General features: G+C 68.0%; 50 protein-coding genes (2 of these 50 running past the window's edge). 20 read left to right on the forward strand and 30 right to left on the reverse strand.

Going from position 1 to position 56974, the window contains the following annotated elements; translation table 11 throughout:
• Nucleotides 1-1060: the 5' portion of a peptide chain release factor 2 gene (gene prfB / locus MC45_RS06915; RefSeq protein WP_038661167.1), read on the reverse strand. 68 nt of this gene lie to the left of the window's left edge; 1060 of the gene's 1128 nt are visible here — the first part of the coding sequence; it begins with the start codon at nucleotides 1058-1060; the stop codon falls past the left edge of the window.
• A gap of 55 nt (nucleotides 1061-1115) precedes the next feature.
• Nucleotides 1116-3635, reverse strand: coding sequence for a penicillin-binding protein 1A (locus MC45_RS06920; protein ID WP_038661170.1), 2520 nt, complete (start codon nucleotides 3633-3635; stop codon nucleotides 1116-1118).
• A 504-nt stretch (nucleotides 3636-4139) separates the two neighbouring features.
• Here MC45_RS06920 and MC45_RS06925 point away from each other — a divergent pair.
• The 4 genes from MC45_RS06925 to MC45_RS06940 all read left to right on the forward strand — a co-directional run bounded on the left by MC45_RS06925 (nucleotide 4140) and on the right by MC45_RS06940 (nucleotide 8141).
• Nucleotides 4140-5492 (forward strand): M48 family metalloprotease, encoded by a 1353-nt coding sequence (locus MC45_RS06925; RefSeq protein ID WP_038661173.1) that lies wholly within the window; start codon nucleotides 4140-4142, stop codon nucleotides 5490-5492.
• Nucleotides 5489-6202, forward strand: a complete 714-nt coding sequence (locus MC45_RS06930; protein WP_038661176.1) for a DsbA family protein — start codon at nucleotides 5489-5491, stop codon at nucleotides 6200-6202. Before MC45_RS06925 ends, MC45_RS06930 begins: the two co-directional genes overlap by 4 nt.
• Nucleotides 6203-6453: 251 nt before the next feature.
• Nucleotides 6454-7383, forward strand: a complete 930-nt coding sequence (locus tag MC45_RS06935; RefSeq protein ID WP_038661179.1) for an ABC transporter ATP-binding protein — start codon at nucleotides 6454-6456, stop codon at nucleotides 7381-7383.
• On the forward strand, nucleotides 7380-8141 hold the full coding sequence (locus MC45_RS06940; RefSeq protein WP_038661182.1) for an ABC transporter permease: 762 nt from the start codon (nucleotides 7380-7382) through the stop codon (nucleotides 8139-8141). Before MC45_RS06935 ends, MC45_RS06940 begins: the two co-directional genes overlap by 4 nt.
• Here the strand turns inward: MC45_RS06940 and MC45_RS06945 are convergent.
• From MC45_RS06945 to MC45_RS06970, 6 genes are all read right to left on the reverse strand, one after another.
• On the reverse strand, nucleotides 8113-8847 hold the full coding sequence (locus tag MC45_RS06945) for a CPBP family intramembrane glutamic endopeptidase (protein ID WP_052075791.1): 735 nt from the start codon (nucleotides 8845-8847) through the stop codon (nucleotides 8113-8115). The genes MC45_RS06940 and MC45_RS06945 overlap by 29 nt on opposite strands.
• Before the next feature lie 203 nt (nucleotides 8848-9050).
• Nucleotides 9051-10013 carry a class II fructose-bisphosphatase gene (gene glpX / locus MC45_RS06950; RefSeq protein ID WP_038661185.1) on the reverse strand — a complete coding sequence of 321 codons (963 nt, stop codon included), beginning with the start codon at nucleotides 10011-10013 and terminating at the stop codon, nucleotides 9051-9053.
• 264 nt (nucleotides 10014-10277) lie between these two features.
• The gene (locus MC45_RS06955; protein WP_038661188.1) at nucleotides 10278-11696 is read right to left on the reverse strand and encodes a carbohydrate porin; all 1419 of its coding nucleotides are present in this window, start codon (nucleotides 11694-11696) and stop codon (nucleotides 10278-10280) included.
• 129 nt (nucleotides 11697-11825) lie between these two features.
• Nucleotides 11826-12257: a hypothetical protein gene (locus MC45_RS06960; protein ID WP_038661191.1), complete on the reverse strand. Its 432-nt coding sequence runs from the start codon at nucleotides 12255-12257 to the stop codon at nucleotides 11826-11828.
• Nucleotides 12254-13006, reverse strand: a complete 753-nt coding sequence (locus tag MC45_RS06965) for a prepilin peptidase (RefSeq protein ID WP_038661193.1) — start codon at nucleotides 13004-13006, stop codon at nucleotides 12254-12256. The genes MC45_RS06960 and MC45_RS06965 overlap by 4 nt, the downstream gene beginning before the upstream one ends.
• 1 nt (nucleotide 13007) lies before the next feature.
• The gene (locus MC45_RS06970; protein WP_038661194.1) at nucleotides 13008-13226 is read right to left on the reverse strand and encodes a hypothetical protein; all 219 of its coding nucleotides are present in this window, start codon (nucleotides 13224-13226) and stop codon (nucleotides 13008-13010) included.
• Between the two features lie 469 nt (nucleotides 13227-13695).
• On the opposite strand from MC45_RS06970, the gene MC45_RS06975 reads away from it, so the two are divergent.
• Nucleotides 13696-14883: an acetyl-CoA C-acyltransferase gene (locus MC45_RS06975; RefSeq protein ID WP_038661195.1), complete on the forward strand. Its 1188-nt coding sequence runs from the start codon at nucleotides 13696-13698 to the stop codon at nucleotides 14881-14883.
• Nucleotides 14884-15153: 270 nt separating this feature from the next.
• Here MC45_RS06975 and MC45_RS06980 read toward each other — a convergent pair whose 3' ends face one another.
• The gene (locus MC45_RS06980) at nucleotides 15154-15642 is read right to left on the reverse strand and encodes an SH3 domain-containing protein (RefSeq protein ID WP_038666721.1); all 489 of its coding nucleotides are present in this window, start codon (nucleotides 15640-15642) and stop codon (nucleotides 15154-15156) included.
• Nucleotides 15643-15742: 100 nt separating this feature from the next.
• Between MC45_RS06980 and MC45_RS06985 the strand changes: the two genes are divergently transcribed.
• Both MC45_RS06985 and MC45_RS06990 read left to right on the forward strand, forming a co-directional pair.
• Nucleotides 15743-16735: a 2-hydroxyacid dehydrogenase gene (locus tag MC45_RS06985; RefSeq protein WP_038661198.1), complete on the forward strand. Its 993-nt coding sequence runs from the start codon at nucleotides 15743-15745 to the stop codon at nucleotides 16733-16735.
• A 94-nt stretch (nucleotides 16736-16829) separates the two neighbouring features.
• Complete coding sequence (locus MC45_RS06990; protein ID WP_038661201.1) at nucleotides 16830-17027, forward strand: hypothetical protein; 198 nt, start codon at nucleotides 16830-16832, stop codon at nucleotides 17025-17027.
• 25 nt (nucleotides 17028-17052) lie between these two features.
• Here the strand turns inward: MC45_RS06990 and MC45_RS06995 are convergent, their stop codons facing one another.
• Entirely contained in the window at nucleotides 17053-17517 is a 465-nt protein-coding gene (locus tag MC45_RS06995) for a hypothetical protein (protein ID WP_245640864.1), read from the reverse strand.
• Between the two features lie 16 nt (nucleotides 17518-17533).
• The gene (locus MC45_RS07000; RefSeq protein ID WP_038661204.1) at nucleotides 17534-18937 is read right to left on the reverse strand and encodes an NAD(P)H-dependent flavin oxidoreductase; all 1404 of its coding nucleotides are present in this window, start codon (nucleotides 18935-18937) and stop codon (nucleotides 17534-17536) included.
• A 172-nt stretch (nucleotides 18938-19109) separates the two neighbouring features.
• On the opposite strand from MC45_RS07000, the gene MC45_RS07005 reads away from it, so the two are divergent.
• Nucleotides 19110-19568 carry a hypothetical protein gene (locus MC45_RS07005; protein ID WP_137898754.1) on the forward strand — a complete coding sequence of 153 codons (459 nt, stop codon included), beginning with the start codon at nucleotides 19110-19112 and terminating at the stop codon, nucleotides 19566-19568.
• 383 nt (nucleotides 19569-19951) lie between these two features.
• On the opposite strand, the gene MC45_RS07010 is transcribed toward MC45_RS07005, so the two are convergent.
• From MC45_RS07010 to MC45_RS07020, 3 genes are read right to left on the reverse strand one after another with little or no spacing between them, the layout of a single operon-like run.
• On the reverse strand, nucleotides 19952-21085 hold the full coding sequence (locus tag MC45_RS07010) for a glycosyltransferase (protein WP_038661207.1): 1134 nt from the start codon (nucleotides 21083-21085) through the stop codon (nucleotides 19952-19954).
• Nucleotides 21086-21128: 43 nt separating this feature from the next.
• Nucleotides 21129-22322 carry a DUF418 domain-containing protein gene (locus tag MC45_RS07015; RefSeq protein ID WP_038661210.1) on the reverse strand — a complete coding sequence of 398 codons (1194 nt, stop codon included), beginning with the start codon at nucleotides 22320-22322 and terminating at the stop codon, nucleotides 21129-21131.
• Nucleotides 22319-23176 carry an alpha/beta fold hydrolase gene (locus MC45_RS07020; protein WP_038661213.1) on the reverse strand — a complete coding sequence of 286 codons (858 nt, stop codon included), beginning with the start codon at nucleotides 23174-23176 and terminating at the stop codon, nucleotides 22319-22321. The genes MC45_RS07015 and MC45_RS07020 overlap by 4 nt, the downstream gene beginning before the upstream one ends.
• 37 nt (nucleotides 23177-23213) lie before the next feature.
• On the opposite strand from MC45_RS07020, the gene MC45_RS07025 reads away from it, so the two are divergent.
• Both MC45_RS07025 and astD read left to right on the forward strand, forming a co-directional pair.
• A complete protein-coding gene (locus MC45_RS07025) occupies nucleotides 23214-24572 on the forward strand; it encodes a protein adenylyltransferase SelO family protein (RefSeq protein WP_038661216.1) in 1359 nt (452 codons plus the stop codon).
• An 84-nt stretch (nucleotides 24573-24656) separates the two neighbouring features.
• Complete coding sequence (gene astD, locus MC45_RS07030) at nucleotides 24657-26069, forward strand: succinylglutamate-semialdehyde dehydrogenase (RefSeq protein WP_038661219.1); 1413 nt, start codon at nucleotides 24657-24659, stop codon at nucleotides 26067-26069.
• Nucleotides 26070-26394: 325 nt separating this feature from the next.
• Here the strand turns inward: astD and MC45_RS07035 are convergent, their stop codons facing one another.
• Nucleotides 26395-27174: an EAL domain-containing protein gene (locus tag MC45_RS07035; protein ID WP_483852551.1), complete on the reverse strand. Its 780-nt coding sequence runs from the start codon at nucleotides 27172-27174 to the stop codon at nucleotides 26395-26397.
• 105 nt (nucleotides 27175-27279) lie between these two features.
• Entirely contained in the window at nucleotides 27280-27858 is a 579-nt protein-coding gene (locus MC45_RS18580) for a hypothetical protein (RefSeq protein ID WP_156143790.1), read from the reverse strand.
• Nucleotides 27859-28033: 175 nt separating this feature from the next.
• Between MC45_RS18580 and cobA the strand changes: the two genes are divergently transcribed.
• The 6 genes from cobA to MC45_RS07070 all read left to right on the forward strand — a co-directional run bounded on the left by cobA (nucleotide 28034) and on the right by MC45_RS07070 (nucleotide 34504).
• Nucleotides 28034-28864, forward strand: a complete 831-nt coding sequence (cobA, locus tag MC45_RS07045; RefSeq protein WP_052075550.1) for a uroporphyrinogen-III C-methyltransferase — start codon at nucleotides 28034-28036, stop codon at nucleotides 28862-28864.
• Nucleotides 28861-29157: a DUF2849 domain-containing protein gene (locus MC45_RS07050; protein ID WP_038661225.1), complete on the forward strand. Its 297-nt coding sequence runs from the start codon at nucleotides 28861-28863 to the stop codon at nucleotides 29155-29157. Before cobA ends, MC45_RS07050 begins: the two co-directional genes overlap by 4 nt.
• Before the next feature lie 810 nt (nucleotides 29158-29967).
• Nucleotides 29968-31599 (forward strand): nitrite/sulfite reductase, encoded by a 1632-nt coding sequence (locus MC45_RS07055; RefSeq protein WP_038661228.1) that lies wholly within the window; start codon nucleotides 29968-29970, stop codon nucleotides 31597-31599.
• Nucleotides 31592-32023 carry a DUF934 domain-containing protein gene (locus tag MC45_RS07060; RefSeq protein WP_038661230.1) on the forward strand — a complete coding sequence of 144 codons (432 nt, stop codon included), beginning with the start codon at nucleotides 31592-31594 and terminating at the stop codon, nucleotides 32021-32023. The genes MC45_RS07055 and MC45_RS07060 overlap by 8 nt, the downstream gene beginning before the upstream one ends.
• A complete protein-coding gene (locus tag MC45_RS07065) occupies nucleotides 32016-32774 on the forward strand; it encodes a phosphoadenylyl-sulfate reductase (RefSeq protein ID WP_038661233.1) in 759 nt (252 codons plus the stop codon). The genes MC45_RS07060 and MC45_RS07065 overlap by 8 nt, the downstream gene beginning before the upstream one ends.
• A gap of 101 nt (nucleotides 32775-32875) precedes the next feature.
• A complete protein-coding gene (locus tag MC45_RS07070; protein WP_038661236.1) occupies nucleotides 32876-34504 on the forward strand; it encodes a histidine kinase famiy protein in 1629 nt (542 codons plus the stop codon).
• A 13-nt stretch (nucleotides 34505-34517) separates the two neighbouring features.
• On the opposite strand, the gene MC45_RS07075 is transcribed toward MC45_RS07070, so the two are convergent.
• The 5 genes from MC45_RS07075 to MC45_RS19785 all read right to left on the reverse strand — a co-directional run bounded on the left by MC45_RS07075 (nucleotide 34518) and on the right by MC45_RS19785 (nucleotide 39424).
• Nucleotides 34518-35861, reverse strand: coding sequence for a transporter (locus MC45_RS07075; protein ID WP_038661238.1), 1344 nt, complete (start codon nucleotides 35859-35861; stop codon nucleotides 34518-34520).
• A gap of 30 nt (nucleotides 35862-35891) precedes the next feature.
• A complete protein-coding gene (locus MC45_RS07080; protein WP_038661241.1) occupies nucleotides 35892-36599 on the reverse strand; it encodes a hypothetical protein in 708 nt (235 codons plus the stop codon).
• Nucleotide 36600: 1 nt separating this feature from the next.
• The gene (locus tag MC45_RS07085; protein WP_038666736.1) at nucleotides 36601-37296 is read right to left on the reverse strand and encodes a C39 family peptidase; all 696 of its coding nucleotides are present in this window, start codon (nucleotides 37294-37296) and stop codon (nucleotides 36601-36603) included.
• Complete coding sequence (locus MC45_RS07090) at nucleotides 37296-37649, reverse strand: hypothetical protein (protein WP_038661244.1); 354 nt, start codon at nucleotides 37647-37649, stop codon at nucleotides 37296-37298. Before MC45_RS07090 ends, MC45_RS07085 begins: the two co-directional genes overlap by 1 nt.
• Nucleotides 37650-37714: 65 nt before the next feature.
• Nucleotides 37715-39424, reverse strand: coding sequence for a beta strand repeat-containing protein (locus tag MC45_RS19785; RefSeq protein ID WP_245640865.1), 1710 nt, complete (start codon nucleotides 39422-39424; stop codon nucleotides 37715-37717).
• Nucleotides 39425-39718: 294 nt separating this feature from the next.
• Between MC45_RS19785 and MC45_RS07100 the strand changes: the two genes are divergently transcribed.
• A complete protein-coding gene (locus MC45_RS07100) occupies nucleotides 39719-40918 on the forward strand; it encodes a helix-turn-helix transcriptional regulator (RefSeq protein WP_038661248.1) in 1200 nt (399 codons plus the stop codon).
• An 11-nt stretch (nucleotides 40919-40929) separates the two neighbouring features.
• Here the strand turns inward: MC45_RS07100 and MC45_RS07105 are convergent, their stop codons facing one another.
• The gene (locus MC45_RS07105) at nucleotides 40930-41451 is read right to left on the reverse strand and encodes a hypothetical protein (protein WP_156143791.1); all 522 of its coding nucleotides are present in this window, start codon (nucleotides 41449-41451) and stop codon (nucleotides 40930-40932) included.
• Between the two features lie 196 nt (nucleotides 41452-41647).
• Here MC45_RS07105 and MC45_RS07110 point away from each other — a divergent pair, with 196 nt between their 5' ends.
• The gene (locus tag MC45_RS07110) at nucleotides 41648-42661 is read left to right on the forward strand and encodes a cupin-like domain-containing protein (protein WP_038661254.1); all 1014 of its coding nucleotides are present in this window, start codon (nucleotides 41648-41650) and stop codon (nucleotides 42659-42661) included.
• Nucleotides 42662-42673: 12 nt separating this feature from the next.
• Here the strand turns inward: MC45_RS07110 and MC45_RS07115 are convergent, their stop codons facing one another.
• The 5 genes from MC45_RS07115 to MC45_RS07135 are packed head-to-tail and all read right to left on the reverse strand — an operon-like array spanning nucleotide 42674 to nucleotide 49743.
• The gene (locus MC45_RS07115; protein WP_038661257.1) at nucleotides 42674-43684 is read right to left on the reverse strand and encodes a cupin-like domain-containing protein; all 1011 of its coding nucleotides are present in this window, start codon (nucleotides 43682-43684) and stop codon (nucleotides 42674-42676) included.
• Nucleotides 43681-45207, reverse strand: a complete 1527-nt coding sequence (locus MC45_RS07120) for a tryptophan halogenase family protein (RefSeq protein WP_038661259.1) — start codon at nucleotides 45205-45207, stop codon at nucleotides 43681-43683. Before MC45_RS07120 ends, MC45_RS07115 begins: the two co-directional genes overlap by 4 nt.
• Nucleotides 45204-46808, reverse strand: coding sequence for a tryptophan halogenase family protein (locus MC45_RS07125; protein WP_038661262.1), 1605 nt, complete (start codon nucleotides 46806-46808; stop codon nucleotides 45204-45206). The genes MC45_RS07120 and MC45_RS07125 overlap by 4 nt, the downstream gene beginning before the upstream one ends.
• Nucleotides 46805-48310 carry a tryptophan 7-halogenase gene (locus MC45_RS07130; protein WP_081974364.1) on the reverse strand — a complete coding sequence of 502 codons (1506 nt, stop codon included), beginning with the start codon at nucleotides 48308-48310 and terminating at the stop codon, nucleotides 46805-46807. Before MC45_RS07130 ends, MC45_RS07125 begins: the two co-directional genes overlap by 4 nt.
• On the reverse strand, nucleotides 48286-49743 hold the full coding sequence (locus tag MC45_RS07135; protein ID WP_245640866.1) for a tryptophan halogenase family protein: 1458 nt from the start codon (nucleotides 49741-49743) through the stop codon (nucleotides 48286-48288). Before MC45_RS07135 ends, MC45_RS07130 begins: the two co-directional genes overlap by 25 nt.
• 363 nt (nucleotides 49744-50106) lie before the next feature.
• Between MC45_RS07135 and MC45_RS07140 the strand changes: the two genes are divergently transcribed.
• Nucleotides 50107-53559, forward strand: a complete 3453-nt coding sequence (locus MC45_RS07140; RefSeq protein ID WP_038661268.1) for a TonB-dependent receptor — start codon at nucleotides 50107-50109, stop codon at nucleotides 53557-53559.
• Nucleotides 53560-53655: 96 nt separating this feature from the next.
• On the opposite strand, the gene MC45_RS07145 is transcribed toward MC45_RS07140, so the two are convergent.
• Genes MC45_RS07145 through gntA form a run of 3 tightly spaced genes read right to left on the reverse strand, consistent with a single transcriptional unit; the run spans nucleotide 53656 to nucleotide 55210 of the window.
• On the reverse strand, nucleotides 53656-53862 hold the full coding sequence (locus tag MC45_RS07145; protein ID WP_038661271.1) for a ComEA family DNA-binding protein: 207 nt from the start codon (nucleotides 53860-53862) through the stop codon (nucleotides 53656-53658).
• The gene (locus MC45_RS07150; RefSeq protein ID WP_052075551.1) at nucleotides 53859-54518 is read right to left on the reverse strand and encodes a DUF1989 domain-containing protein; all 660 of its coding nucleotides are present in this window, start codon (nucleotides 54516-54518) and stop codon (nucleotides 53859-53861) included. Before MC45_RS07150 ends, MC45_RS07145 begins: the two co-directional genes overlap by 4 nt.
• Before the next feature lie 11 nt (nucleotides 54519-54529).
• Nucleotides 54530-55210 carry a guanitoxin biosynthesis heme-dependent pre-guanitoxin N-hydroxylase GntA gene (gntA, locus tag MC45_RS07155; RefSeq protein WP_081974365.1) on the reverse strand — a complete coding sequence of 227 codons (681 nt, stop codon included), beginning with the start codon at nucleotides 55208-55210 and terminating at the stop codon, nucleotides 54530-54532.
• 328 nt (nucleotides 55211-55538) lie between these two features.
• Here gntA and MC45_RS07160 point away from each other — a divergent pair, with 328 nt between their 5' ends.
• Nucleotides 55539-56974 carry the 5' portion of a sensor histidine kinase gene (locus MC45_RS07160; protein ID WP_052075552.1) on the forward strand. It continues 97 nt past the right edge of the window, so the window shows 1436 of its 1533 coding nt (coding positions 1-1436); it begins with the start codon at nucleotides 55539-55541; its stop codon lies beyond the right edge, outside the window.

Consider the following 56974-nt stretch of genomic DNA (forward strand, 5'->3'; position numbering starts at 1 on the left):
GATCGAGCGCGCCGTCGAGCACGTCGCTCGGTGCGGTCGAGGTCGTGCCGGTGCGCAGGTCCTTCACCAGCTGATACGGCTGGAGCACGTAGCTGCGGATCTGATGCCCCCAGCCGATATCGGTCTTGGTCGCATTCTCGGCGTTTGCCGCCTGTTCGCGAATCGCGAGTTCGCGCTCGTACAGGCGGGCGCGCAACTGGTTGTACGCCTCCGCCTTGTTCTTGTGCTGCGAACGCTGGTTCTGGCACTGCACGACGATGCCGGTCGGGATATGCGTGATGCGCACCGCCGAATCGGTCGTGTTGATGTGCTGGCCGCCCGCTCCGCTCGCGCGATAGGTGTCGATGCGCAGGTCGCTCTCGTTATATTCGACCTGGATGTCGTCATCGATGACCGGATAGACCCAGACGCTCGAGAAACTGGTGTGGCGCCGCGCCGCGCTATCATAGGGGCTGATCCGGACCAGCCGGTGCACGCCGCTCTCGGTCTTGGCATAGCCGTAGGCGTTCTCGCCCTTGACCAGCAACGTCGCCGACTTGATCCCCGCCTGTTCGCCGGCGTGATAGTCGATCAGCTCGACCTTCATGCCGCGGCGCTCGGCCCAGCGCGTGTACATGCGCTGCAGCATGCCCGCCCAGTCCTGGCTCTCGGTGCCGCCGGCGCCCGAGTTGATCTCGATATAGGTGTCGTTCGCGTCGGCCTCCCCGGCGAGCAGCGCCTGGATCTTGTCGCGATCGGCGCGTTCCGCCAGCGCGGCGAGCGCCTCGACGCCCTCCGCCTCCATCGCGGTGTCGCCCTCGGCCTCGGCCATCTCGATCAGCTCGACCGTGTCGTCGAGCTCGGACTGGATCGCGCGCGTCGCGGTGATCGCCTCGTCGAGGCGCCGCCGCTCGCGCATCACCTCCTGCGCGGCCTTGGGGTCGTTCCACAGCGCCTGGTCCTCGACGCGGGCGTTGAGTTCGTCGAGACGGCGGAGCGCACGGTCCCAATCGAGGAACCGGCGCAGCAATGCCAGTGCCTCTTTGATGCTGTCGACGTGGGACTGCGCTTCGGCGCGCATGGGAACTCTCCGGGTAAGCTGAATGGCGATGGAAGCGCCTATGTAGGAGCAGGCGCTAGTAGATTCCGCCTTGTCTTTGCAAGAAATCGCTGTCGCGGGGCGTATTGGCCGCGCGGGTGGGGGCGGCGGTCGCCGCCGCGGCGGCCGGTGAAGGCCCGCGATGGATCGCGCGGCGCGGCTCGCTCTGCGGCTTGAACGCCTCCCAGATCACCGCCGCCTTGGGATCGGCGTCGGTCGGGAAGGTACCGTAGACCGGCCGCCCGCTCGCCCGGTCGATGCGCACCATGCGGATGCCGGCGGGGGCGCGGAACGGGATCTTCTCGAGTCCCTCATACGCCTTGACCGCGAACTCCTTGAAGATCGGCGCGGCGAAGGTGCCGCCCTGCGCATAGCCGCCGAGGTTGGTCGGCGTGTCGTAGCCGACGTAGAGCCCGCCGATGAATTGCGGCGTACCGCCGACGAACCAGACGTCGGTCGGGCCGGTCGTCGTGCCGGTCTTGCCGAACATCGGCCGGTCGAGATCGCGTAGCACGACCGCGGTGCCGCGCTGGATCACGCCCTCGGTGATATGGACCATCTGATAGGCGGTCATCGCATCGATCACCTGCCGCGCGCGGTCGCCGGGGCGTGGCATCGCCTTGCCGTCCCAGTCGCGCGCGTTGCAGCCGTCGCAGGCGCGCCAATTCTCGGGCAGGATGACCTTGCCGTGGCGATCCTGGACGAAGTCGATCAGCGTCGGCGCGTGCGCACGGCCGTTGTTGGCCAGCGTCGCATAAGCGTTGACCATGCGGCTGACCGTGGTGACGCCGGCGCCGAGCGCATTGGCGAGATAGGGCTGATAGTCGCCCACCCCCATCCGCTTCATCACGTCGACCACCTTCGGCATGCCGGTGGTCGCGGCGGCGCGCACGGTCATCAGGTTGCGCGACTGTTCGATGCCCCAGCGCATCGTATGCGGCCCGGCGGCGCGCATATTGCCGAAGTTGCGGAAGCATTTCTGCCCGAGCCGCGCGCCCTGGTAGACGCAGAACGGCCCGTCGATGATGATCGACGCCGGCGTCATGCCATTCTCCAGCGCGGCGGAATAGACGATCGGCTTGATCGTCGAGCCGGGCTGGCGCAGCGCCTGCGTCGCGCGGTTGAACGCCTGCAACCGGCTGTCGAAGCCGCCCTGCATCGCCAGCACGCGCCCGGTCGCCGGCTCCTCGACGACGAAGCCGCCGGAGACCTTGGGCACAGAGCGCAGGCTGTATTCGCCACCCGCCGGCGCCACCGCGATGATGTCGCCCGGCTCGATCGCGCCGAAGCTCGTACCGCCCTTGCCGCGCACCGGCATTTGGGCGTTGCCCCGCGGCAGACGACCGGTCTGGCCGTCGGAGAACCCGATCTGCCACGCGTCGCCGTCGCGCGCGATCACGATGCCGGCACGCCAGTCGCTATAGTCGAGCCCGATATTGGTGTTGAGCAACGTCTGGAGCCAGTTGTCGCCGTCGACGTCCTTGTGCGCGATCGGCCCGGCCCAGCCGCGGCCGCGATCGTAGCGCAACAGACCATCGCGCAGCGCCTCCGCCGCAAGATCCTGCAACCGCGTGTCGAGCGAGGTGCGCACCCACAGGCCACCCTGATAGACGCCATAGGGCCCGTCGCGCGCGGTCTCGCCGAACCTGCCGATCAGCTGGCGACGTACCTCCTCGACGAAATAGCCGCCGACCCGCTCGAATTTCGGCGTGCGGCGCAGGATCGTGCCGAGCGGCTCGCCCGCCGCCTGGTCGTGCTGGGCCTGGGTGATGAAGCCGTTGCGCAGCATCTCGCCGAGCACGTAATTGCGCCGCGTCATCGCGCGGTCGGCGTGGCGGACGGGATCGTAGTTCGACGGCCCCTTGGGCAGGATCGCCAGATAGGCGAGCTGCGCGAGGTCGAGCTCGTCGAGCTCCTTGTCGAAATAGGCGTGGCTCGCCGCCTCGACGCCGAAGGCGTTCCGCCCCAGCGCGATCTGGTTGAGATAGAGTTCGAGGATCTGCGGCTTGGTCAGCGTATCCTCGATCTTATAGGCGAGGATCGCCTCCTTGAGCTTGCGCGTCGGCGAATAGGCGTTGCCGATCAACAGGTTCTTGGCGACCTGCTGGGTAATGGTCGAGCCGCCCTTGGCGCGCCGGCCGGTGCCGAACTTGCGCGCATAATCGATCACCGCACCGCCGAGGCCGGGATAGTCGACGCCGTGATGCTCGAAGAAGGTCTTGTCCTCCGCGGCGAGAAAGGCGCGGACGAGCATCGGCGGATATTCGGCGAAGCTCAATTCGACGCGGCGTTCGCGGGCGTAGGACTGGATCGGCGTCCCGTCGATGCCGCGCACGTTGGTGGGCAGCGGCGGTTCGTAGGTGCGCAACTGGTCGACCGAGGGCAGGTCGCGCAGGATCGTCACCCACAGCACGCCATAGCCGATCGCCGCGAGCAGCGCGAGGATCGCCAGCCCCTTGACCCACCAGCGCCGCCAGACGCGACGCACGAGGCCGCGCAGCCCGCCTTGATCGCGGAATGCGGTGAATCGGGAGGTGCGGGGAGCTTCGGACGCCATGGTTCAGGCGCCGGCGTGTAGCAGGTTCGCGCCCGGTTGCCACCCTCACCCCACCTGTCCCGTCATTCCGGCGCACGCCGGGATGGCGGGGAGAGTCGGTCGACAATTCCTCGCCCTCCACCACTCGGCATGCGCCGAGCGGTCCCCATCCCCCTTGCAGGCAGGGCTATCGCATTTGCCTAGGTTGATGAGGTTCAATCGGTTTCATCATTGGATCCGTCACCCCGGACTTGTTCCGGGGTCCACCCAGCCGCAAGAGAATGGTGTCGACTTAAGCCTTTCTCCTCGCCGCAGAGTAGACCCCGGAACAAGTCCGGGGTGACGGGGTGGGCTTGGAGGTCGGCGGGTTTGGATCAAGGTTCATGTGCGATAGCCGTGCCATTGCGGGGAAGGAATTTACCGCCACTCATCCCCCGTTCAGCCCGAGGCGCGCACCGCTTTCGCCGTGACCTCCCCACGCCGCCCGCCTATACTCACGCCGTGATCTTCCGGACCGTCCCCAGCATGAAACGTCTCGCCTGCTTCGCTGCCGTCGCGGCGCTCGTCTCCGCTGCGCCCGTACAGGCGCAATCGATCCTGCGCGATGCCGAGACCGAGTCGATGTTCAGCGACATGGCGGTGCCGCTGGTCAAGGCCGCCGGCCTGTCGCCCCGCGACGTCAAGGTCGTGCTGATCAACGACGAATCGATCAACGCCTTCGTCGCCGGCGGGCAGACGGTCTACGTCCACTCCGGCCTGTTGCAGGCGGCGGTCAATGCCAACCAGGTGCAGGGCGTGATCGCGCACGAACTCGGCCATATCGCCGACGGTCACGTCGTCCTCGCCGACAACGGCATCAAGCCGGCGATGCACATCACCTTGCTGTCGATGGTGCTCGGCCTCGCCGCGGTGGCCGCCGGCGCGGGCGAGGCCGGCGCGGGATTGATGGCGCTCGGCCAGTCCGCCGGCATGGCGAAATATCTCTCGTTCAGCCGGACGCAGGAAAACTCCGCCGACGCCGCCGGCGCGCGCTTCCTCAACGCCGCGGGGGTCACCGGCAAGGGCATGCTGAGCTTCTTCAAGACGCTACAGCAGCAGGAATATCGCTACGGCGTCGAGAATATCGATCCGTTCATGCAGACCCACCCGCTGTCCGGCGAGCGGATCGCCAATCTCACCGCGGTGCTGCAGAATTCGCCGGCATGGAGCAAGCCGTCCGACCCCGCGCTGGAGGAGCGCTTCCGGCGCGTGAAGGCGAAATTGGAGGGCTATGTGATGACGCCCGACCGGACGCTGAAGGATTTCCCCGAGAGCGACGGCAGCATCTACGCGCATTACGCCCGTGCCTATGCCTGGCATAAGGCCGGCTATCCCGACAAGGCGGACGCCGAATCGGTCGCGCTGATTAAGGCCAAACCCGACGATCCCTATTTCCAGGAAATCCGTGGCCAGATCCTGCTCGAGGCCGGCCGCCCCGTCGACGCGATTCCGCCGCTACGCGCCGCCACCGAAGGCTCGCGCAACAATCCGTTGATCGCCACCACCTTCGGCCACGCGCTGATCGCGACCGAGAACAAGGCCAATTATCCCGAAGCGATCAAGGTGCTGCGCGTCGCGGTCGGTCGCGACGACGAGAATCCGTTCGCCTGGTATCAGCTCGGCACCGTCTATGAGTTGACCGGCGACACGCCGCGCGCCGCGCTCGCCACCGCCGAGCGTGCCAGCATGGAGGGCGACCACCGCACCGCCGCGCAGAGCGCGCGCTATGCGCTCGCCAACCTTCCCGCCAACACGTCCGATTGGATCCGCGCGCAAGACATTGCGATGGCCGCGCAGAACGACATGGACGACAATCCGAAGAAATATAAGAAACGATGAGCCGTTATACCTTGCCGCTGGTCGTGGTGCTCGGCGGCCTGATCGGCGCCGGCGCCGTGTGGAGTTCCGAGCGTTTCACCTCACCGGGGGGCGCCGATCGGGCGCGGATCGAGCGCGTCGTCCACGATTACGTTCTTTCCCATCCGGAGATCATCCCGCAGGCGATGCAGGCGTTGCAGGAGCGCCAGTCGGGCGAGACGGTCGCCGCCAATCGCGACGCGATCCTGACGCCGTTCGGCAGCGCTTGGGCCGGCAATCCCAAGGGTGACGTCACTTTGGTCGAATATTTCGATTACAATTGCGGCTATTGCCGTGCGTCGCTGCCGATGATCGCCGATCTGCTCAAGCGCGATCCGAACCTGCGCATCGTCTACCGCGACCTGCCGATCCTGTCGGAGGCGAGCCGCACCGCGGCGCGCGCCAGCCTCGCGGCGGCACAGCAGGGCAAATTCCTCGGCTTCCACGACGCGCTTTACGCGGGCGGGCCGGTGAGCGACGCCTCGATCAAGGGCGCGGCGGCGAAGGCGGGCGTGACGCTGGCGGCGCTCGACACCGGCGCGATCGATGGCGAGATCGCCAAGAACATGGCGACCGCGGCCAAGCTCGGCATGAACGGCACCCCGAGCTGGGTGGTCGGCAACCGCGTGCTGTCCGGCGCGCTGCCGGTCGAGGAACTGGAAAAGGCGATCGCCGCCGCGCGGGGGAAATAGGCCCCCGCTTCCCACACACTGTCATCCCCGCGAAGGCGGGGATCCATACGCGCAGGCCTCACGGCAAGAACCGCATCGTCAGCGTCTATGGATTCCCGCCTTCGTGGGAGTGACAATGGTCGAGGAGGGTATCGCCACCCTTCGTCATCACGTTCGCCGGGATGACGAAAATGAACAGCAACCCCAAGGATATCACCCCCTTACCAACCGACACCCCCCGCCCTATCTCCGGCCCACTCCGGGGGACCCCAATGCCAGAACCGATTCTCGCCGTCGCCGGCGTCTCCAAGACGTACAAGGGCGGTTTCACCGCGCTCCATCACGTCGATCTTACGATCAACAAGGGCGAGATCTTCGCGCTGCTCGGCCCCAATGGCGCCGGCAAGACGACGCTGATCAGCATCATCTGCGGCATCGTCACCCCCTCGACGGGCACGATCCAGGTCGCCGGTCACGACGCCATCACCGACTATAAGGCCGCCCGCCGCCGCATCGGCCTCGTGCCGCAGGAACTGTCGGTCGACATGTTCGAGACGGTGCTCGCCACCGTCACCTTCTCGCGGCGGCTGTTCGGCCGCTCGGGCCACAGCGCCTATATCGAACAGGTGCTGCGCGAACTCTCCCTGTGGGACAAGCGCGATTCCAAGATCATGGAACTCTCGGGCGGGATGAAGCGCCGCGTGCTCATCGCCAAGGCGCTGGCGCACGAGCCGGAGGTCCTGTTCCTCGACGAACCCACCGCGGGCGTCGACGTCGCGCTCCGCCGCGACATGTGGAAGCTGGTCCACGGCCTGCGCGAACGCGGCGTGACGATCATTCTCACCACCCATTATATCGAGGAGGCCGAGGAGATGGCCGACCGCGTCGGCGTGATCGACAAGGGCCGGCTGCTGCTCGTCGAGGAGAAGGCGGCGCTGATGCACAAGCTCGGCAAGCGCGAGCTCGACCTGACGCTGGTCGAGCCGCTCGCCGCCGTCCCAGCGGGCCTCGAACGCTGGCAGCTCAGCCTGCAGAGCGACGGCAAGGTGCTCCGCTACGTCTTCGACGCGACCGAGGAACATACCGGCATCCCCTCGCTGCTGCGCGAACTCGCTGAGCGGCATATCGGCTTCAAGGATCTGGAGACCTCCAAATCCAGCCTTGAGGACATTTTTGTCGATCTGGTGGGACAACGCGCATGAACCTCCACGGCGTCTGGGCGATCTATCGCTTCGAAATGGCGCGCTCGCTGCGCACCCTGTGGCAGAGCCTCGTCGGGCCGGTGCTGACCACCAGCCTGTATTTCATCGTCTTCGGCGGCGCGATCGGCAGCCGCATGCAGAGCGTCGACGGCGTCGGCTACGGCAGTTTCATCGTGCCGGGTCTCATCATGCTGTCGCTGCTGACGCAGAGCGTTGGCAATGCCTCGATCGGCATCTATTTCCCCAAATTCACCGGCACGATCTTCGAACTGCTGTCCGCGCCGGTGTCGGCGATGGAGATGGTGCTCGGCTATGTCGGTGCGGCGGCGACCAAGTCGGTGGTGCTCGGCGTCATCATCCTCGCCACATCGGCCTTCTTCGTGCCGATCCGCGTCCTCCATCCCGGCGCGATGATCGCCTTCCTGCTGCTCACCGCGATCGCCTTCAGCCTGTTCGGCTTCATCCTCGGCATCTGGGCGAAGAGCTTCGAACAGCTCAATTTCGTGCCGATGCTGCTGATCACGCCGCTGACCTTCCTCGGCGGCAGCTTCTATTCGATCGACATGCTGCCGCAGCCGTGGCGGACGGTCAGCCTGTTCAACCCGGTCGTCTATCTGGTCAGCGGCTTCCGCTGGAGCTTCTTCGGCAAGGGCGACGTCGATATCGCGGTCAGCCTCGGCGTGACGCTCGGCTTCCTCGTCGTCTGCCTCGGCATCATCGCCTGGATCTTCAAGAGCGGCTGGCGGCTGAAGAACTGAGCCGCCGCCGCACCCGCGCCGACAGCGCCGGGCGCAGCACGAGCGCGTTGAGATCGACGAGCACGTGGACGCCCATCGGCACCCAGAGCGCGCCGGTCCCCATGTAGAGCGCGGTCAGCAGCCCGCCGCCGACGAAGGTCGCCGCCATGCCGACCCGACCCTGATAGCGGTGCATCGCGGCGAAGGCGGTGGTGGCGACGATCACCCCGGCGAGCCCCGATCCGGTCGCCATCGCGACGATCAGCGGCAGCCAGAGGCGGTAGAACAATTCCTCCGCCGTCCCGGCGGCCAGCGCCAGCACCGCGGCAGGCCAGAGGTCGGCGTCGCTGGTCGGCATCACCGATCGGGCGTCGCCCGCGGTCCACGGCGCCCGCCCGCGCCGCGCCCGCCACCAGGTGAGGATCAGCCCGAGCAGGCTCCCCGCGCCGAGCCCGATCGCGACGGTCTGCGCATCGATCGTGCCGGGCGGGACGCCCGCGACGATCGCCAGAGCCTGAAATTCGTCGGGAAGCGCCCAGATGCCGGCGAGCCGCTGCACCGCCAGCAAACCGACCAGCGCGGTGACGCCATAGCCCAGCCAAAGCGTTGCCGCCCAACGCAGATGACGCGCCCCGAACGCGATACGCCGCCACGCGAACATCCGCCCCCGCCGCAACAGGAAGAGATGATAGCCGACGGTGAGGACAAGGAGGATGGCGACGAGCATATCGGCCACTCAGCGCGGATGCGGCGCGAAGTCCACTGTCGATAGTGTGCCAGAGATCATCTTCGGATCGTCATCCCGGCGAAGGCCGGGACCCATGGTTGCGGTGATTGGGTGTGGCGCGAAACCTCACCGACCCGTGTCCATGGGTCCCGGCCTTCGCCGGGATGACGATTTGGGAATGAACGGGCCCTCGGCCCCCCGGATCAATCCGTGCGGTGTTCGCCCTTCACCCAGCGCACCGTGCCGGTCGAGGCGCGCATCACGACGCTCTCGGTGGTCATCTTGCCCTTGCGGCGCTTGACCCCCTCGAGCAGCGACCCGTCCGTGACGCCGGTCGCGGCGAAGATGCAGTCGCCCTTGGCCAGCTCTTCGAGGTCGTATTGCTTGTCGAGGTCGTCGATGCCCCATTTGTGCGCCCGCGCGCGCTCGTCGTCGTTGCGGAACAGCAGCCGGCCCTTGAACTGGCCGCCGACGCAGCGCAGCGCCGCGCAGGCCAGCACGCCCTCCGGCGCGCCGCCCGAGCCCATATAGACGTCGATCGTCGTATCGGGATCGGCCGTCGCGATCACCCCCGCGACGTCGCCGTCGCCGATCAGCATCACGCCGCAACCGATGCTGCGCAGCTCGGCGATCAGCGCCTCGTGGCGCGGCCGGTCGAGCACGCAGGCGATGATCTCGTGCGGCGCGACGCCCTTGGCGGCGGCGATCGCATGGACGTTCTCGGTCGGCGTCCTGTCGAGGTCGATGACGCCGGCAGGCAGGTTCGGGCCGACCGCGATCTTGTCCATATAGACGTCGGGCGCATTGAGCAGGCCGCCCTTTTCGGCGATCGCCAGCACCGCGAGGCTGTTCGGTCCCGCCTTGGCGCAGATCGTCGTGCCCTCCAGCGGATCGAGCGCGATGTCGATCGCCGGACCGTTGCCGGTGCCGACCTTCTCGCCGATGAACAGCATCGGCGCCTCGTCGCGCTCGCCTTCGCCGATCACCACGGTGCCGTCGATGTCGAGTTCGTTGAGCGCCGCGCGCATCGCCTCGACCGCCGCGGCGTCGGCGGCCTTCTCGTCGCCGCGCCCGGTCAGCGTCGAGGCGGAGATCGCCGCCGCTTCGGTGACGCGCACCATCTCGAGGACGAGGACGCGATCGAGGACCTGGCTGGCGGCTTGCATGCTATACCTCTGTTTAACGTGTATAACAGCGGTGTACCCCGGCGAAGCGGCAACGACAAGCGCCATCGCGTCCCGCGCCGGGGCGCTTTCTGAGGCTCGCGAGGCAGCGGCGCAGTGTTCCTGCGAAAGCAGGAACCCAGGGCCAAGCAGGCCAGCGCTTGTGACTCCTAGGCTCCTGCTTTCGCAGGAGCACAGTGACGTTTGAAAGGTCCCGGATAAATTGGGGGGTGACGATGCGGGTTGGGAGGATCGTACCCCCACCCCTCACAGCGTGATCGCCGCCTTCATCCCCAATACGCCGACGTCATGCGCCTCGCGCACCCCACCGGGATGGTGGATATATTGCAGGTTGGGCCTGAGCTCGAGCCAGTCGGCGGGGTGGATACTGTAATAGACCTCCGCGGCATATTCGGCATGGCGCACCGGCGTCCCCGGTATCAGCCGGTCGGCGGTCGCGGCGCGGCCGTTGACGTTGGTCCGCGCGGCAGCGACACCGAGCACGTCGCCCGGCACCGCCGGCACCAGCCCCTTGTAGAACACCCCGAGCGACACCTGGTTGTCGGTCACCGAAGTCGCCCGGTCCGCCTGCGTGACATTGGCGAACATCGACAGGCCGGTCAGCGCCTTGCCGTCCTTCGACGTACCGGTGAGCTGCTGCTGCATCGTCCCGTAGACGCCGTAGCGACTCGTATGCTGGAGCGGCGACAGGCCGGTGACGACGCTGGGATTGCGGTTGACGTCGAGCAGCACGTCGTCGCCCCGCGCGGTGCCGAGCCATGCGCCGACCTTGTACGAACCGACCTGCCCGTCGTCACCGCCGCGCGTCCAGCCGACCTCGACCGGGATCAGCGCGCCGGTCGCACCGTGGAAGCGCCAGACGAAGAAGTCGTTGTCGAGATTGCGTGGATTGATCTCGTAGACGCCGCCCTGCACGTACAGGTCGCGCGGGAGGTCGACCCGGACCCGCGCACCCCATTGGCCGACGGGCCAATTCTGCCAATAATCGCCGACGAGATTGCCCGGCTGCGCGCCGCAGAAGCTCAAATTCATGAAATGGCACGAGAAGACCGCGAAATCCTCGCCCGGATTGGTGCGGCCGAGCTTGATCTCGACGCGCGGGCCGATCCGCTGCTCATACCATAATTGCGTCACGCGCACCGTTTGGCCGCGGCCATAGACCTCCTGCACCTGCTGCAGCGAATCGATGCCGGCATCCGCGGTCAGGTTGCGCCCGCGCCGCCACGTCACCGTCGCCTGGAACGCGCCGCCCGTCAGCCCGGCGAGCTTGTCGAGGTCGAGCAGGACGCCGGCGTCGAACTGGCCGGTCTCGCGGAACAGCTTCCGGTCGCCGCCCGAGACATTGTAGCCGCTTTCCGAGGCATAACGCGCGGTGACGCCGATCCCGCGCTGGCCGAGCCGGGTGCGGATCTCCTGCCAGTCGCCGATCAGGCCCGGCGGCGGCGCACTCTGCGTGTCACCGATCAGCGCCGAGGGCGAGGTATCGCGGGTGCGGGCGATCGCGGTGCGAGGCCGGTGCTGGGTATCGCCCTGACTGCTGTCGGGGGTCGCCTCGGCGGTGTCGGGCGGCGGCGCGGAGGCGCCGACATCGACCTGTTGGGCGTGCGCGGTGCCGGTGAGCAACATGGCAATGGAAAGGCTGGCGAATACGAAGCGTAGCGTCATCGAAGGTCCGTCGGAGCAACGCGGAGACCCGCCCCCGCAGGGTCGACAACGGACCGAAACGCCATTGGTTCGCCAGCCGAAACGATTTTGGCGACCGTGGCCGATCGGCAACGCTCGCCGCGTCGTGCCTCAGCTGCGACAGCCGATCAGGCCCGCGACCGGCACCGCGATCGCATCCTGCCCCGGCCGCTCGATCTGCATCGACCCGCTCGGCACCCGCGCCCCCGCGGTCAGCCCGTCCTGCTGGACGATCTCCATCGCCAGCCGCACGCTGAGATCGCCGCCGCGATAGTCGATCGCCTCGGCGAAACCGAGCCGCCCCGGCCCCTCGCCGCCGCCGCTTCGTGCCAGATCGATCGTCTTGCCGCCGATCGACAGGCGCAGCGTCGCCGGATCGGCGACCGCCATCGCCACCAATTGCCGGTCCGCGGGGTTCCACAGATAGGCGGCACAGCCCTTGGCCGGCAGCCGCTGCTGGCCGATCGGTCCGAGTACGGACGGCGCAGCGGGGGCAGCGGGCGCGGCGGCTTGGGCGACGACGGCGAGGAACAGCGCGATCATGGCGCGATCGTTACCATGGCCAGCCACGCCGGGTAAGCCGCCACGCCGAGCAATGCGCCGAACGGCAGCGCGGTGTCGCGTGCCATGCGCCGCCCGCTGAGATGCGCGAACACTGCGACCCCCAGCCCGACCAGGCTCGCGATCACCAGCACCGCCGGCAGCATCCGCCAGCCGAGCCACAATCCGATCGCCCCCATCAGCTTGGGATCGCCACCACCCATCCCCTCGCGGCCCCGCCACGCTTTATAGCCCAGCGCGATCCCGGCGAGCGCCGCATAGCCGGCGATGCCGCCGATCAGCCGATCCGCCAGCGCGGGCGCCAGCCCCGCCGCCCCGCTCGCCAGCCCGGCCAGCGCGAGCAATGCGGTCAGCCGGTCGGGCAGCCAGAAGGCGACGATATCGAGCGCCGCGAGTGCCAGCAGCAGCCAGCCGAACACCGCCCCCGCCACGCCGGCCCAACCGGGTGCGACCGCCCCGGCCAGCATGCCGATCGCCAGCGCCGCCAGCTCGATCCACAGATGGCCGGGATCGATCCGCGCGTCGCAGCCCCGGCACCGACCGCGCTGCGCCACGAAGCTGACGATCGGCACCAGCTCGACCGGCGCGAGCGTCCGCCCGCATGCGTCGCACGCCGACCGTCCGTCCGCGATCGATCGCCCCGCCGGCCAGCGGATCACCAGCGCCGCGATGAAGCTGCCAAAGATCGCCCCCAGCCCGCCGAGCAGCGCCGCCCAGCCGACGGCGCTCACGTCATGCCCCTTCGGTTTGCGGATCGGGATTGCGGATCAGATAGCGATAGACACCGAGCAGATCGATCAGCAGCAGCACGATGTTCTGCGATCCCAGCGCCCAGTCGCGCATCACCGCCGCACCGACCAGCCACGCGACCGCCGACAGGCAGAACAGCACCATCGCCCAGCCGGTATCGCGCCGCCCCCAGTCCAACGCCACCACGGTCGCCGCAATCATCCCGCTGATCGACGCAAACCACCGTATAGGCTCGATAAATTCTTCCATGGCGGCTGAGCGAGCGGGCGTGGAATTGTATCCCGGCGATCAATTCCTCCGCCGCCAAGGGCAGGGCTATCGCATATGGCTGCGGTGTTGAGGATCGAGCCGCTTGCCCATGGTCTTCGTCACCCCGGACTCGTTCCGGGGTCCACCGGGCCGCAAGAGAATGGTGTTGGATCATGCCTTTCTCCTCGCCGCAGAGTGGACCCCGGAACAAGTCCGGGGTGACGAGGTGGATTTGGCAGACGGCGGACCCATACCGACCTTCATATGCGATAGCCCTGCCGCCAGGGGGAGGATTGAGAACGGCCTTTCCTCCCGCGACCATTATGCCGACCGGCAGCAACGCTGGACCCGCCGTATCCCGTCATTGCCCCGCCCCCTGCCACACCCTAGATCGCCCTCAACTAGAAACACCGGAGAGCGTATGTCCACCGATCCCGTCGTCATCGTCAGTTACGCCCGCACGCCGATGGGCTCGTTCCAGGGTGCGCTCGCCGGCGCTTCGGCGACCGAGCTCGGCGCCGCCGCGGTCAAGGCCGCGGTCGACCGTGCCGGTGCCTCGGCGGAGGCGATCGAGCGTATCTACATGGGCTGCGTCCTGCCCGCCGGGCTCGGCCAGGCCCCCGCCCGGCAGGCGGCGATCGGCGCCGGGCTCGGCACGCATGTCGAGGCGACGACGGTGAACAAGATGTGCGGATCGGGCATGCAGGCGGCGATCATGGCCGCCGATGCGCTCGCCGCGGGGTCGGTCGACCTGCTGGTGGCGGGCGGCATGGAGAGCATGACCAACGCCCCCTATCTCTCGCGCAAGCATCGCGGCGGCGCGCGCATCGGCCACGACACCTTCTACGACCATATGTATCTCGACGGGCTCGAGGATGCCTATGAGCCCGGCAAGCTGATGGGCAATTTCGCCGAGGATACCGCCGCCGACTATCAGTTCACCCGCAAGGCGATGGACGATTACGCGATCGAGTCGCTGCACCGCGCGCAGCGCGCGCAGGGGTCGGGCGCGTTCGATCGCGAGATCGTGCCGGTCGAGGTGAAGGGCCGCAAGGGTTCGACCACCGTCGCGCTCGACGAACAGCCGGCCAAGGGCGACGTCGCCAAGATCCCGACGCTTAAGCCCGCTTTCTCGCGGGAGGGCACGATCACCGCCGCCAACGCCTCGTCGATCTCCGACGGTGCGGCGGCGCTGGTGATGACCCGCGCCAGCGTCGCCGAGCGGCTCGGCCTCACCCCGATCGCCCGCGTCGTCGCGCATGCCGCGCACGCGCACGATCCGGCCAAATTCACCACCGCGCCGGTGTTCGCGATGCGCAAGGCGATGGACCGCGCCGGCTGGAGCCGCGACGACATCGACCTGTTCGAGGTCAACGAGGCGTTCGCGGTGGTGTCGATGATCGCGATCCACGATCTCGGCATCGACCCCGCCCGCCTCAACGTCCACGGCGGCGCCTGCGCACTCGGCCATCCGATCGGCGCGAGCGGCGCGCGCATCCTCGCGACCCTGCTGTCGGCGCTCGAGACGAACGGCCAGCGCCGCGGCATGGCGTCGCTGTGCATCGGCGGCGGCGAGGCGACCGCGATGGCGGTCGAACTGATGAACTGACGCGCCTCCCCTCCCCTGCACGGGGAGGGCTGTCGCATATCGACGTTCATTCGAGCCCGCCGTGTCCCAGGCCTACCCCGTCACCCCGGACTTGTTCCGGGGTCCACCCTGCGGCGAGGGGAAAGGCTTGATTCGTTACCGTTCTCCTGTGGCCCCGTGGACCCCGGAACGAGTCGGGGGTGACGAATCAGATGAGGAAACCGATCGAACCTCATTACCGCAGCCATATGCGATAGCCCTGCCCTGCACGGGAGGGGAGCGCCTAGCGCATCACGGCAGCCGCTCGGTCGGCTCGACGCCCCACAGGCTTCCGACCTCGACGAAGCCCGCCTGCCCGCGCACGTCGAACCGGCACCAGCCGCCGCCGCAGGCGCTCAGCCGCCCGACGACGCCCGGTGCGGCACGCCACAGCAGCTTCGCGCCGCTCGACGCGCGTTCGTGCATCTCGACCGGCTGCGCGCCGCGGACGATCGCCGTCCGCCGTTCGCTCAGCAGCGCGGCGAGCATCCAGCCCTGCGTGCCGTCGGGATCCTCGACCTTGCGCCATTGCTTGAACGTCGCGACGACGCGCACCGGCAGATCGGCGCGCTGGTACAGCCAGCTCGCCGGATAGGTCTTGTCGGGGCCGGTGCGCATCCGCGCGCGACCGGCGTTGATCGACGCATAATAAGGCAACGTCTTCTTCGCCTCGGCGGCCAGCGCGCCGCCGTCGACCGCCAGCATCGCCAGTCCCGCGACCGCTAAAGCCCAATGGCGCATCATAACATTCCTCAATCTGGATGCCCCTCTCTAGCGCGGACGCGGGCAGGAGCAACGATCCGTTGACGCGACCCACGCGCTCCGCCAAGCCGATGCCGCGATGCCAGAGCCCCGCAAGACCCCCAGGGTGATCGTCACCCGCGAGCTCGCCGACACGGTGATGGACCGGCTCGAGGCGCTGTTCGACACGACCAACAATCGCGGCGACGCGGCGATGACGCGCGACCAGCTCGCCGCGGCGATGGCGGATTGCGACGTGCTCGTCCCCACCGTCACCGACGAGATCGACGCCGCGCTGATCGAAGGCGCGGGCGAGCGGCTGCGCCTGATCGCCAATTACGGTGCCGGCGTGAACCATATCGCGCTTAAGGCGGCGCGCGCGCGCGGCATCATCGTCACCAACACGCCGGGCGTGCTGACCGAGGATACCGCCGACATGGCGATGGCGCTGATCGTCTCGGTGCCGCGCCGGCTCGCCGAGGGCGAGAAACTGGTGCGCTCGGGCGAATGGCACGGCTGGAGCCCCGGCGGCATGCTCGGCCACCGGATCGGCGGCAAGGCGCTCGGCATCGTCGGCATGGGCCGCATCGGCCAGGCGGTGGCGCGGCGCGCGCGCGCCTTCGGCCTGTCGATCCATTACCACAACCGCCGCCGCCTGCCCGCCGTCGTCGAGGCGGAACTGGGCGCAACCTTCCATGCCGATCTCGACGACCTGCTCGGGTGCGCCGATATCGTCAGCATCCACACGCCGCTCAACGCCGACAGCCGCGACCTGATCGACCGCCGCCGCATCGGCCTGATGCGCACCCACGTCTATGTCATCAACACCTCGCGCGGCGGCATCCTCGACGAAGGCGCGCTGGTCGACGCGCTCGAAGCGGGCCGGCTCGCCGGCGCCGGCCTCGACGTGTGGGAGCATGAGCCGCGCATCGATCCGCGGCTGCTCGCGCTGCCCAATGTGGTGATGACGCCGCATATGGGTTCGGCGACGCTCGAAGGCCGGCAGGCGTCGGGCGAGCGCGTCATCCAGAACATCCGCATGTGGGCGGACGGCCATCGCCCGCCCGATCAGGTGCTCGAAGGCTGGGCCTGATCGCCCCGCCGCCCGGTGACAAAATGTTGCCGGCCGGAACATCTTGCTGCGCAGCACCATTTATGCCGCTTCAGATCAGCAAGGGAAATCAACGATGAAGATCAAGCCGCTCGCCGTCTCCGCGCTCCTGCTCGGCTCCGCGATCAGCCTGTCGGCCTGTTCGACGCTCAAGGGTGCCGGCATCGGCGCCGCGGGTGGCGCGGGCGTCGCCGCGGCGACCGGCGGCAGCGTCGAAAAGGGTGCGGCGGTCGGCGGCGCCGGCGGCGCGGTGGTCGGCACCGTCGCCGACTAAACGAGGTTCGGGAGCGTCGAGCGCCTCAACCCGGCGCTCCCGTACACCGGGCAAGCAGTCGCGCCCGCACCCTGTCCTTGTCCCGCCCGAAGCGGCCGAGGATCGCGATCATCTCGTGCCGCGCCGGCACGAACAGCGTTTCGCCACCGACGGCGACCGCCACCCGCGTCGCCGGCACCAGCGCCGTCCAGCCCGCGCCTTCGGCGAGCATCAGCCCGCCCATGATCTCGACGTCGCGATCGCTCCGCTGCCAGCGCGCGAACACCTTTGATCGGAAGCGCGGATGCGCATCGCTCGCCACCAGCGCAACGCCCAATCGCGCCGCCAGCGCCCGACCGTCGCGCTCGCTGGTCAGCAGATCGATATCGGCCACCGCGGTCTCGCCGCCGAGCAGCACCACCGCCGCGCTGCCGATGATCCACCACGGCGCGACCGCGGCGCGCATCGCCTGCGCCACCGCGACCAATGCCGTTTCGACCGCCGCGTCCATCGCGCCGACGGTCCGCTCAGTCCCCGGTCAGGATGCGATCGACCAATTGCTTCACCGTCGGCACGAAGCCGTTCGAGTAAAACGGATCGCGCTTGAAATTATACGCCGCATGCCCCGCGAACATCAGATTCTGGTCGATGTCGCCGCCATGCGCGATATCCTGCAGCGTCTTCTGGATGCAGAAGCTGCGCGGGTCGGCGAGCCGCCCGGTCGAATTGGTGTCGGTATCCGCCCAGCTCGAGAACGAGCATTGCGACAGGCAACCCATGCAATCCGCCTGATCCTTGCGGATGATGCCCTTCTCGACCGGCGTCACGAAAACCAACGTATTGTCCGGCGTCTTCAGCGCATCGGTATAGCCTTCGCCGAACCACTGGCGCGCGCGCAGCAGGTCGTTGCGCGTCACCCAGAAATTCTTGCCCTTCACGCCGACGTCGAGCTGGAAGACGTGATCGCCCGCCTCCTGCGTCGAAAAGGCGATCTGCCGCTCGGACCGCGCTTCCAGATTGCGCAGGAACGGATTGCGCACCGCCGACGAATAGAAGCCGGTCGGCGAAAACCGGTGCAGCAGCACCTCGCCTTCCTCGATCTCGGTCAGCTTGGCCTTCCAGTCCTGCGGGATCGGGCTTTCCTGCGTCAGCAGCGGCCGCGTGCCATATTGGAAGGCGATCGTGCCGAGTTCCGGATTGTCGATCCAGTCGTTCCAGTCGCGCAGATACCAGACGCCGCCCGCCATCACGATCGGCGTGCTGTCGGGGATGCCGCCCTCGCGCATCACCGCGCGCAATTCGGCGACGCGCGGGAACGGGTCCTGCGGCTTCAGCGGGTCCTCGGCATTCGACAGCCCGTTGTGGCCGCCGGCGAGCCAGGGGTCTTCGTAGACCACCGCCGCCAGCCATTCCGCCGCCTTCGAATAGGCACGCTTCCACAAGGCGCGGAACGCCCGGCCCGACGACACGATCGGCAGATAGGACACGCCGTAGGAGGCGGTGATCTCGGACAGCTTGTAGGGCATGCCGGCGCCGCAGGTGACGCCCGCGACCATGCCGCGCGTCCGCTCCAGCACGCCGTGCAGGATGCGCTGGGCGCCGCCCATCTCCCACAGCACGTTGATGTTGACCGCACCCTTGCCGCCGGCGATCTCATAGGCGCGATGCACCTGTTGCACCGCGCCCTCGATGGCATATTCGACCAGCTCTTCATGCCGTTCGCGGCGGGTCAGCGCGCGATAGACCTGCGGGATGATCTTGCCCTCGGGATCGTAGCTGTCGGCATTGACCGCGGAAACCGTACCGATGCCACCGGCGGCGGCCCATGCTCCGGCAGAGGCATGGTTGGTCGCGGCAACGCCCTTGCCGCCCTCGACGAGCGGCCAGACCTCGCGGCCATTGTAGACAATCGGCTTCAGGCCCTTGAACACGGAAAAATGCACCTCATCCGGGGGTAAATACGACCGGCTATACAAGAAGGATGCCCGGAAGCGAAGAAATTGCGCGCCCGCCGCCGCCCCCCCGTCGCGGCTTAGGCCGCGGTTAACCCCGTTGCGCCACACAGGCGCGATCGACGCGTCACGCGAGGGGAAGGCAATACCGATGGGGGTCCTCAATCACCTGATCGCGCCGCGGCGGGCGCCGGGCGCCTTGCTGCCGGTTCAGCCCCAGTCGCCGCTCGGCACGCTGCTGCTGCCGCAATTCGCGCAGCTCGGCTGCGTCGCTGGCGCATTGCCCGATCACGGCCCAACCGGCTCGGCCTGGTCGCGCGCCTATGTCCTCGGTGCGGCCTGCGCCTCGCTCCAGCAGCATGGCGCCGCTCCGGTCAGCGACCACGCCTGTTTCGCCGCCGCACTCGACGCATTCGCGCTGACCTATGGCGAAACCGACGCCCGCGCGATCCTCGCCGCGACCATCGCCGCCGCCGAGGCGCAGGAACCCGAGGTCGAGGACGGCCTGCTGCAAGGCGCCGCCGACCTCGCGCTGGCGACCTCCGGCGGCGCCGCCGCCGCGCTCCACTTCGCCACACGGCTCGGCGAGGAACTCGCCGAGGAGGCGTGAACCCGAAGGCAGGGCCCGCGCTCCCACGCCGGCTGAAGTACCGCGACAGCCGCTCAGCAGGTAAAGAGCGGATTTTTGCAGAAGGCTCGCCTTGAGCCGAAGTGCGGCTTGGTCCCCGCAGCCCGAGAGCCCGGAGCTATCGCATATGGCTACGCCGATGAGGCTCGATCGGTTTCCCCAAGAGATTCGTCACCCCGGACTTGTTCCGGGGTCCACCCAGCCGCAAGAGAAGGGTATCCAATCCAGCCTCTCTCCCCGCCGCAGGGTGGCCCCCGGAACAAGTCCGGGGTGACGGGGTGGGTTCGGGACCCGGCCGGGACAAATGAAGGTTCATAACCGACAGCCCGGCCCCGGCGACGAAGCCGCGAAACGAACGCCGGCCCCTACCCCAGCACCCCCGGCCGTCCCATCGCCGCGCCGTACAGCGCCTTGTACCGCGCGATCATCGTGGCCTCGTCGAATGCGGCGCGTGCCTTCGCCCGGTTCGCCGCGCCCACCCGCGACCGCAGCGCCGCATCGGACACCAGCGTCTGCAACGCGTCGCGCAGCAGCACCTCGTCGCCGCCGGTGACGAACGGCGCATTCTCCGCCGCTACCATCCGCGGCACGTCGCCGACCGGGGTGCTCACCACCGGCAGGCCGGCGGCCATGCCCTCGACGACGCTGATCGGAAATTGCTCGCTCGCCGAGGACAGCGCGATGATGTCGAAATGGCCGACGAAGCGATGCGGCTCGCCGAGGAACCCCGGCATCACCACGCGATCGGCGATCCCCATCGCGCGCGCGGTCGATTCGATCGCCGCACGCTCCGGCCCCTCGCCGACGATCACCAGCCGGAACCGGCCGGCGATGCCGCCGCAGGCGCGCACCAGCAGCGGCAGGTTCTTGACCTCGCGCAGGCCGGCGAGCGCACCGATCACCACCTCCTTGCCGTTCGGCACGAAACCGGGGATCGCGCGCAGGTCGGGCTTCTGCGCGTAACGGGCGGTGTCGATGCCGTTGGCGATACGATGCACCCGCGCCGCCGGCTGCTTCCACGTCCTGAACGCGATGTCCTCCAGCACCTCGGACGGCACCACCAGCGCGTGCGCCGCGCCGAGCGCGATCCGCCGATAGACGTTGCGCTCGATCTTCAGCCCCTTGGCCTCGTCGGCGTTGAAGCCGTCCTCGTGATGGATCAGCGGTGGCGCACCCTTGGGGAAGACGCGCCGCGCCATCACCCCGTCGATCGCCCCCCAATTGTAGGTCAGCACCAGATCGAAGCGCCGCATGAACCGGGCCAGCGCCTCGTAGCGCGCCACCGAGGGCCGCCCGGTCAGCGCCGGCGGGTCCTGCGCGATCTCATAGCGCACGCCCCTGGCGATCGAGGCGCGCGCGCCGAGCTGGTCGGGCACGCCGCTGACGATCGTATGCCGCGCGGCATCGCCGAAGGCGTTCATCAGCCGCACCGCCCGCGCCTCCTTGCCGCCCAGGCTGAAGCTCGAATGGAGGTGCAGGATGTGAACGGGTTGCGGCATGCCGTGTCGTGTAGCGGCGCGGCGGGGTTCGCGGAAGAACGGTTTACCGCAGCGGCAGCCAGCGTCCCTCGACCACCGATCGCCACGCCCATTCGACCGGCGCGATACGGAACCGCCGCACCCACAGCACCGCCGCCCATAGCAGCAGCGCGTCGACCGCCAGCGCGAGCGCCATCATCGCCGCCCAGCCCATCCGCCCGTACAGGCCAAGCCCGTAAGGCGAGAAGATCAGCCACGACACGATCAGCGTCTGCGCAACGTACAGCGTCAGCGCGGTCCGCCCCGCCGCCGCGAACGGCGCCAGCCACCGCCCGCCGCGCGCGCTGCCGACGAGCAGCGCGACCGCCGCGACATGCCCCAGCGTCATCGCGAGCCGCGCGATATCGTCCCACATCCACGCGACGCCGATCCGGCCGTCGAAGCGCGTCGCCTCCCACGCGCCATACACGCGCAGCGGCAATCCGATGCCATAGCCCCAGGCGAGCATCCGCCAATAGCGCCGCCGCGACCAGCCACCCTGCAACGCGCCCAGCCGGAACAGTCCCGCACCGATCAGCATCGTCGCCACCGCCTCCCAGACGTAGACGATCTCCTCGCCGCCGAGCCGCTCCAGTCCGACGCGGCGCTGCCCCGCGGTCCAGTCGGCAGGGCTGCCGTGGCCGAAGCGATCCTCGCGCGCCACCGCGGCGGCATTCTCCCGCGCCATCTGCACCCGCGCCGACGCCGGCATTTCGGTCGTCAGCCCGCTCGCCAGCGTGAACGCCGCATAGGACAGGCCAAGGACGAACAGCGCCCGCGTCGACAGCGTCCGAAAAGCACAGGCGATCAGCGCCGCCACCGCATAGGTGTGCAGGATGTCGCCCGGCCACAGCAGCAGGAACATGTGCGCGATGCCCAGCGCCCATAGCACCGCATTGCGCCAGCCGTAGCGCAGCGCCACCGCCAGCGGATTGTCGCTCGCCGCCGCGATCCGTTCGGTGAGGATCAGCATCCCCGCGCCGAACAGCATCTCGAGCAGCGCGCGCGCCGTCCCCTCGACGAGCAATGTGTCGAGCCACCACGCCACCCGATCGGCGCCGCTCCAGCCGATATGGCGGATGTCGGACCAATTGGCGGTCATCGACGCGCCCATCTCGCTGACGTTCATCAGCAGGATGGCGAGGATCGCCACCCCGCGCAGGATATCGAGCAAGACGAGCCGCGGCGCCCCATCCGGCTCGTCGTCAGCGGGCGTCACGCTACCGCTTTCTCCAGCAGCGCGTCGATCGGCGCCTGCAACGCCGGCTCGCTCAGCGTCGGCGCATGGCCGACGCCGGGGAGCGTCACCAGTTCGCCCTGATCGAGCGCCGCCAGCATCCGCTCCGCCACCGGCTGCGACAGCACGTCGGAGCGACCGCCGCGGACGATCAGCACCGGCACCGCGCGCAACGCCGACAGTGCCGCCCACATGTCCGGCCCGCTCTCGTTGCCCGGCGTGCGGAACGGTTCGGCGATCTTGAGGTCGTAATCGAGCACGATCCGCCCGCTGCTGGTCAGCCGGTAGACGCGCTTGGCCATCGCCAGCCAATCCTCGATCTTCCAGTCGGGATAGACGTCGGCATTGCCGTCCTGCAACGCGCGCGCGGCGTGCATCCAGGTCGGGCAACTGCTGCCCTTGCCGACATAGCCGCGGATGCGGGTGATCCCGCTCGCCTCGATCTCCGGCCCGACGTCGTTGAGCAGCGCCGCGGCGATCCCCGCCCCCGCCTGCGCGAGCAGCATCGTCACGATCCCGCCGAGCGAGGTGCCGACCGCGACAACGCGCGTAATGCCGCGTTCGGCGAGCAGCGCCTGCACGTCCGCGACATAGGTCGCGGGGACATAGGTCATCGGATCCTTGGCATATTCGCTCTTGCCGCGGCCGCGGAAGTCGACCGCGATCACCTGCCGCCGCCCCGCCAGCCGCGCCGCCAGCGCGTCGTAATCGCGCGCGTTGCGGGTGAGGCCGGGCAGGCAGAGCACCGGCGGCAGGCGCTCGTCGCCCGGATAGGAACGATAATGCAGCTTCAGCCCGTCGGCCGACAGCCAATAGCAGTTTTCATAAGCGGCCATGGTTGCGTCCTGCGGTTGGCGACCTCCATATCCACACATGCCCCCATCCCCGCAAGCATACCGCCCCGCCACCGCGTTGCTCGATCTCGGGCCGACGCTGGCCGATCCGGTCGCCGCCGCCGACTTCCCCGAAACCCGCCTGCGCTTCCGCAACGACCGCGCCGCCGGCGAGATCGGGCTCGACACGCTGGGCGACGACGAATGGACCGAAGCGTTCGGCCGGTTCGTGCCCTTGCCCGGCACGCTGCCGCAGCCGCTCGCGCTGCGCTATCACGGCCATCAATTCCGCCAGTACAATCCCGAGATCGGCGACGGCCGCGGCTTCACCTTCGCGCAGTTGCGCGACGCGGACGGCCGGCTGATGGACCTCGGCACCAAGGGCTCCGGCACCACGCCGTACAGCCGCTTCGGCGACGGCCGGCTGACGCTGAAAGGCGGCGTGCGCGAGATCCTCGCCACCGAAATGCTCGAGGCGCTCAACGTCCCCACCAGCCGCACGCTGTCGCTGATCGAGACCGGCGAGGAACTGGTGCGCGGCGACGAACCGTCGCCGACGCGTTCGGCGGTTCTGGTACGTTTGAGCCATGGCCATATCCGCATCGGCAGTTTCCAGCGGCTCGCCTATCATCGGGACGAGGCGGGCATGCGCGCGCTGGTCCGCTACGTCCTCGCCAATCTCTACGGCGAGGAATCGGACGATCCGCTGCGCCTGCTCGACCTCGTCGTCGGCCGCACCGCGACGCTCGCGGCAAGCTACATGGCGGCGGGGTTCGTCCACGGCGTTCTCAACAGCGACAATATCAACGTCACCGGCGAGAGCTTCGATTACGGCCCGTGGCGCTTCGCGCCGACCTGGGACCCGGCGTTCACCGCCGCCTATTTCGACCATGCCGGCCTCTACGCCTTCGGCCGCCAGCCCGAGGCGATCCATTGGGACGTGATGCAGCTCGCCGCCTCGCTGCGCCTGATCGCCGAGAGCGATCCGCTGATCGCCACGCTCGAGACGTTCGGCCCGCGTTACCAGCCGGAGATCGCCGCCGCATTGCTCTGGCGGCTCGGCGTGCTGCGGCGCGGCGACGAGGCGGACCGGGCGCTGGTGCAGACGATGGAACGCGCGCTGCGCAGCGCCGCCGTGCCGCTCGACCGCTTCTTCTTCGACGTCTTCGGCGGCACGCTACCCGACGGCTACGGCGACGACTGGCAACCGTTCCGCGACGCGCTCGCCGCTTATGCCCCACGCAAGGACCGCAGCCACGCTTATTGGCAGGGCGACCCCTGCAGCATGCTGATCGACGAGGTCGAGGCGATCTGGGCGCCGATCGCCGAGGCCGACGACTGGAGCGCGCTGAATGCGAAGGTGGCGGCGATCCGGCAGATGGGCGAGGCGATGGCGTAGCAGCCTCCCCACACCACCCCCGCCCCCACCTTGCCGCCCCGCCGCCATTCGCCTAACCCCTTGAACAGCACAGACAGGGTACGCATGGCCGACGCGATCATCTCCTACGAACCCGCCACCGGTGCCGAGCTGTGGAGCGGCGCGATCGGCGACGCCGATGCCGAGGTCGGCGCCGCCCGCGCCGGCTGGGCGCGCTGGGCCGCGCAGCCGCTCACCGTCCGCATCGAGACGATGCGCCGCTTCGGCAACGTCGTCCGCCAGCGCCACGAAGCGTTCGCCGACCTGCTCGCGCGCGAGACCGGCAAGCCGCTGTGGGAGGCGCGCACCGAGATCGACAGCGTCATCGCCAAGGTCGACATATCGGTCAGCGCCTATGCCGAACGCACCGCGCAGCGCCGGCTCGAATCGCCGATGGGCAGCCGCATGGCGCTGCGCCACAAGCCGCATGGCGTGCTCGCGGTGCTCGGGCCGTACAATTTCCCCGTGCACCTGCCCAACGGCCATATCGTCCCGGCGCTGCTCGCCGGCAATGCGGTGGTCTTCAAGCCGTCGGAAAAGACCCCGGCGAGCGGCGCCTTCCTCGTCGATTGCTACCGCGCCGCCGGCGTGCCCGAGGCCTGCGTCCGCCTGCTGATCGGCGGCCCGGCGGAGGGCAAGGCGCTCGCCGACCACGACGATATCGATGGCCTGCTGTTCACCGGCTCGGCGCGCACCGGCCTCGCGCTCAACCGCGCCTTCGCCGCCAAGCCCGAGAAGATCCTCGCGCTGGAGATGGGCGGCAACAATCCGATCATCGTCTGGGACACGCCGGACCTGCATTCGGCCGCGGTGCTCGTCATCCAGTCCGCCTTCACCACCGCCGGCCAGCGTTGCACCGCCGCGCGCCGCCTGATCGTCGAGGATCGTCTCTACGAGCCGCTGATCGACGCGATCTGCGCGATGGTCGGCCGGCTGATCGTCGGCAGCCCACATGACGATCCGCAGCCGTTCATGGGGCCGGTGATCGACAATGACGTCGCCGACCAGTTGAGCGAGAGCTTCCTCGCCCTGCTGATGCGCGGCGGCCGCCCGATCCGCCATCTCGAACGCACCGTAGCCGACCGTCCCTTTCTCACCCCGGCGCTGATCGACATGACCGCGGCCACCGAACATCCGGACATCGAGCTGTTCGGCCCGATCCTGCAAGTCTATCGCGCCGCCGATTTCGACGCGGCGATCGCGCTCGCCAACACCACCCGCTACGGCCTGTCGGCGGCGCTGGTCAGCCAGACCCCGGCGCTCTACGACCGCTTCTGGGCGGGCATTCGCGCCGGCATCGTCAACTGGAACCGCCCGACCAACGGCGCCTCGTCGTCGGCGCCGTTCGGCGGCATCGGCTGGAGCGGCAACCACCGCCCCAGCGCCTATTACGCCGCCGATTACTGCGCCTATCCGGTGGTCAGCAACGAAGCCGAAGCCGCCCGCGCCAACATCGGCATCGGCCTGCGCGACGCCTGACGCGGCACGGAAAAGGAAAGCGGAAACGCGGAGGCAAGCGAGGCGCGAGCCGTTTACCCCAAAAGCTTCGTCACCCCGGACTCGTTCCGGGGTCTACCGGACCGCAAAGAAGCGGCCTCGCCTCCAGCCTTTCTCCTCGCCGCGGCGTGGCCCCCGGAAAGATTCCGGGGTAACGGCGTAGGCGCGGACGGATCAACTCATGACATTTCGCGCGGAAACCGCAAAGCGCGCGCTCCTCGCCCGTGCCGCAGCGCGTAATCCGGATGGCGACGCATCGGTGATCAGCTACTTCTGATCCGCATCGCCTTCTACCGCGCCGCCGGCCTCACCCGACCGCGACGCGCCGCGTCTCGGGCAAAGTCACCGCCGGCAGGCATCTGAACCCCGGCCGCGCGAGCAGATAGCCCTGGATGTAGCGGATGCCGAGCCCGGCCAGCGTCTCATATTCCGCGACCGTCTCGATCCCCTCGGCGATCACCGCGATGCGGAGCGACTCGGCGATGCGCACCACGCCCTCGACGATCATCCGTCGCGGCAGGCTCTGTTCGATGCCGCGGATCAGATCCATGTCGAGCTTGATATAGTCGGTCTGGAACTTGGCGAGCAGCCCGAGCCCGGCATGACCCGCGCCGAAATCGTCGATCGCGGTGCCGAAACCCATCGCGGTATAGGATTCGACGATCGTCTTGACGTGCGCGGTGTCGGTCATCTCCTCGTTCTCGGTGAATTCGAAGATCAGCCGGTCGGTCGGAAAGCCGGTCGCATGCGCGGTCTTCAGCGTCAGCTGGATACAGGCGAGCGGCGAATAGACCGCATTGGGCAGGAAGTTGATCGACAATCGCGCATCGCCGTCGAGGATCCCCGCCGCCACCGCGCCCTCGATCGCCGCGACCCGGCATTGCTGGTCGAAGGCGTAGCGATTCTCCGGCGTCACCTGCGCCAGCACGCTCGCCGCCCCGGCGCCATCCGCGCCGCGCACCAGCGCTTCATAGGCGAAGGGCTGCCCGGTAGTGACGTCGACGATCGGCTGGAACGCCATCGCGATGGCGAAATCATGCTCCTCGCCGCGGCATCCCTGACATCCGGCTGGCTTGACCTGTATCATGCTGCCTTGCCTATCGACACGGGTGCTAAGGCTTCGTGAACATGGGGTTATCCTTCGCGTTCATGCGTGGTCACGATGCCGTCCGCCACCCCGTCGCCGTCATCGCTATCGGGCGGGTTGACGGTAGAATTCCTTGCCGCGGCGGACCATCGTGATGGAGGGACCGTCCTCGTCGATACCGACGTCGACGCGATCCTGCGTATTGCCGTTGAAAAGGCGAAGCGTCGTCGCGCCGGTCGGCTCGGCGATGAACATGGCATGCTGTTTGTGCTTGTCGTCGAGCGTCAGCAGGACGTTGGAATAGCCGTGATCGGCCGTGACGTAACCGCTGCGCTCGACGCCCTCGGCATCGAACAGCAGCATTCCCGACATCGTATCCTGCGGTCGGCCACCGCGGGTCAGCGTCTTGCCGTCGATCGTCGCGTTGGGCAGCGGCGCAGCGAGCTTGACGCGCGTGACGCCGGCGTGGTCGACCACGTCGAGTTGGCGCACCCGCAGCACGTCGACTATTTTCGGCGCCGCTGCCGGCGCCGCTGCCGGCGCCGCACTGGCCCGGTTGCTCACAGCGCCCAGAAACGTCAACCCGCAACAGGCCACCGCCAGAACGACCGCGATGGATGCGATCCGCAACCGCCGCTCGAGGCGCGCAATACGTTCGACTAGATCGGCTTCGGCAGCAGGCATTGTGATACTCCCTGTTGATCACCCTGAAGTATACCTGTCCGTTTTGGACTGGCAACGAGTTGCTCCTTTCCGCGGCCATCGTCACTCGCTCTCCGACCGTAGCCACAAGCTCCCCTAACCCCCGCCAAAGCAACGCTGGCTTGTCCGTCCGTCCGCCCCGGCCCATCTGGCGGATATGGCTACGCTTCTCGACCCCAACGCCCGCGGGCGCGTCATCCTGGTCGGTGCCGGTCCGGGCGATCCCGGCCTGCTCACCGTCCGCGCGGTCGAGGCGCTGCGCAGTGCCGATATCGTCGTCCACGACGGCCTGATCGATCCGCGCGTGCTCGACATCGCGCCGCCGCAGGCGCAGCGCATCTCCGTTGCGAAAAGCCGCGCGCGCCACACGCTGCCGCAGGAGGCGATCAACGCCCTCATCGTCGCGCACGTCAAGACCGGCGCGATCGTCGTCCGGCTCAAGGGCGGCGATCCCTTCATCTTCGGCCGCGGCGGCGAGGAGGTCGAGGCGGTGCGCGCCGCCGGCCTCAAGGTCGAGGTCATCCCCGGCGTCTCGGCGGCGCTCGGCTGCGCGGCGGAGGCGATGCTGCCGCTCACCCATCGCGACCACAGCAGCGCGGTCAGCTTCGTCGCCGGCCAGTGCAAGGGGCTGAGCGATCAGGATTGGTCCGGCCTCGCCGGTCAGGGTCGCACGCTGGTGATCTACATGGGCGTCGCCACCGCCAGCGACATCGCCGACAAATTGATGGCCGACGGCGTCGCCCCCGACATGCCCGTCGCGGTGCTCGAACGCGGCACGCTGGCGGGCAGCCGCGCGATCCGCACCCTCCTCGCCGATCTCGGCGCGATGGTGACGCGCGAGGCGGTGCAGAGCCCGGCGATCATCGTCGTCGGCGAGGTGGTCGAACTCTCGGACGCCGAGGACAAGCTTGCCCGCTGGGCGCGGATCGCCGAGGGAACCCACGAAAGTAATACTTTCGTGGGGCCCGCCGAGGAGACCGCAGCATGAGACTGTTGACGGGCAACGACCTTCCGACCGGCGACGTCGTGTGGTGGACCGGCACCGGCTGGTCGCGCCATGTCGAGGATGCGGTCGACGTCGGCACCGAGGGCGAGGGCATCCTGCGCACCGAGGAAGGCGCACGCCGCGTCAACGTGCCCTATCTGATCGACGCGATCCCGACGCCCGACGGCCCGCGACCGGCGCATATCAAGGACCGCATCCGTGCGCTGGGTCCGACCGTGCGGCCCGACCTGACGCTCAAGCCGGCCGACCCGTCCGCGGGCAGCTGGGTGATATGATGCGCGCGAAGACGCGACGCCGCGAACGGAAGAAGGTTTTGGTTCGCGCAGAGGCGCAGAGGCGCGGAGGAGTTGCGCCTGCCGTAACCGGCTCGCGCGCTTATCGGCGGCAGCTGGCAGGGCCGTGGCTGGTACGCACGCATGCCCTCCCCCATTCCGTCATCCCGACGAAAGTCGGGACCCACGGACGCGATGCGACCAGTGAAACGCGGAACGGTAACACCGCTATCACCAGCTTCGTGCCGGATCGGTCGAGGCTAAGCGAGGCCCAAAGCACCCGGAACAAGCCGCGCCCCCACCCCCGAGCGGCACCGCAACCATGGGTCCCGGCCTTCGCCGGGATGACGAAGGTGGGTGGCGTCCATTCCGCGCGCCACCGGCGCACCCCCTCCGCGCCTCCGCGCCTCTGCGCGAACAAAAACCTTCTTCTCTTCGCGTCTTCGCGTCTTCGCGCGAACCCAACAGCCTTCACCAGCTTCGTGCCGGATCGGTCGAGGCCAAGCGAGGCCCAAACCACCCGGAACAAGCCGCGCCCCCACCGCCAGACGGCACCGCAACCGTGGGTCCCGGCCTTCGCCGGGATGACGAAGGGAGGTGGCGGCCATTCCGCACGTCACCGACGCAACCCCTCCGCGCCTCCGCGCCTCTGCGCGAACAAAAACCTTCTGTCTGCCGCCCCGCGCCACTGCACGAACGCCATGTCCGCGCCCCCGCGCGCCCGAGCGAACCAAAACCGTCTTCTCTTCGCGTCTTCGCGTCTTCACGCGAACCCAACAGCCTTCGCCACGCACGCAGGCCGGAAAGCCGATCATGTATAAATACGACCAATACGACCAGGCGATCGTCGATGCCCGCGTCGACGAGTTCCGCGACCAGGTAGAGCGCCGCCTGTCGGGCCAGCTCACCGAGGACCAGTTCAAGCCGTTACGGCTGATGAACGGCCTCTATCTGCAGCTCCACGCCTATATGCTGCGCGTCGCCATCCCCTATGGCACGCTCGACGGCCGCCAGATGCGGATGCTCGGCAGCATCGCGCGCGATTACGACCGCGGCTACGGCCATTTCACCACGCGCCAGAACCTCCAGTTCAACTGGATCAAGCTCGCCGACACGCCCGACATCCTCGCCCGCCTCGCGACGGTCGAGATGCATGCGATCCAGACCAGCGGCAATTGCATCCGCAACATCAGCGCCGACCAGTACGCCGGCGCCGCCGCGGACGAGGTCGCCGATCCCCGCCCGTGGGCCGAGCTGATCCGCCAGTGGAGCACCTTCCACCCCGAATTCAGCTACCTGCCGCGCAAGTTCAAATTCGCGGTGATCGCCGCGGAAGAGGATCGTGCGGCGATGCGCCTCCACGACATCGGCATCCGGCTCGTCCGGCGCGACGGCGAACTGGGCGCGGCGATCTATGTCGGCGGCGGCATGGGCCGGACCCCGATGATCAGCCATCTCGTCCGCGACTTCGTCGGCTCGGACGATCTGATGAGCTATCTCGAGGCATGCCTACGCGTGTACAATCGCTACGGCCGCCGCGACAATATCTACAAGGCGCGGATCAAGATCCTGCTCCACGAGATCGGCGCCGACGAATATCGCCGCCAGGTCGAGGAGGAGTTCCTCGCGGTCAAGCAGCTCGGCATCGATCCGCCCCGCGCCGAGCTCGACCGGATCACCGCGATGTTCGCCGCCCCCGCCTTCGACGCGGACGCGCCGACCGAGATCGACCGCAGCGATCCCGACTTCGCGGTCTGGCTCGACCAGAACGTCGCCGCGCACAAGCAGGCCGGCTATGCGATCGTCAACGTCAGCCTGAAGCCCGCCGGCGGCATCCCCGGCGACGCCACCGCCGACCAGATCGAACTGCTCGCCGAACTGGGAGAAAGGTTCTCTTTCAACGAGTTACGCGTAACGCACGCGCAGAACATCGTCCTGCCGCACGTCGCTATGCGCGACCTTAGTGAAGTTTGGCGGCGCCTCTCGGACACCGGTCTCGCCGAGCCCAATCTCGACCTCATCACCGACATCATCGCCTGCCCGGGCCTCGATTATTGCAGCCTCGCCAACGCCCGCTCGATCCCGCTGGCGCAGAAGATCGCGGCGCGCTTCGCCGACCGCGACCGCCAGCGCGACCTCGGCGAACTGAAGCTCAAGATCTCGGGCTGCATCAACGCCTGCGGCCACCACCACGCCGGCCACATCGGCATCCTCGGCGTCGACAAGAAGGGCACCGAAAACTACCAGCTCTCGCTCGGCGGCTCGGGCGCGGAGGACGTCAGCCTCGCCAAGATCACCGGTCCCGGCTTCTCCGAGGATGGCGTCGTCAACGCGATCGAGCGCGTCACCGCCCGCTATCTCGCGACACGCGAGCCCGGCGAGCGCTTCCTCGACACCTATCGCCGCATCGGCTTCGAACCCTTCAAGGAGGCGATCTATGGTTGATGCAGCCCTGCTCCGCTTCCGCGACGACGAGCCGCACGACGAGCCCGCGGTGACGCTCGACGCCTTCCTCGGCCAGAGCAACGCCACCGCGGTCCGCCTCGAATCCGGTGAGGACGCGCGCGCCCTGCTGCCGCAGCTCGGCCAGCTCGCGCTGGTCGAGGTCAGTTTCCCCTCGTTTCGCGACGGCCGCGGCTATAGCGCCGCGCGGGTGCTGCGCGAGGCCGGCTATACCGGCGAGCTGCGCGCCGCGGGCGACGTGCTCGTCGACCAATTGCCGCTGATGCGCCGTTGCGGCTTCGACAGCTTCGCACCCGAAGCCCCGATCGACGCCGACACGCTGCAACGCAGCCTCGACCGCTACGACTATCGCTACCAGCCCGCCGCCGATGCGGTGGTGCCGGTGTGGAAGCTGCGTCATGGGTGAGCCCGCCCGCGCGCTCGACGTGATGGACGTCGCGCCGCCCTTCACCACGGCGGATGCCGCGGCGATGCAGATCCGCTTCGCCGGCGTCCCCGCCGCGGACATGCTGCGCGCGTTGCTGACCGGCGAACTCGCCGGCCGCATCGCCTCCGTCTCGTCCTATGGCGCCGAGTCGGCGGTGCTGCTGCACATGGTGGCGAGCATCGACAAGGACGTGCCGGTCGTCTTCACCAACACGCAGAAGATGTTCGGCGAAACCCTCGCCTATCGCGACGAGCTTTCGGAGAGGCTCGGCCTCACCGACCTGCGCGTCTTCCGCCCCGATCCGCGTATGCTCGGGCTGAAGGATGCGACCGGCATGCGCTGGTCCTATGACCCCGACGGCTGCTGCGAGATCCGCAAGGTCGAGCCGCTGCGCCGCGCGCTGGCGCCGTTCGACGCGTGGATCTCGGGCCGCAAGGGCTTCCAGGCGGGCACCCGCACCGCGCTGCCGCGCTTCGAGGAGGACGAGGGCCGGCTCAAGCTCAATCCGCTCGCCGACTGGTCGAAGAGCCAGCTCGACGCCTATTTCGAGGAGCACGATCTGCCTCGTCACCCGCTGGAGGCGCAGGGCTATCTGTCGATCGGCTGCGCGCCGTGCACCAGCAAGGTCAAGCCCGGCGAAGACCCGCGCGCTGGTCGCTGGCGCGGCTGGGACAAGGTGGAATGCGGCATCCACGTCTCGACGCTGCCCGGCGACGACCCGGCGTTCTGATCCGGATCATCCCGAACTGGGAACAACTGTAACCCAAGTGGGTTTTCCCGCACGATCGGCGGTGCCACGCGGCCAAGCCTTACTCTAGCGCTTGGAACGTCATGGCTGACGGTACGCCGGAAAAACCACGGGGTGGTCCACCGCCGCATCTGCAAAGCCTCGTCAACCATGACATGGGCGACGACAAGAACGGCATCTTCTTCGCGGCGGTGTCGACGACGCGGATGCCGATGATCGTGACCGACCCGCATCAGCACGACAACCCCATCGTCTTCGCCAATCCCGCCTTCATAAACATGACCGGTTACGGCCTCGACGAGCTGCTCGGGCGCAACTGCCGCCTGTTGCAGGGGCCGGACACCGACCCGGAGACGGTCGCGGACCTGCGCCGCGCGATCGAGCAGCGACACGAGACCTCGGTCGAGATCCTCAATTACAAGAAGAACGGCGCCGCCTTCTGGAATGCGCTGTTCATGTCGCCGGTGTTCGACGCCGATGGCGAGCTGGTCTATTTCTTCGCCTCGCAGCTCGACGTCACCCGCCGCCGCGACGCCGAGGATGCGCTGCGCCAGGCGCAGAAGATGGAGGCGGTCGGCCAGCTCACCGGCGGGGTCGCGCACGACTTCAACAACCTGCTGACCGTGATCCAAGGCTTCGGCGACATCATCCTGAACAACCTGGAGCGCGACGGCGAGTTCGATCGCAAGAAGGCGGCCCGCTCGATGCGCGCGGTGATGCAGGCGGCGGAGCGCGGCGCGTCGCTCACCCAGCAATTGCTCGCCTTCTCGCGCAAGCAGAAGCTGCAGGGCCGCGTCGTCAACCTCGACGATCTGCTCGACCAGTTGCAGCCGCTGATCGAGCGCACCGCGGGCGGCGCGATCACCGTCGACATTCACCGCGGCGCCGGCATCTGCAACGCCCGGATCGACCCCACACAGGCCGAGCTGGCGGTGATCAACATCCTGCTCAACGCGCGCGATGCGATGCCCGACGGCGGCACGATCACGATCGAGGCGAGCAACCGGACGATCGAGGCGGGCGACAAGGGCTTCGGCGAGCTCGAACCGGGCGAATACGTCATGCTGACGATCGCCGACCAGGGCACCGGCATGTCGCCGGAGATCCTCGCCCGCGTCACCGAACCGTTCTTCACGACCAAGGATCAGGGCAAGGGCACCGGGCTGGGCCTGTCGATGGTCTATGGCTTCATGAAGCAATCGGGCGGCTCGTTGCGGCTCTATTCGGAGGAAGGCCACGGCACCACCGTACGGATGCTGTTCCCGTGCGAGGCCGCCGCGGTCGAACCGCAGGGATCGCAGCCGTCGCGCCCGCTCGCCGACAAGCGCGGCAACGAGACGGTGCTGCTGGTCGAGGATCAGGCCGATGTCGGCGACTATGCCGAGGCGGTGCTGACCGATTTCGGCTATTCGGTGCTGCGTGCCGACAATGCCGATGCGGCGCTGGAGCTGCTCGACGGCGCCGGGACGATCGACCTGTTGTTCAGCGACCTCATCATGCCCGGCGGGATGAACGGCGTGATGCTCGCCCGCGAGGTCAAGCGTCGTCGCCCGCGGATGCGCGTGCTGCTCACCACCGGCTATGCCGAATCGTCGATCGAACGCGTCGATGCGCGCGGCGCCGAATTCGAGCTGATCCAGAAGCCCTACAAGCGCAGCGAGCTGGCCACCAAGGTCCGCCGCGTCATCGACGGCCCCACCGGCGTCGGCTGACCCGCCGCGTCGATCAATATGCGGTGAAGGTAAACGGGATGCGCAGCGTCGTGCGGACGTCGGCGGCGTCATCGGTCGCGCCGACCTCGACGTTCCAGTTGAGCGTCGTCGAGGGCGAGGTGCGGTAGCTCACGCCGAAGAGCAGCCGGCCGATCTGCAGGTCGCGGCTTTCCGCGGTCATCGCCTCGCCCAATGCCTGCGTCGTCTGGTTCAGCGCACGCACCCGCGTCTTGGTGCCCAACGCCCAGGTCTGCGCATAGCCGAAGCTGATCGACGTCCGCGGATTGAGCGCAATCGCGATCCCCGCGCTGGCCGACGGCTGGTTGCCGGGCGCGACGCGCTCGATATAGGCGGCGCCGATCTGCCGGTTGATGTCGCGGGCGAAATTATAGGTATAGCCGAGCGTCGCGAACAGCACGGCGGGATCGGTCGGCAGGATCGCGGTCAGGTTCGGCGTCACGCCCCAGAAGCCGGCGCCGGTCGCCCCCTTCAGTGCATTGCCGAGCGCGTCGCGCGGCACCTTGAACGGATCGGTGCCGGTCGGCGCCACCGCCTGGACGCCGGCGATCAGATAGGGCGCACCGTCGCGCCCGTCGGTGATCTGATAGCGCAGGCCGAAGTCGATATCGCCGATATTGGCGCCGCTCACCGGCCGATCGAGCTGCCCGGCATTGGGCTGGCTCGGGTTGGCGACCGGCGCCAGCACCGATTTGTCCGAACGATAGACGAACGGCAGCCGGCCGTTGATCTCCAGCCGGCTGGTCAGCCCCAGCCGCCCGACCGTGCCGACGGTGAGCACGTCCTGCCGGCTCTCGTTGATGTCGAAGACGCCGATCAGCACCGCCTCCGGGATCTGCACGCCGCGGAACACCACCTGGTTGCGATCGGCCCGGGCATATTCGAAATTGACCTCGACGGTGGCACGCCCCGCCTTGGTGATGATGCCGCCCTGTTCGGCGAGCACCGCGACCTGCACCTGCCGCTGGTCGGACGGCGCCTCGCCGACCGTCTGCACCTGCGTTCCCGGGGCGGCGGCGGCGCGCGGCGGCGCGGGCGGTGGCGAGGCGGGCAGCGGCACGCCGCCCGGGGGCAGCGCGGTCTGCGCGACCGCACGATCGGGCTCGCTCCGCCCGGACAGGCGCGCTTCGAGCCGGTCGATACGGGCGCGCTGTTCGTCGAGCGCCCGCTGTTGCCGCTCCAGTTCCTGCCGTTCGCTGGCCAGGGTGCGGCGCAGATCCTCGGTGCCGTCGGCGGCAGCAGGCACGGCCGCGGCGGCGGGGGATACCGTCTGTTGGGCCGATGCCGGCAGTGCGATCAGGCCGAGTGGAAGGAAGGCATGGCAGACGGCCGGTCGCATCGATGGTGATTCCCTCTAGGTCGTTGTCGTTCAGCGCTGTCCGGCGGCATCCGCGGCGATCCGGTTGACCAGCAGCACGCCGTTCATCAGCGCGACCGGCAGGCCGACCAGATTGACGTTGATCGTGCTGACCGTGTCGATCGCGCGGTCGTTGCCGGTGTTCGCGATGACCGCGCCGGTCGCCTGGCCGACGAGATGGCGGATCTCGGTCGCCGGAGTGACGAGCGCGACCTGCGTCCCGCGATCGTCGCTGGTCAGCCGCACGCTACCCGAACTCGCCGTCACCGCCGGGCCGTTGGCGGTCACCGGCACCAGCGTCTGGCCCGCGGCATCCAGCCAGCCGGTCGCGGGACCGGCGACGATGTTGACGCTGGCCGGCGTGTCCGATCCCGGCGCGGTCACCGTGGTCCCGGTCGGCGTCCGCGAGACCGAAACGGTCGGCCAGTCGGGATCTCCGGTCGCGACGGTGACGGTGCCGGGCGCCGCGCTGGGGCTGGTCGTCCCGTCGGTATAGACGCGCACCCCGGCGTTCGGCCCTTCGCTCGAATAGATGGTGTGGAGCGCGAGCACGCCGTCGATCCGCGTCTGGATGTCGATGCCGATCGCGACGTTCAGCCCGTTGGGCAGCAGCAGTCCGCCGCGCATCGTCGCCAGCTCCGCATCGGGAACCGCGGGCGGGTCGTCGTCCGGCCCGGCGGCGCCGGCGAGCGCCGCGGCGATCAGCAAGGCGATCGGCATGTCAGAACTCTCCCAATTGCGGGCGGGTGAGCGCGAGCTGCGCGCTCTCCAGCGGATCAGCGCTGAGGAAGGGGCGGCCGTGCGGCGCGCGGACCAGGTCGGCGGCCATGTTGAAATGCGATCGGCCGATCGCGTTGCGGCCGCTCAGCACGAAGAACACCCCGTTCCACTGTTTCGCGAAACGGCGGATGGTCTCGCGCCGCAGCCCGAGCGAGGGATCGCCGAGCAGCAGCGTCTGGTCGTCAATCCCCTTGACCACGACGAAGTGGCGATACCCGTCGAAGTTGATCAGCGCGACGCCGGGAATCCCCGCCTTGGCGATCTGTTCGACGCTGACCTTGAAGCCGTCCGCGGCGATCCCGCGCGCCGCCAGATAGCGTTTCATGTCGAGCAGCGAAAAGCCCAGCCGCCGGATCTGCGCCTGGTCGCCGTCGCGGAACATGCCGAGGAAGACGCTCTGCTCGCTCTGCGGATCGTCGTAATGATAGCGCAGCAGCGTCGCCAGCGCCGCCGAGCCGCAGCTGAAGTCATATTGCTGGCGCACGACCGTTTCGAACCGGCGCCCGATCAGGCTGGTCACCGGCGTGGCGAAGTTGAGCGTCGGCGAGAAGTTCACGCCGTTACCGCCTTCGGGCAGCGGCATGCCGGTGCATCCCGCCACCATCGTCGCCAGCGCCAGGACCACCGCCGCACGCATCATTGGTTGATCGCGACGTTCACGTTCAGCGACGAATTGATCGACACGTTGTTGCCGGTGTTCGCACTGAGCAGCGACAGGCCGTTGAGGTTCTGGAACGCGCTGGAATCGAAGCTGATCGTGCCGGTCTCGGAATGGCCGTTGACGCTGTTGCCGCTGACCACGCCGGTGTTCTGCGCGCGGATCACCTGCGACAGGTCGGATTGGCCGGTGACCGCGTTGAGCGCGGTATCGTCGACCGCATCCGCCGCTTCGAACGGGCTGGCCGCCGGCACCGACGGGACGGCCTGTGCCGCGGCGATGGCGGGCGTCGCGACCGCCAGCAGCGTGGCACCGATGAAGAGAATACGCATGGCTCGGTCTCCCAATCGATCGATGGAAGGAAGGGGTGACACCGCCACCCCTTCCGCCGTGCGGCTTATTGACCGAGGTTGATCGACCCGGCCGAGACGCTGACGTTGACCGCCGAGTTCTGCGATGCGCCCGCCCCGGTGTTCATGTTGAGCGACTGCAGCCCGGCGAGGTTCTGGAACGCGCCGTCGCCGGTGGTCAGGCTGTTGTCGACCGCGCCGCTCGCGCCACCCGGCGTCTGGTTGTAATCGACGCGGACGCCGGTGACGTAGCTGGCCAGCGTCGCCGACGAGACGACCGCGCTGGCGCCGAACACGTTCGAGGTCGACGCGGCGCCGGTGCCGGCCGTGGCATAGCCGGTGCTGCGCGACGAACTGTCGGCATAGCTGGCGTCACCACCGGTCGCGACCGAGCCGCTGCCCTCGTTGCGCGCGGAGTTGCGGCTGGAGCGATCCGAATTGTCGTTGGTCGACTGGTTGCGGCTGTCGGTGGCGTCGCCGTTGCTCGCCGCGACCTGCGCGCCGGTCGCCGAGCTGTTCTGCGAGCGGTTCGACCGGTCGGAATTGTCGGTCGTCGACTGGTTGCGGCTGTCGGTCGCCGAGCCGCTGCCGTTGGAGGCGACCTGTGCGCCCGACGCGCTGCTGGTCGAGGTATTGGTCGAACGATCCGAATTGTCGGTGTTGGTGGTGGTGTTGGTCGTCGTATTCGACGTGTGCGAATTGTCGGATTGATCGCGGCTGTCGGTCGCCGAGCCGCTGCCGTTCGAGGCGACCTGGGCACCCGAGGCGGACGAATTGCGCGTCGTGTTGCTGGTCGAACGATCGGAATTGTCGGTATTCACCGTCGAGCGATCGGCATTGTCGTTATAGGTGTACGACCGATCGGCATTGTCGGTGTTGGTCACCGACTGGTTGCGATTGTCCGACGCGCTGGCGCCGTTGTTCGCCGCGACCTGCGCGCCGCTCGCCGCCGAATTGGTGGTGCTGGTGTGCGTCGTGGTCGAGCGATCCGAATTGTCGGTGTACGACCGGTCGGCATTGTCGGTGCTGGTCACCGACTGGTTGCGACTGTCGGTGGCGGTGCTGCCGTTGTTGGCGGCGACCTGCGCGCCCGAAGCGCCGCTGCTGTCGGTCGAGGTCTGCGACCGGTTCGAATTGTCGGTGTTGGTCGTCGAGCGATTCGACCCATCCGTCCACGTCGTCGAACGGTTCGAGGCGTCGGTGGCGGTGTTGGTCGCCGTGTTGTTGCTGTCGTTCATCGAATTGTTGGTGCTGGTCGTCGAGCGATTCGATGCGTCGGTGTTCGTCGTCGAGCGGTTCGAATTGTCGGTGGCGGTCGTCGACCGGTTCGATCCGTCCGTGTTCGTCGTGGAGCGGTCCGAATTGTCGGTGTTGGTCGTCGACCGGTTCGATCCGTCGGTCCAGCTCGTCGACCGGTCCGACGCGTCGGTGTTGGTCGCGGTGTTGTTGCTGTCGTTGACCGAACTGTTGGTATCAGTGTCGCTGTGGGTGAGCACCGAATTGTCGGTCACCGCCTTGTTCGACGTATACGCATAGGTCAGCGAGCGGTTGGACGCATCGGTGTTGGTCGAGCTGTTGGTGTCGACCCGCGAATTGTCGGCATTGTACGAGCCGTTCGCCGCGTCGCCGCCGGCCGCGGTGCCGGTGTTGGTCGTGGTGGTGGAATAGGTCGAGCCCGGCTGGGTCGTCTGGGCCTGGACCGATGCGGTCCATGCCAAGACGGGAAGTGATGCGGCGATCAGAAGGCGCGATTTCATGGCAGGCATCCCTTGTTGGCCGGTACCCCCGGCGATCCTCTAAGCCCGGCAACGCTGCTGCTGACCGAGCCGGACCGACTCATAGAGTTAATGCTGCGTTCACGATTACCCCCCTTTGCGGGCCAATTCCCCATTCATCTGGGGGCTGCCTTTACCCCCAAATGGGGGGTGAATTCCCCCTATTGTCGTTGTTTCAAAACAGGTTATCCTATGTTGCAAGACTGAGCGACGAGTAGGCGTGCAAAGAGAGACCCGACGGGAGTCGAACGGGTCGACGCAGGGAGAGATGGTCCGGTGGCGGCAGACAGACATCTGCCCCTGCTCTTCCGTACGGCCGCCATATGCAGCGACGGGCTGCCGCCGTACGATGAGCAGGGCGCGCTATATTCTACGACGGGACCGGCGCCGGTCGCCGATCGTATCGCCCGCATCGTTCTGGATACCGATGACCAGCCGACCTCTGCGGCCGACGATATCGCCCTGGTCGTCGGTCATTTCGCGCGTGCGCTCGGGGCCGACGGCTGGGCGCTGACCGGCTCGCCGCGCCAGGGCGTGCCGAGCTGCCTTGCCGCCGCCGGCCTCGGCGACGCCTTCGTCGCATCGCTGCTGCGCATCGCCGAGCGGATCGACTCGGTGGCGGATCGCCGCCTGCCGGCGCCGGTCTGGTGCGAGCAGCTGGCGCCGCCGCACGACGCCGCCGCGCTGGTGATCCCGGTCCCGCACACGCCGGGCCACGCCGCCCTATTCGTCAATCTGCTCTTCGCGGCGGTCGACGAGCACCGGCGCATCGCCATCGAGCGCGCGTCGCTGCGCGAATGGCCCAGCGTCTCCGCCTATCTGCGCCTGTGGCAATCGACGCGGCTCGAGCGACGCGTCGCGGAGGGGGTCAGCGCCGGGCTGAACCTGGTCGCGATCGGCATCGTGCTGCTCTCCGGCGACGGCCAGATCGCTTTCGCTAACGATGCGGCACGGCTGCTGATGGACCGGCAGGACGGCATCCGCGAACATCGCGGCCAGGTGCAGGCGACGCACCGCAGCGACGCCGGCGCTTTCTCCACCGCGGTCGGCCATGTGCTGGCGCATGCCGGAACGACCGCGGCGCTCGCGCCGATGTCGCTGCTGATGCTGCACCGCGACCATGGCCCGCCGCTGGTGACGTCGTTCGTCTGCACGCCACGCGCAGCGGACGCGCCCGACGAAGGCGGCGCGCTGCTGTTCTTCGTCGATCCCGGTCTCGACATCCACCAGCTCGCCGAGCCCGTCTGCAAGCTGTTCCGCCTGTCGCGGGTCGAGACCGAACTCGCCTGCCTGCTCGCCTCGGGCCAGACGCTGGCGGCGGCGGCGCAATCGCTCCACGTCAAGGTCAGCACCGCGCGCGGCTATCTCAAGCAGGTGTTCGTCAAGACCGGCAGCAACCGGCAGGTCGATCTCGTCCGCCTGATCTTCAGCAATCTCATCCGGACCGCGCACCGCGACCACGCCCGCCTGCGCTGATCGCCGCCGCGCTATCGCGTCATCAGCCAGCCGAGCAGTGCCAGCATCGCCAGCGCCGGCCACCCGCCCTGCGCGCGCAGCAGATAGGCCGCGCCGAGCACGCCCGTCGCCGCCAGCGCGCCGGCGACCACCCGCTGCGTCGCGATCCGCTCCAGCACGACGATTCCGCCGACCAGATTGGCGGCCGCATTGATCGCGATCCACAGATAGGACGGCACCACACCGATCGCGCCCCACAGGGGCAGCTTGATCGTCGCATAGCCCCGCATCGTGCCCGGAAACAGGTCCGCCGCGAGATGGACGCCGATCCCGAACCCCAGCCCGGCCGCCACCGGCCACGTCCGATGATCGAGCAGCGCGACCGCCAGCGGCAGGATACCGTGGGTCAGCGCACTGCGATGCCGCAGCCGCAGCGGCGTGTCGAGGTCGGGCAGCCGCGTCCCCGCCGCAGCCGCCAGCACGATCGTCGCGATCATGACCCACGGCCCATTGCCGCCGGTAAACGCGAACACCACCGCGAGAAGGAGAAACAAGGATGCCGCCATCCGCGGCCGTTAACCATATGTACCCCTTTTGTCCACAAGCGGCGCGGCGCGCGCTTGACAATTCCATGGCTGCGGCAGACCGGTAACAATCGGAAATCACGCTTCATTTGTTTTGAAGCAGGCCCTCTACCCACATGCACGGCGCCACCCATCGAGAGGCAAGAGACATGGAAAGCCACCGGGGATGACATCGGCCGTCATCGAGCGCCCTGCGGTAGACGCCGCGACCTTCGCACGAGAGATCGCGGGGGGCTATGTGCCGGTAGTGCTGCGCGGGCAGGTCGACGCGTGGGCGGCGGTGCGCGCCGGGCGCGGCGGCGATCGCGCGATGGCGACCTATCTCGCCGCATTCGAGGGCGGGCAGACGCTCGACGTGATGATCGGCGCGCCGGAGATCGCCGGACGTTTCTTCTACAACGACGATTTGACCGGCTTCAACTTCCAGCGGCAGAAGGTCGCGTTGCGGCAGTTGCTCGGTCAGCTCGTCCGCTACAGCGAAGACGGCGCCGTCGATGCCCACGCGCTCTACGCCAACGCGGCGACGGCGCCTGAGCATCTGCCGGGCTGGGACGCGGAGAACCACCTCGGCCTGCCGACCGGCGATGCGCCCGCGCGGCTGTGGATCGGCAACGCGACCCGCGTCGCCACGCATTACGACGAATCGAGCAACATCGCCTGCGTCGTCCACGGGCGGCGGCGGTTCACCCTGTTCCCCCCCGACCAGATCGCCAACCTCTACGTCGGCCCGCTCGACCATACGATGGCCGGACCGCCGTCGAGCATGGTCGATCCGGAAAACCCCGATCTTGCCCGCTATCCGCGGTTCGCCGCGGCGCTGGCACACGCACAGGTCGCGGAACTCGGACCGGGCGATGCGATCTTCGTGCCGGCGATCTGGTGGCACCACGTCGCGGCGCTCGACCCGCTCAACGTGCTGGTGAATTACTGGTGGGGCGACGCGCAGGCGGCATCGCCCTTCGGCGCGCTGGTCCACGCGCTGATGGCGGTGCGCGATCTTCCGCCGGCGCAGCGCCACGCGTGGCGGGGATGGTTCGACCATTATGTCTTTGCGGACGGTGCCGACGAAGTCGGCGACCATCTCCCCGTCGCGGCGCGCGGCATCCTCGCCGCGGCAAGCCCCGCCCGCACCGAGCGGCTGCGCGACTTCCTCGTCCGCTTGCTCGGCGGCAAGCGCTAGGCCTGCCTGCGGTTACGGCCGGGCGAGGCCGTCGCGCAACGTCGCGCGGATGCGGGCCGCGGTGGTCGCGTCGATCGGTCCCAGCACGCCCTTCGCCGCATCCGGCAGATGCGCGGCCGGATCGCTTTGTCCGCGGAACACCAGATGGTCGAAGACGGCGCGGAACGCGTCGCGCTGATCCGCCGGCAGCGGGGCGATCGCCAGTAGCGCGTGGAGCAGCGCGTCATAGGGATTGCCCAGCTCGGCCGGCGCCGCATTCCACCAGTAGTTGACGAAGGCATTGACCGGATCGAGCGACTCGACGGCATGCCACCAGTGGAACGGGATGTAGATCGCATCGCCCGGCGCCAGCGTCGCGGTCTGGGCGACCTTGGCGGCGTCGGCGAAGCGCGGGAAGCGCGCGAGATCCGGCGCGTCGGGATCGACGAGGCTGACCGGCGTGCCCGCCGGCGTCAGCTCCAGCGGCCCCATGTACAGATTGGCGACCTGATCCGGCGGAAACAGCGTGAAGCGTCGCCGCCCCATCACCACCACGCCGATATTCTCCATGAGGTCGTAATGCGTCGCGACGCGGATCGCATTGCCCAGCCAGATCCGCGGCACCACGTCCGGTGCGACCAGATCCGTCGCATTCGCCTCGGCGAACCCCGGCAGCAAGGTGGGCAGCGGCACCGACTGGACCGCCATCGCGAAGGGCTCGCTGCGATCCCGATCGCGCAGCAGTCGCGCGAGGAACGGGTCGAGCGGCGTCTGCCCGCGCACGAAGTTCATCCCGGTGAGATCGTCGTTGTAGAAGAACCGGCCGCCGATCGATGGTTCGCCGAGGATCGCGGCGACCGGTTCGCCGTGGCTGAACCGCTGGAGATAGGCGACGCCCTCCTCCGCCGAACGCTGCGCGGCCTGCACCGCGGGCCAGTCGCGCCCGACCTGCCGCAGCACCACGGGCCGGCCGGCGGGGCGGATTTCATTGTCGAAGGTGCGCCGGTCGACGTTGGCGATCTCGGGCAGCGCCTGCGCGGTCATGCGGCGACGCCCGTCATCGCGCAGCCGTAATGTGCCAGCAGCTCGTCCTGCCGCGGCAGCAGATGCGCCGTCTCCTCGACCACGCGCCGGATATGATTGAGCCGCGACAGCGTCTCGGCATCCGACAGCAGATCGGCGGCGGGATGATATCCGCCCGCCGCCACGCCCTGCCCGACCATCACCGACAGCCAGCTCGTTTCGGTGAACAGTTCGTCGTGCTCACGGAAGACCCGGCCGTTGGCGGCGAAGACGGCGAGTTTCTCGGCGAGTCCCGGCGGCGGTGCCAGCATGCGGCAATAATCCCAGAAGGCGGTGTCGCGACGCTGCGTCGCCTTATAATGGAGGACGAGAAAATCGCGGATGTCGAGATAGTCGGCGACGTGCGCGGCGTTGAACTTGTCGATCTCGACCCGGTCGAAACGGCGCGTCGGCCAATAGGTCAGCAGCCGCGCGATCGCCGACTGGACGAGGTGGATGCTCGTCGATTCCAGCGGTTCGAGGAACCCGCCGGCCAGTCCCAGCGCGACGACGTTGCCGACCCAGGCACGGCGGCGATGGCCGGCGGTAAAGCGCAGGAAGCGGGGATCGGCCAGCGGCGCGCCGTCGAGATTGGCGAGCAATGTCGCGGCCGCCTCGTCGTCGGACAGATAGTCGCTGGCATAGACATAGCCGTTGCCGATGCGATGCTGCAGCGGAATGCGCCACTGCCACCCCGCCGCACGCGCCGTCGAGCGGGTGAGCGGCTGCCGGTCGCCGCCGTGCGCGCAGGGCACCGCCACCGCGCGGTCGCAGGGCAGCCATGCGCTCCAGTCCTCGAACCCGGCCTGCATCTCGCCTTCGATCAGCAAACCGCGAAAGCCCGAGCAATCGATGAACAGGTCGCCAGCGACCCGCGTGCCCGCGGCGAGCGCTACCGCGCTGACATGGCCGGTCTCGCCGTCGCGTTCGGCCGCGACGATCCGCCCCTCGATACGGCGCACGCCGTTCGCCTCCGCCAGCCGCCGCAGGAGCTGCGCGTACAGGCCGGCATCGAACTGGAAGGCATAGCTCAGCTTCGACAGCGGCGATCCCGGCTGATCCGGACGCGGATGGCCGAACCGCCCCTGCAGGCCGGCGACGATCGCCAGCGAATAGGCGTCGAGCGGCGTGGTATCGCCGAGCGCCTGCCCCTTCAGCCAGAAATGGTGGAACTCGATCCCCTTCATGTCGAGCCCGTAGCTGCCGAACGGGTGGACGTAGCGGTGGCCGGGACGGACCCAGTCGACGAACTCGATGCCGAGCTTGTAGGTCGCGCGCGTCTCGCGCATGAACTGCGCCTCGTCGAGGCCGAGCATCTTGTTGAACAGGACGATCTGCGGGATCGTCGCCTCGCCGACGCCGACGGTGCCGATCTCGTCCGATTCGATCAGTTCGATCGTCAGCCCGGGCATCTCGCCGAGGACGCGCGACATCGCCGCCGCCGCCATCCATCCCGCGGTGCCGCCGCCGACGATCACGACGCGGCGGATCGCATCGTCCCTCACAGCGGGTCCGCCGAGAAATCGAACGGCGATTCCGATGCGAACGAAAAGGTCGGGCCGGCGGCTGCGGCCGGCGCCGCTGGTGCGACCGCTGGCGCGGCAGGCTGGCCGGAGATATGGCGGAGGAAGTCGCCATGGCTCGGCAGACGACCGGCGATGTCGAGATACTCGCGGCGCATTTCCTCCAGCGCGCCGGCGACCCGCTCTTCGTCGAGTGCGTCGACCGCCGGCTCATACTCCTGCGGCACGATGTCCTGGCCCAGGCACACGCTGACCCAGCTCGTCGTCGCGAACAGCTCGCGGTTCTCGCGGAACACCCGCCCCTTGCCGCGGAACAGCGCGATCTTGCGCGCGAGGCTGTCGGGGATGTCCATCGTGCGGCAGCGATCCCAGAACGGCGTGTCGCGGCGCCGCGTCGCCTTGTAATGGAGGATGACGAAGTCGCGGACGTCGGCATACAGCTCGTGCATCTGCGCGTTATATTCGTCGCGCTCGACCGGATCGAAGCGCCGGTCGGGGAACAGCGCGATCAGCCGCGCGATGCCGGACTGGACGAGGTGGATCGAGGTCGATTCGAGCGGCTCGATGAAGCCGCTCGCCAGCCCCAAAGCGACGACGTTGCGGTTCCACGCCAGCTTGCGGCGACCGGTGGTGAAGGCGAGATGACGCGGCGCCGCAAGCGGTGCGCCCTCCAGATTGGCTAGCAATTCGCGCTCGGCATCATCGGCTTGCTGGAAGTCGCTGCAATAGACGAGCCCGTTGCCCATGCGCTGTTGCAACGGAATCCGCCACTGCCAGCCCGATCCGCGCGCGGTAGCGCGGGTGAACGGATCGGGATCGCCGCTATAGGCGCTCGGCACCGCGACGGCACGATCGCACGGCAGCCAGTGCCGCCAATCCTCATAGCCGGTCTCCAGCGTCTCCTCGATCAGAACGCCGCGGAAGCCGGAGCAATCGATGAACAGGTCGCCGCCGACGGTCTGCCCGTCGTCCAGCTTGAGCGCGGTGACATGACCGTCCTCGGGCCGCTGCGCCACCGCGACGACCTTGCCCTCGATCCGCTGCACCCCGTTGCGTTCGGCGAAGCGGCGCAGGAAGCCGGCGTAGCGCACCGCGTCGAAGTGATAGGCGTAGAACAGGTCCTTGACCGCCGATTGCGCCTGCGGTGCCGGGGGTGCGAACTTGCCGGCCTGCGCCGCGACCGCGCTCATCGACCAGGCGGAGATATCAGGCAGCACCCGCCGCTGCCGCTCGCGCAGATAGAGCTGGTGGAAGTGCACCCCGCCGAGGTCGTGGCCGTGCGCGCCGAACGGATGGAAATAGCGCTCGCCGATGTCGCCCCAGCCGACGAATTCGATCCCCAGCTTGTAGGTGCCGCCGGTCTCGCGGATGAACGCATGCTCGTCGATGCCGAGCATGCTGTTGAAGGTGCGCAGCGGCGGGATCGTCGCCTCGCCGACGCCGACCGTACCGATCTCCTCGGACTCGATCAGCGTGACGCGCGTGACGCCGTTGTTGAGGAAGCGTGCCATCGCCGCCGCCGCCATCCAGCCCGCCGTCCCCCCGCCGAGGATGACCACGCTGCGGATCGTATGTTCGTTCATCTGCCGAGCCGTTTCCGCTGTGAGTAAAAATACGCGTCGAGATCGGGACATCGCGACACCGCCTGGCCGATCGCCGCGCGATAGGCCGCCATGGCGCGATCGCTGTCGGCGGCGTCGGTCGTCTCGATCAGCGGATCGATGCGGCGCGGCATCGTCCCCTGCCCGATCAGCACCGTCAGCCAATCGTCGCGCGAGAAGGTCTCCTCCTCGAAGAACGGCAGGCGGCCACGCTCCCGAAACGCCGCCAGCGTCCGGGCGAGGCTGTCCGGAAGCGCCGCCAAATCGCGCCAGAACGGTTCGGAGCGCTGCGCCGTGGCATAGTGACAGAGCACGAAGTCGCGCACGCGCCCCACCTCCGCCTGCGCCTGCCGGTTGTAATCGGCGATCTCCAGCGGATGGCAGGCGCGGCCCGGCAGCATCGCGACGATCCGGTCGATCGCGCTATGGGCGAGATGCAGGTTGGTGAAGTCGAGCGGTTCGATCACCGTCGCGGCATCGCCGACCGCCACGCAATTGTGCGCCCACGGCTCTGGCCGGGTGCCCTGACGGAAGGCGACCGCCGGCGCGATCGCCGTCGCGCCCGCCGTCGCCAGCGCCTCTTGCGCGTCGGCCTCGGCCAGGAAGGCGCCCGCGTAGCAAAGGCCATGCGACGTCCGGTCCACCGTCGGCGTGCGCCAGCGCCAGCCGGCCGGCGTGGCATGGACCTGATCCAGCGCGGTCATTCGCTCCGGCGGCCCATCCGCCGTGACCAGCCGGTCGCACCGCAGCCAGCGCTGCCAGTCCTCCCGGACATCGTCGATCGCGCCGCGTACGGTCGCGCGGGGACCGGAGGCGTCGACGAACAGATCCGCACTTACCACCGTGCCGTCCGTCAGCAGCAGCGCGTCGACGAACCCGTCGTCGCCGCGCCGTCGCACCGTGGCGACCTCGCCATCGCGCACCTCGACCCCCAGATGCCGCGCGAACGCCTCCAGCATTGCCCGATAGCGCGGCACGTCCAGCATCACCGCCGCCTGCACCTCCGCGACGATTCCCGCCGGCGGGATCGGCATCCGCCCGGCCCGCGCCAGCATCGCCGCGGGTGCATGCGCCTCGAACGGCGCCGCGGTCCCCGCCCGCGCCGCGCGCAGCCAGTGATGGTGGAAAGAGGCGGTTCCGAACGGCTGGCCACACGGCCCATAAGCATGGACATAGGCCGGCAGATCCCCGGCCCAGCCCTCGAACGCGCTGCCCAGCCGCCATACGCCGCCGGCGCGCAACACCGCATCGTCCTCGCTCAGGCCGAGGTCGTCGTGGAAGCCGATCGTCGACGGCAGCGTCTGCGCGATGCGATCCGCGAGCGCGTCGGGCGGCGGCGGCGTCGCGACGATCGTCACCGCCACGCCGGGCACGCGCCGGCGCAGCGCCACCGCCGCCGACCAGCCGACGATCCCGCCGCCGACAACCGCGATGCGCGTGATGGGCGCGTCGAGCGGCGTCACGCGGCGGCCGGCATCGGACAATAATCGGCGAGAAAGGCGGCATGCGCCGGCATCGCGCCGACCGCCGCGGCGATCTCGCCCCGCATCCGTTCGAGCCCCGCGACGAGGCTGTCGGTGGACGGTGCCGCCGCCCGCGGGTCTGCGCCCGTCGGAACGACGCGCTGCCCGAGATAGACGGATACCCAGCTGGCATCGAGGAACGCGCCCTCGCGATATTTGACGACGCGGCCACGGCGCCTGAACAACGCCATCTTCTCCGCAAGGCTGTCCGGGATCGGCATCGTCCGGACGTAGGTCCAGAACGGCGAATTGTCGCGCTCGGTCGCGTGATAATGCAGGATCAGAAAATCGCGGACGCGATCATATTCCATGTTGATCAGGCGGTTGAACTCGTCGCGATCGACCGGCGCGATGCGTTTCTCAGGGAACAGTTCGATCAGCGCGGTGATCGCCTGCTGGACCAGATAGAGGCTCGTCGATTCCAGCGGCTCGAGAAATCCCGACGCGAGGCCGACCGCGACGACGTTGTTCACCCAGCTGCGCGCGCGTCGTCCGGCCTTGAACCGCAGGACGCGCGGATCGGCGAGCGGCGTGCCCTCCACCGCGGCGAGCAGGGCGTCGGTCGCGGCGCCTTCGGACAGGAAGTCGCTGGCGAAGACATAGCCGTTGCCGGTGCGGTGCTGCAGCGGGATACGCCAGCGCCAGCCGGAGGGCATCGCGATCGCGCTGGTGTACGGCGTCACCGCCGTCGCGGTCCGGCACGGCATCGCGACGGCACGGTCGGCCGGCAGCCAGCGCGACCAGTCCTCGAACGGCTCTGCAAGTTCCTGACCGATCAGCAAGGCGGCGAAGCCCGAACAGTCGACGAACAGATCACCCTCGACGCGTCGCCCATCCGCGAGCACGAGCGCGGTGACGTCGCCGCTCTGCGCATCGCGTTCCACCGCGACGACCTTGCCCTCGGTACGGCGGACGCCGAGCCCCTCGGCGATGCGCCGCAGATAGGGCGCGAAGGCGACCGCGTCGAATTGATAGGCATACCCGAAGGTCGAAGCGATCTGCTGCGGGTCGCGTGCCGGCTGGCCGAAGCGGTTGGCCCGCGCCAGCGAACAGGCCATCGAATAATGCTCGATCGGCGGCAGCGGCACGCCGGCGCGTAGCAGGCGGGTGTAATAATGGTGGAACTGCACCTCGCCGCTGCCGCGTCCGAACGTGCCGAAGGGATGGATGTAGCTGTCCCCGACCCGCCCCCAGTCGCGAAACTCAATACCCAGTTTGAAGGTGGCGCGCGTCGCCGCCATGAACTCGGCTTCGACGATGCCGAGGCGCTCGTTGAAGGCCCGGATATGCGGCAGGGTTGCTTCCCCAACCCCAATGATTCCAATGGCTTCCGATTCGATCAGCGCAACGGTGCATCGGCTGGGCAACAGCTTGGCGAGCGCGGTGGCGGCCATCCAGCCGGATGTCCCCCCTCCGACGACCACTACCCGCTGCCGCTCCGCCCGTTCCATCCACTCTGCCCATGACCAGCGCGGTAATTTCCTCCGCCCTTGTCCGCGTCATACCGGAATTTGGGTGCCCGGGAACCGTCTTTCGCCCGCAATCCGGAAGTTCGTGGTAGCGCAAACAAATTGGCTTGCCTTGAGCATTTTCCGGTCGTACCTGAAGTTCCAAGATGCCGCACGGTCTGCCGTGCCGAGACATCGATAGGGAAGACAGTTGGGGATGTTATGATGGCCGACGATAGGCAGCTTGCGCGCGTGGTTCGTACCCGGACTCGTAGCCGGGCTATTCTCAGCAGCGTTTCGGCTACCGCGATGTGCGTATTCGCACTCGGCGTACCCGCTTATGCACAGACCGGTGCCGCCAGCGGCCAGAACACCGCGGGGGCGGCGACGTCGACCAACGTGCCGGGTGGCGATCCCGCCGCACCGCAGAGCGGGGGAGCCGATGCCCGCGACGAGGCGGGCGAGAACGACATCGTCGTCACCGGCATCCGGCAGAGCCTCGCCAACGCACAGACGATCAAGCGCAATTCCGACACCGTCGTCGACGCGATCACGGCGCAGGACATCGGCGCGCTCCCCGATCGCTCGGTGACCGAGGCGCTGCAACGCGTGCCCGGCGTGTCGATCAACCGCTTTGCCGGCAACAACGATCCGGACCATTTCTCGGTCGAGGGCTCGGGCGTCAACGTCCGCGGCCTCAACTTCGTCCGCTCGGAATTCAACGGCCGCGACACCTTCTCCGCCGGCATCGGCGGTCAGGCGATCAACTTCGCCGACGTGCCCTCCGAACTGCTCGGCTCGGTCGAGGTCTACAAGAACGCCACGGCCGATCTGATCGAGGGCGGGCTCGCCGGCACGGTCAATCTCAACACGCGCAAGCCCTTCGACAACAAGGGCTTCCACATCGGTGGCGGCCTCGAGGCGAATTACGGCGACTTCGCGAAGAAGTGGGCGCCGACCGGCTCGCTGCTCGTCTCGGATACCTGGGACACGCCGATCGGCCGGTTCGGCATCCTCGTCAACGGATCCTATTCGCGGCTGAAGAGCCGAGCCGACGGCATCCAGGTCACCAATTTCCAGACCCGCGACGGCGTCCAGGCGGCGACCGGTACCGGAACCAACACGACAGTGACCTGCCGCAACCAGCTCCCCGGCAGTACCGATGCCTTCACGCTGCCGCCCGGCACGATCAACGGCGTCGGCGGCGCGGCCTTCCCCAACCCGGCGAACGTCTGCGGCGCCACCGGTACGGCGGGCGCGGACGGCTTCGCCGACCCCACCGGCATCGCTTATGCCCCGATCGGTGGCCAGTTCCGCAGCCAGGACTATGATCGCAAGCGCGATGGTCAGGCGCTGGCCGTCCAGTGGGAAAGCACCGACGAGCGCACCACCTTCACCGCTCAGTTCCTGCGTACCCATTCCACCAATGCCTGGGGCGAACATACGTTCGAGACCGCGCCGGATCTGTCGGAATACAGCACCTATCCGGCCGGCTGTCAGCAGAACAGCAACGGGCCGATCAACGGCGCCGGCAATGCGACGACGCGCGCGGAATGCCAGCTCAATGGCGCAGGCCAGTTCCAGTTCGGCGCGAACCAGCGCGGCAACGGCTACAATCCGGCCGGCGGCGCCTATCCCAATTTCACCTATGACAGCAACGGGCTGTTCCAGAGCGGCTTCGTCACCCTCCCTGGCGCCGGCTGGCGGACCGCGTCGAGCGGAACGGCGACCACCACCGTGCCGACCGGCGGCACGCAGCAGTCGCTGTCGCGGCGGCAGGTCTATGACGAGAACCTCGTCAAGGATGCCGGCTTCAACCTGAAGATCAATCCGGACGATCATTGGTCGATCGGGCTCGACGTCGACTATACCTATGCCAAGCACGACGTGACCGATCTCAGCGTGTTCGGCTCGACCTTCGCCGATTCCGAACTCGACCTGACCGGCAATCTGCCGATCGTCGTTCCGCACAAGCCGCTGACGCTTGCCGCCAATTGGGCGACGCCCAACCCGGCGCTCGCCGCCGCGACCGACAGCCAGTATTTCCAGAGCCGCGACTTCCAGTTCTGGCGCGCGGCGATGGACCACATCGAGCACAGCGTCGGCTCGGAATATCAGATCAAGGGCGATTTCGCCTACAAGTTCGACGACGGCAATTTCCTGAACCGGATCAAATTCGGCGCACGTTATGCCGAGCGGACGCAGGACGTACGCTACACGGCATACAATTGGGGCGCGATCAGCGAGATCTGGTCGGGTGCGCCGGTCACCTTCAACCAGGGCGACACCAGCCGATCGTCGTTGTACAATTTCGACAATTTCTTCCGGGGCAAGACCAGTGCTCCGCCGAGCGCTTATTATTACAACGGCGACCTGATCAACGGCTACAATTCGGCGACCAGCTTCTTCCAGACGCAGAACGACATCTGGCGCAACACCAACGGCGCCACCGCGACGAACCGGTTCCTGGCCGCGGGCCAGCGTGCCGGCGCGATCCCGGGAACGTCGTTCCTCCCCTCGGAAGTGTCGAACGTTACGCAACAGGACAGCTCGGCCTATGCGATGCTGCAGTTCGGCAGCAAGGATCCGCTGTTCGGCAACATCCGCGTGTCGGGTAACGTCGGGCTGCGCTACGTCCGCACGACGGTCAATTCCCAGTCCGAAACGGCGGTACCCAATCGCAGCGAACTGGGCGTGGTCGATCCCTATGCCACCCGCTGCGTCGCGACGTCGCGAACCTTGCCGGACGGCACCGTCCAGGTCACGCAACCGGGTGGCGTCTGCAACCTGGGCGCGACCGAATATGAGCGGCTGCGGTCGTTCGCCACCGCCGGCTATGCGTCGCAACCCGCGTTCTTCACCAACAGCTACGGCTATTTCCTGCCGAGCGCGAACCTCAAGGTGGGGGTAACGCGCGACGTGGTCATCCGCCTCGCGGGATCGAAGGTGCTGACGCGTCCGGACTTCGCCAACATCCGCCCCTATGTGACCTATGCCCTGGAGCCGGGTTCGGGCACCGTCACGATCAACGCCGGCAATCCTTACCTGAAGCCGGCCACGGCGTGGCAGTTCGACGCGACCGCGGAATGGTATTTCGCCCGCGTCGGCCAGTTGTCGGTCGACGCCTTCTACAAGACCGTCGACGGTTTCTTCTATCAGTCGCTGGTCAATCGCTCGATCACCAACAATGGCATCACGCAGAACATCCAGGCGCGTGGTCCGGCAAATTACGCCGGCAAGGGCAAGATCAGGGGCTTCGAGGTCGCCTATCAACAGACGTTCGACTTCCTGCCCGGCTTCCTCAATGGCCTTGGCTTTAACGGCAACTATACGTTCATCGACAGTTCGGGCCTTCCCAATTCCTTCCTGAACGGTGGGACACCGTCGTCCGGGTCGACCGTCGCCAAGGGCAATCTGCCGCTGGAAGGATTGTCGAAGCACAACTTTAACGCCACGGCCTTCTACGAAAAGGGACCGATCTCGTTACGCGCCGCCTACAATTGGCGTTCGCGGTTCCTGCTGACCGCAGCCGACGTGATCTTCCCCTATACGTCGATCTTCAACGACTCGACCGGGCAGCTCGACGCCTCGGCGTTCATCAATATCAACAAGTACATCAAGCTCGGCGTTCAGGGGGTGAACCTGACGAATACGACCACCAAGCTTCTGCAGGCGTATAAAGCCGGATCCAACGATCTGGCGCCGCGATCCTATTTCACGAACGATCGTCGGTATTCCATCATCCTGCGCGCCAATTACTGACGGTCGGCACTTGACGCAGCCGCCCCTCCCCTTCTGTTCGCCGATGGGGTGGGGCGGCTGTCCGATTCGTGACAGCTCGCCGTCCCGCTTGGACGGTCAGCCGTTGCCGATCGTCACCGCGTCGCCGAGACTCTCCGCGACGTGCGCCATGCCCGGCACCTCCGCCAGTTGACGAAGATCGCTGAACCCGCCGCGATCGTCGCGATAGCGCGCGATCTCGAAACCGTGGCCCTTCAGCGCGGGGATCGCATCCAGCGCGTCGGAGGTCGCCGTGTTGATGTCGATGGGGGATGTGGCGTTCATAGGTCTGCCCGCTCCCCTGACGGAAGTGTCGCACCGCTTTCGTGCGACGGGCCGCCCGGCGCCTGATCCTGGACGACATAATGGATCGGCTTGAACGATCCGCCGTTCGACGCCGGCGCCGAGCAGGCGGTGAGACCGATCACCAGATCCATCTGCGCGACGAAGCTGATGCTGTCGCCGGCCTTGCTGATCGGTGGCAGGACCGAGAGCTTGCCGGTCGCCGCATCGATCGGCACGTTCATGAAGCAATTGAACGCGACCGGGATCTGATCCGGCGTCACGCCGAACGGCGCGAGCGCCGCGGCCAGATTGCCGAAACATCCCCGGTGCCGGGGGAGTTCGGGATAGAAATGGTCGAACGTCGCATAGGAGCACGGCGTCAGCAGGAAATCGTGCACGCCGACCGTATCTGCCACGATCTCCAGCATCGCATTCGATCGATTGGAGTAGAGCGTATGTCCCGTGGTCAGGCGGATCGTCTCGGCGTAATCGAGCGTCCGGCCCGACGACAGCACCTCACCCAGATCGTCGGCCCGGAAGGCGAGGAGATCGGCGACCTGGCAGCCGCGCGGATCGATCACCGTGAGGATCTGCCCTTTCGCGAGCCGAAACGCGTCGCCGCTCCGCTCCGGGATCTCGACGGTTCGATCGGCCAATGGATGATCCCTCACTTGCCGGAATACCGGAACGGGCACTGCCAGCCGCCGTCGACGGCCCGGCCGCTGTATTGGCGCGCCTCGCTCGCCTCGCCATGGCGCGACAGCATCGGATTGCGCGAACCGGCGAGCACCTCGTCGCGCACCATGATCTTCTCGCGCATCGTCTCATATTTGCCCTGCTCGCGCAGCGTCTCGAACTGATCGTGCAGGTTGAAGATCATCGTCGGGCGCGAAAAGCGCCGTGCCGGGCGACTGGCGCGCGGATGAAGTCCGACGACGAAGAACGCCTCGCCCCCGAAGGACAAAGAGAAATGCGCGTTGGACGGATCGGGACTGACGCGTTCGTCCCACGCCTGCCCCAGCCAAACGTCCTTGTCCGACAGCGACTGGATGCGCTGCCAGATCGCCCGTTCGAACGCTTCCTCGCTGAGGTCGTCCGGCCCGGAGAAGACGACGGCGAAGCTGCGGAACAGCGACGGCTCCGCCCGATATTGTGCGGCGAAACAGCGCAGGCGATCGTGGATGCGCAGATCGTCCCACGCACTCGCGATGTCGCGCGCGCCGAGGATGTCGAGCGTCCCCTTCGCCAGCGCCGCCTTGGCGCCGACGCAGGGGAAGCCTTGATCGGCGATATAGGCGGAGAGCAGCAGGCTCGCTTCGTCCTCACTGGGGTCCGCCCAGCTGAACATCGGTTTCGTTGATAGCATGACAGGAGAACGAGGCGCACTTCGCGGCGTTCCTGATCCGGGCCGACCTTGATCCGGCTCAATCAGAAAAGCCACATTGGGTAACGAGCGGATGCCGGTATCCGTGACCGCAACGGAGGGCGTCCTTCGACGAACCACTCGGCGACCGCGCGGTCGGTCGCGATCCGGCGATGCTGGCTTGACACTGACCCGATAACAGTAGCTTACCCTACGTAACGTCCGCCGGGGGGTGGATCTTAAAACGATAGGGCGCAGGGTGGCAGACGATAAGGATGCCCGTCGGGCAGAAGCGCTTGCGAGACTGCTCGTGTTGGACACGCCCGAAGAGCAGGCGTTCGACGACATCGTCTTCATCGCCTCGCAAACCTGCGATGCACCGATCGCGCTCATCAGTCTGCTCGACACCGATCGCCAGTGGTTCAAGGCGAGGATCGGGCTCGATGTCAGCGAAACGCCCATCCACCAGTCAGTGTGCCGGCTCGACATCGACGATCCCGGCGTGCTCGAGGTCGCCGATCTGACCGCAGACATGCGCACCAACGACAATCCGCTCGTGACCGGGGACCGTGCGTTCCGCTATTACGCCGGTGCGCCGTTGACGCTGCGATCGGGCGAAATCGTCGGACGCCTGTGCGTGATCGACACCGAGGCGCGTCCCGGCGGGTTGAGCGATACGCAGAAGACGTTGCTCAATGCGCTCGCCCGGCAGGCAAGCGATCATCTCGAACTGCGGCGGATCGCGCGTGGCAGCGAACGCCTCGCCGAATTGCAGACCGCGCTCGTCCAGATCGGCGAAAGCATCCGCAACAGCCACGACGTTCAGGCGATGACCCGCGCCGCGTCGGCGATCGTCGGCGCCGTGCTCCAGGTGTCGAGAGCCGGATTCGGCTCGGTCGACGAGGATGTCCGCCACATCGACGTCGAGCCCGACTGGACGGCGCCCGGCACCGCCAGCATCGCGGGCCGACACCGGTTCGAGGATTATGGCGCCATCCGCGATCACCTCGTGCGTGGCGAGCCGCTCGTCATCGAGAATGTGCTGACCGATCCGCGGACCATCGACAATCCCGGTGCCATGACGGCTATCGGCGTCCACGCGCTGGTCAACATGCCGGTTCGCCAGCATGGCCGCACCGTGGCGGTGCTGATCGTCAACGCCGCCGCGCGGCGCATCTGGCAGCCGGAGGAGCTGACCTTCCTGCGCAGCGTCGCCGACCGGCTGGAAGCCGGCGTCTCGCGCGTGCGTGCCGAGCAGCAGCAGGAGATGCTGAACGGCGAGATCGCGCATCGTCTGAAGAACATGCTGTCGATGGTACAGGCGATCGCGAGCCAGACGCTGCGGGACGTTCCCGATCGCCGCCCCGTAGAAAGCTTTGAGCAGCGGCTGATGGCGCTCAGCGCGGCGCACGACGTGCTGTTGCAGAAGAGCTGGACCGATGCCGACCTGCGCGTCGTCGCCGCGGCGGTCGTCGAGGCGGTCGGCTTCAGCGATCGCGTTCACATGGACGGTCCCGAGATCGCGCTCGGCTCGCGCGCGGCCTTGTCTTTTTCGTTGGTCATGCACGAGTTGATGACGAATGCGTGCAAATATGGCGCGCTGTGTCAGACCGGAGGGCATGTCGAGGTGAATTGGCGCGTGGAGGCGACCCAGGCTGGCGACGAGCTCGTGGTGCGCTGGCGAGAGACGGGGGGCCCCCCCGTCATCGCGCCGAGCCGGCGCGGCTTCGGGTCGAAGCTGGTGCGGCT

It is taken from the genome of Sphingomonas taxi (assembly GCF_000764535.1).
Lineage (GTDB): Bacteria > Pseudomonadota > Alphaproteobacteria > Sphingomonadales > Sphingomonadaceae > Sphingomonas > Sphingomonas taxi.

What these genes read in the sequence shown, in the direction of transcription:
- gntA (WP_081974365.1), bottom strand. Translation starts at nt 55,210, where the DNA reads ATGTTCAGCTGGGCGGACCCCAGTGAGGACGAAGCGAGCCTGCTGCTC.
- MC45_RS06990 (WP_038661201.1), top strand. Translation starts at nt 16,830, where the DNA reads ATGAAGATCAAGCCGCTCGCCGTCTCCGCGCTCCTGCTCGGCTCCGCG.
- MC45_RS06980 (WP_038666721.1), bottom strand. Translation starts at nt 15,642, where the DNA reads ATGCGCCATTGGGCTTTAGCGGTCGCGGGACTGGCGATGCTGGCGGTC.
- MC45_RS06975 (WP_038661195.1), top strand. Translation starts at nt 13,696, where the DNA reads ATGTCCACCGATCCCGTCGTCATCGTCAGTTACGCCCGCACGCCGATG.
- MC45_RS06940 (WP_038661182.1), top strand. Translation starts at nt 7,380, where the DNA reads ATGAACCTCCACGGCGTCTGGGCGATCTATCGCTTCGAAATGGCGCGC.
- MC45_RS07115 (WP_038661257.1), bottom strand. Translation starts at nt 43,684, where the DNA reads ATGACCGCGCAGGCGCTGCCCGAGATCGCCAACGTCGACCGGCGCACC.
- MC45_RS07075 (WP_038661238.1), bottom strand. Translation starts at nt 35,861, where the DNA reads ATGCGACCGGCCGTCTGCCATGCCTTCCTTCCACTCGGCCTGATCGCA.
- MC45_RS06960 (WP_038661191.1), bottom strand. Translation starts at nt 12,257, where the DNA reads ATGATCGCGCTGTTCCTCGCCGTCGTCGCCCAAGCCGCCGCGCCCGCT.
- MC45_RS18580 (WP_156143790.1), bottom strand. Translation starts at nt 27,858, where the DNA reads ATGCCTGCTGCCGAAGCCGATCTAGTCGAACGTATTGCGCGCCTCGAG.
- MC45_RS06995 (WP_245640864.1), bottom strand. Translation starts at nt 17,517, where the DNA reads ATGGACGCGGCGGTCGAAACGGCATTGGTCGCGGTGGCGCAGGCGATG.
- MC45_RS06985 (WP_038661198.1), top strand. Translation starts at nt 15,743, where the DNA reads ATGCCAGAGCCCCGCAAGACCCCCAGGGTGATCGTCACCCGCGAGCTC.
- MC45_RS07060 (WP_038661230.1), top strand. Translation starts at nt 31,592, where the DNA reads ATGGTTGATGCAGCCCTGCTCCGCTTCCGCGACGACGAGCCGCACGAC.
- MC45_RS06955 (WP_038661188.1), bottom strand. Translation starts at nt 11,696, where the DNA reads ATGACGCTACGCTTCGTATTCGCCAGCCTTTCCATTGCCATGTTGCTC.
- MC45_RS07005 (WP_137898754.1), top strand. Translation starts at nt 19,110, where the DNA reads ATGGGGGTCCTCAATCACCTGATCGCGCCGCGGCGGGCGCCGGGCGCC.
- MC45_RS07025 (WP_038661216.1), top strand. Translation starts at nt 23,214, where the DNA reads ATGCCCCCATCCCCGCAAGCATACCGCCCCGCCACCGCGTTGCTCGAT.
- MC45_RS07010 (WP_038661207.1), bottom strand. Translation starts at nt 21,085, where the DNA reads ATGCCGCAACCCGTTCACATCCTGCACCTCCATTCGAGCTTCAGCCTG.
- MC45_RS07145 (WP_038661271.1), bottom strand. Translation starts at nt 53,862, where the DNA reads ATGAACGCCACATCCCCCATCGACATCAACACGGCGACCTCCGACGCG.
- MC45_RS07050 (WP_038661225.1), top strand. Translation starts at nt 28,861, where the DNA reads ATGAGACTGTTGACGGGCAACGACCTTCCGACCGGCGACGTCGTGTGG.
- MC45_RS06920 (WP_038661170.1), bottom strand. Translation starts at nt 3,635, where the DNA reads ATGGCGTCCGAAGCTCCCCGCACCTCCCGATTCACCGCATTCCGCGAT.
- MC45_RS07035 (WP_483852551.1), bottom strand. Translation starts at nt 27,174, where the DNA reads ATGATACAGGTCAAGCCAGCCGGATGTCAGGGATGCCGCGGCGAGGAG.
- MC45_RS07070 (WP_038661236.1), top strand. Translation starts at nt 32,876, where the DNA reads ATGGCTGACGGTACGCCGGAAAAACCACGGGGTGGTCCACCGCCGCAT.
- MC45_RS07140 (WP_038661268.1), top strand. Translation starts at nt 50,107, where the DNA reads ATGTGCGTATTCGCACTCGGCGTACCCGCTTATGCACAGACCGGTGCC.
- MC45_RS07110 (WP_038661254.1), top strand. Translation starts at nt 41,648, where the DNA reads ATGACATCGGCCGTCATCGAGCGCCCTGCGGTAGACGCCGCGACCTTC.
- MC45_RS07065 (WP_038661233.1), top strand. Translation starts at nt 32,016, where the DNA reads ATGGGTGAGCCCGCCCGCGCGCTCGACGTGATGGACGTCGCGCCGCCC.
- astD (WP_038661219.1), top strand. Translation starts at nt 24,657, where the DNA reads ATGGCCGACGCGATCATCTCCTACGAACCCGCCACCGGTGCCGAGCTG.
- MC45_RS19785 (WP_245640865.1), bottom strand. Translation starts at nt 39,424, where the DNA reads ATGAAATCGCGCCTTCTGATCGCCGCATCACTTCCCGTCTTGGCATGG.
- glpX (WP_038661185.1), bottom strand. Translation starts at nt 10,013, where the DNA reads ATGCAAGCCGCCAGCCAGGTCCTCGATCGCGTCCTCGTCCTCGAGATG.
- MC45_RS07055 (WP_038661228.1), top strand. Translation starts at nt 29,968, where the DNA reads ATGTATAAATACGACCAATACGACCAGGCGATCGTCGATGCCCGCGTC.
- MC45_RS07135 (WP_245640866.1), bottom strand. Translation starts at nt 49,743, where the DNA reads ATGGCCGCCACCGCGCTCGCCAAGCTGTTGCCCAGCCGATGCACCGTT.
- MC45_RS07085 (WP_038666736.1), bottom strand. Translation starts at nt 37,296, where the DNA reads ATGCGTGCGGCGGTGGTCCTGGCGCTGGCGACGATGGTGGCGGGATGC.
- MC45_RS06945 (WP_052075791.1), bottom strand. Translation starts at nt 8,847, where the DNA reads ATGCTCGTCGCCATCCTCCTTGTCCTCACCGTCGGCTATCATCTCTTC.
- MC45_RS07090 (WP_038661244.1), bottom strand. Translation starts at nt 37,649, where the DNA reads ATGCGTATTCTCTTCATCGGTGCCACGCTGCTGGCGGTCGCGACGCCC.
- MC45_RS06930 (WP_038661176.1), top strand. Translation starts at nt 5,489, where the DNA reads ATGAGCCGTTATACCTTGCCGCTGGTCGTGGTGCTCGGCGGCCTGATC.
- MC45_RS06970 (WP_038661194.1), bottom strand. Translation starts at nt 13,226, where the DNA reads ATGATTGCGGCGACCGTGGTGGCGTTGGACTGGGGGCGGCGCGATACC.
- MC45_RS07125 (WP_038661262.1), bottom strand. Translation starts at nt 46,808, where the DNA reads ATGAACGAACATACGATCCGCAGCGTGGTCATCCTCGGCGGGGGGACG.
- cobA (WP_052075550.1), top strand. Translation starts at nt 28,034, where the DNA reads ATGGCTACGCTTCTCGACCCCAACGCCCGCGGGCGCGTCATCCTGGTC.
- MC45_RS06925 (WP_038661173.1), top strand. Translation starts at nt 4,140, where the DNA reads ATGAAACGTCTCGCCTGCTTCGCTGCCGTCGCGGCGCTCGTCTCCGCT.
- MC45_RS07020 (WP_038661213.1), bottom strand. Translation starts at nt 23,176, where the DNA reads ATGGCCGCTTATGAAAACTGCTATTGGCTGTCGGCCGACGGGCTGAAG.
- MC45_RS06935 (WP_038661179.1), top strand. Translation starts at nt 6,454, where the DNA reads ATGCCAGAACCGATTCTCGCCGTCGCCGGCGTCTCCAAGACGTACAAG.
- MC45_RS07080 (WP_038661241.1), bottom strand. Translation starts at nt 36,599, where the DNA reads ATGCCGATCGCCTTGCTGATCGCCGCGGCGCTCGCCGGCGCCGCCGGG.